Genomic DNA, 57,671 nt, shown 5'->3' with positions numbered 1-57,671 from the left:
GCTATATACGGCGCAGGACGTCGCAATTGGTACGCTCTCGCAGCGCGCCAGAGGCGCTGTGATGGAGCTTGCGACCGGCTGGTTGAGGAAATATCTCTAAACCCTCGACGTTCCAGTTAAACGCCGATAAACAGAGCAGAGATTGTTTTGATCGGAACTCAATTTTGCGGAAGTCAGTTTGACCGGATTGTTCATTACATTCGAGGGTGGGGAAGGCGCGGGTAAATCAACCCAGATCGCCTTGCTGGCAGAGCATTTGCGTTCCCTTGGCTTCGATCCACTGATCACGCGTGAACCCGGCGGTTCTGCGGGAGCGGAAGCCGTCCGCCATGTGATTCTGAGCGGCAATGCCGAAAGCTATGGCCCGGCCATGGAGGCATTACTGTTCGCCGCCGCCCGTGCTGATCATGTCGATCAGCTGATCCGCCCGGCACTCGCTGAAAATCGTATCGTGCTTTGCGACCGTTTTATCGATTCGAGTAGAGCCTATCAGGGGGGCACGGGTAATCTTGATGCCACTTACATGGCGGCGATTGAACGTATCGCCATCGATGGTACCATGCCTGATCTCACAATCATTCTCGATATTCCTGCAGAAAAAGGCCTTTCACGAGCCAATAAGCGCCGTGGTGCTGACGTGGCGGATCGTTTCGAGAAAGAAGCGATTGCCGTGCATGAAGCACGCCGTCAGGCTTTTCTTGCTATTGCGAAAGCGGAGCCCGAGCGGTGTAAAGTGGTGAATGCCGACCGCACTCAGGATGCGATTTCCGTTGATATTATCCGAATTACCGATGAAATTCTGAAGAAAAGGGGACTTCTGTGATCGAAGAACTCGACGTCCCCAAAGCGCATGTTTCAATCGAGGGCGTTGCAGAGCCATCTGCCAGCGATTATCTCACTGGTCACAGCGAGATTGCGGCTTTCCTTGCGCTGGCCTATCGTGAAGGCAGGATGCATCATGCCCTGCTTTTTGAAGGTGAGCAGGGGATCGGTAAGGCAACGCTGGCCTTTCATCTGGCGGGCCATATGCTTGAACATAGCGATCAGGCTTCGGCACCTGAAACCATTGGCGCACCTGATTTTAACAAGCCACTATGGCGACAGATTGCAGGCGGCATGCATCCTGCTGTGCTGCATATCAATCGGCCTTTTGATCAGAAGACGGGCAAGTTCAAAACTGGCATCCCGGTTGAGGAAATTCGCCGTGTTACCCATTTTCTCACCCGCACCGCATCAGACGGCGCATGGCGCATTGTCATTGTCGATCCGGCAGATGACATGAACCGCAACGCGGCCAATGCGCTTCTCAAAACACTGGAAGAGCCGCCCGCCCGCGCAATCTTCATTCTGATCTCGCATTCATCGGGAAGATTGTTGCCGACAATCCGTTCGCGCTGCCAGAGCATCCAGTTCAAGCCGCTTGGCGATGATGCGCTCACCGACGCACTCGTTCACATCGGGCCAAGCGTCGGCCTTGATGCGGATAACATTACACCATCGCTTCTCGGTCGTTCGGAAGGCAGCGTGCGCAAGGCGCTGCTTCTCGTGGCGCATGGTGGAATGGAAATATCCGATACAGTGGATGCAATCTTGCAGGGACAGAATTTCGACCTACCGAAAGCGCAGGCTCTTTCAGGTGTTCTGAACGGTCGCGAAGCAGAAGTTCAGTATGAATTGTTCCGTGATTATCTGATGAGCCGGATTGCCGATGAGGCGCGTCGCTATGCAGATTCGGGTCAGTTGCGCGAAGCCGATCAATGGTCACGCTATTGGAGTGAGTTGACCCGCGAAATTTCCAATGCCGAGACCTATAATCTCGACCGAAAGCAGGCCGTTATGATTCTTTTGGAAAAAACGCATCGTGCTTTTCGGGCAGGCCTGCCTCCGCTTACGTGACATGCAGTCCTACATGCGTTATGTCACCGCTAACGTTTTTTGAATATCACACTTGAAGAAGCCGGATTTCCGATGAGCCGCGAAAAATTCTACATCACCACTGCGATTGCTTACCCGAATGGCAAGCCGCATATCGGCCATGCTTATGAGTTGATTGCGACCGACGCCATGGCGCGTTTTCAGCGTCTGGATGGCAAGGATGTTCACTTCCTGACCGGCTCGGATGAACACGGTATCAAGATGTTGCAGAGTGCGCGCAAGGAAGGCATAAGCCCGCGCGAACTCGCAGATCGCAACACCGCTGCTTTCCAGCGCATGGGCGAGTTTCTGAACAGCTCGCATGATGACTATATCCGCACCTCGGAAGAGCGTCACTACAAGGCCAGCCAGGCAATCTGGCAGGCCATGTCGGCCAGTGGTGACATTTATAAGGGCGGTTATGCGGGCTGGTATTCAGTACGCGACGAAGCCTATTACGGCGAAGAAGAAACTGAAGTCCGCGCCGATAATGTTCGTTACGGCCCGCAGGGTACGCCTGTCGAATGGGTTGAAGAAGAAAGCTATTTCTTCCGTCTGTCGAACTATCAGGACAAGCTCCTTGAGCTTTATGAAAACAATCCCGGCTTCATCATGCCTGCGGAGCGTCGCAACGAAATCGTTAGCTTCGTAAAATCGGGCCTCAAAGATCTGTCGATTTCGCGCACGACATTCGACTGGGGTATTCCTGTTCCGGGTGATGAAAAGCACGTCATGTATGTCTGGGTTGATGCGCTGACCAACTACATCACAGCACTCGGCTATCCAGATACGACCAGTGACAAGTGGGCTTACTGGCCTGCTGATGCGCATATCATCGGCAAAGATATTTCGCGTTTCCACGCGGTTTACTGGCCAGCATTTTTGATGTCGGCAGGCATTCCGCTGCCAAAGCGTGTGTTTGCGCATGGCTTCCTGTTCAACCGCGGTGAAAAAATGTCGAAGTCTCTCGGCAACGTTATCGATCCGTTTGAGCTGGTTGAACGCTATGGTCTTGATCAACTGCGTTATTTCCTGATGCGCGAAGTGCCATTCGGTCAGGATGGTAGCTACAGCCACGATGCAATCGTCAACCGTACCAATGCCGATCTCGCCAATGATCTTGGCAATCTCGCACAGCGCTCGCTGTCGATGATTGCAAAGAACTGCGACGGTAAGGTTCCAGTTCCGGGCGCTTTCTCGGATGCCGATAAGGCTATTCTTGATCAGGCCGATGCAGCATTGGAAACCGCACGCAAGGCTGTCGGCGATCAGGCATTGCACATCGCACTCGGTTCCATCTTTGCCGTTGTTGCGGAAGCAAACCGCTATTTTGCGGGGCAGGAGCCTTGGGCGCTGCGCAAGACCGATCTGGAGCGGATGGGTACGGTGCTCTATGTGACGGCAGAAGTGATCCGCCGCGTTGGTATCATGGTTCAGCCTTTCATTCCACAATCGGCGGAAAAGCTGCTCGATACTCTGGCAATCCCGGCAGACAAGCGCCAGTTCTCAGACGTAGCGGCAAGCCCGCTTGTTGGCGGCGCGGAACTGCCCGCACCGCAGCCGGTTTTCCCGCGCTATGTGGAAGCGGAAGAACAGAACTGAGCTGAATATGCTGGTTGATAGTCACTGCCATCTCGACTTTGCGGATTTCGAACCGGAGCGCGACGCTGTCGTTCAGCGTGCCCTCGACGCCGGTATCAAACGCATGGTCACGATTTCAACACGGGTGCGTAAGTTCGATACGATCTTAGCACTCGCTGAAAAATATGAGTCCGTCTATTGTTCGGTTGGCACCCATCCGAACAATGCCCATGAAGAACTGGATGTGACTGCCGACGATCTTGTGCGGCTGGCCGCGCATCCGAAGGTTGTCGCCATAGGCGAAGCGGGGCTTGATTATCATTATGATTATGCGCCGCCAGAAGCCCAGCGTCAGGGCTTCCTCGTGCATATTGAAGCGGCGCGCCGCACGCAGTTGCCGCTTGTGATCCATGCCCGAAGCGCTGATCAGGACATGGCCGATATTCTGGAAACTGAGACGGCGAAAGGCGCATTTCCCTTCATTCTGCATTGTTTCTCGTCAGGTCGTGCATTGGCAGAAAAAGGCGTAGAACTAGGCGGATACGTCTCATTCTCCGGCATTTTGACATTTAAGAATTCGGCCGATATTCGAGAAATAGCACAGATTGTTCCGCGTGATCGTTTGCTGGTTGAAACGGATGCGCCTTATCTCGCGCCTATGCCGCATCGCGGCCAGCGTAATGAGCCGTCATTCGTGCAGCACACAGCCGCCGTGCTGGCTGAAACAATCGGCGTAAGCAAAGAAGAAATCGCGGACATGACCAGTGAAAATGTCTTCCGGCTTTTCTCCAAAATGCCAAAGCCTGCCGGGGAATAATTATCGTGATATCGCCTCGCAATTGTCTGCGTTTCACAATTCTCGGGTGCGGTTCGTCGCCCGGTGTACCGCGTATCAATGGCGATTGGGGCAATTGCGATCCGAAAAACCCGAAGAACAAGCGTCGCCGTGCCGCTTTGCTGGTTGAGCGCTTCAATGCTGAGGGAAGTAGCACGGTTGTTGTTATCGACACTGGCCCGGATTTCCGGGACCAGATGATCGATGCCAATGTCACGTCGCTTGATGCAGCCATCTATACGCATCCACATGCCGACCATATTCATGGCATCGATGATTTACGCACCTATGTGGTTGAAAACCGCCGACTAATGGATGTCTATGCCAACCGGCTGACACGCAATCGTCTGTTTGAGGCCTTCGGCTATTGTTTTGAAACGCCCGTTGGGTCGAGCTACCCGCCGATCCTGTCAATGCATGACATCATGGCTGAAACGGCTTTCTCGATCACGGGTGCGGGAGGGCCGATCCGCTTTGAGCCATTTACACAGGTTCATGGCGATATTGAATCGCTCGGTTTCCGTATTGGCGATGTTGCTTATTGCACGGATGTCAGCGCATTCCCGGATGAGAGCCTCAAATATATCCGTCATGTTGATGTGCTGATTATCGGCGCGCTGCAATATCGCCCGCATCCAAGCCATTTTTCGCTGGAACAGGCGTTGGAATGGGTCGAGTTTTTCGGGCCTAAACGCGCAATCCTGACGCATATGCATGTGCCACTCGATTACGACACGGTCATGCGCGAGACGCCCGATCATGTAGAGCCCGGTTATGACGGTCTAAGCTTTGAAGTTCCAATTGCATAGAAAAAGGCCCAGAACGGGCCTTTTTCTATGAGTTTAAGCCTATCAGGCAACCGATCCCTTGACCGGGAAAGGCATTACATTGCTTTCTTCAACGTCTTCTTTCTTGGCCTTTTCCGACTTGTCTTCAAGCTGCAAACCACCGGCGCGAAGCAAATCGGAGAAGCGGCCACCGCGAGCAGCGAGTTCATCAAAGCTGCCGCGCTCAACCAGATGGCCCTTGTCCATGAACAAGACGATATCAGCAGAACGAACAGTCGACAGACGGTGCGCAATGATGAAGGTCGTGCGGTTTTCACTCAGATCATCAACGGCCTGCTTGACCTTTTCCTCGGTTTCAACGTCAAGCGCACTGGTCGCCTCGTCGAGTACGAGAATTGGCGAATCTTTCAGGATAGCGCGTGCAATTGCCAGACGCTGACGTTCACCGCCTGAAAGCTGCGAACCACGTTCACCGACAACCGTATCATAGCCATTGCCCTTTGCGAGAATGAAGTCATGGGCCGCGGCAGCCTTGGCAGCAGCCTGAACCATTTCACTCGTCGCATTTTCATTACCAACACGGATGTTTTCTTCAATCGAACGATTGAACAGACCTGCATCTTGGAAAACAGTGGCAATGGCATGACGCAACGAGCGACGGCTGACGGTGCGTGTATCAATGCCATCAATCAGAATGCGGCCGGCGGCAGGATCGAATACCCGCTGAAGGATATTGATCAGCGTCGTCTTGCCTGCACCCGTTGGGCCAACGATAGCCACGGTCTGCCCCGGCTTCACTTCAAACGAAACGTCATAGACGCCCTGACCCGAATTCGGGAATTCAAAGGTCACATTGTCGAAAACAATATCGCCCTTGACGTTTTCAAGATCGGTCGCGTCCTGTGGCTCCTGACGGTCAGCGGTCGCGTCTTCCATCTCGAAGAATTCTTCAAGCTTGGCGCGCGCCGTCACAGTCTGGTTGATAAAGGCGCTGATCTGGTCAAGACGGCCGATCATCAGCTGGGCAAAACCGATAAAGGCAATCACGTCACCAACACGCATCTGGCCCTTGGTTACGAAATACGCACCAAGCAGAAGCACGATAACCATCGAGAAGGTCGAAGCCATGCGGTTAAGGCCGCTGGCAAGCGCCCACCAGTTGAGAACCGGGAACTGAACGTTTTCGAGGTTCTTTGCATATTCGCGTAGTGCCTGCGTTTCCGAAGCAATGCGATTATAGCTCTGCACGACCGAAACGTTGCTGATTGTATCGCTCACATGCTCAAACAGCTTGTGGTGGTGCTTTTCAACAGCAGACTGGCCGTCCTTGGTTTTGCGCATGACGAGCTGGCCAATCATCACATAGATGACACCAAGCACGATCAGCACCATAGACATGCGAAGATCCATGCTCATAGCGACCGGAATAAGCGCCACCAGTGCCACCACGGTGGTCAGGTGCTGACGCATGAATTCGAGCCAGAGAGTGAACAGCGAGTCCGTTGCGCGGATCAGCGTATGCAGCGCATTCGACGTGCCGCGCTTCTGATGCCAAGCAAGTGGCATGGTGATAATGCGCTCATAAGAGTCGATCATCACACCCAAACGGCGACGATGGGCGAGGCGGTCAGCCCCACGCGCAACAAAAACCGCTGCGATGATGTTAAACGCACCGAGTGCTGCCCACATGGCGAGCTGCGTAACGATATCGCCTTTGTCGGAAATCGCCTGAATGACCCGACCAAAAAGGATCGGCTCGGCCAGCATGACAAGGGCAACCAGTACGCTTGCAACGCACATGGTTATGGTTGCAGCTTTCTCTGCTGCAAGATATTCCATGGCACGCCAGTAGATTTTGAACAAAGACACCGTGGGACTCCCGCCGTTCTATTTCAAGGGACTAAATGGTGCAGTCCCGTTATTCTATCAACATGCAATGAAGGCAAGACGTGGCAATTGGGTGTCATAGTTGACCATAAATTAAAAATGCATGTAACCGAGCGTGAAGATTCATAGCGTATTGGCATATTCTTGGCGGGGTGTTTAACAGCGTGAGAATTCCATTTTTGCCAAATATGCCTAGCAATCCGCCCTTGGCGCGTCTATTGACAGACATAAATGAGCGGCACACTGGCTTGTGCTGAAAAAATATTGATCGGGTTTTTCCATGGCAGGCGTTGAACAAAAGAGTGTGGACACAGACGAAGCGGGCATGCGGCTCGATCGCTGGTTCAAGGTCCATTTCCCCGGATTGGGCTTTGGGCACCTGCAAAAACTGTTGCGCTCCGGTCAGATCCGCATTGATGGCAGCCGCGCCAAGTCAGATACACGCTTGCAGGCAGGCCAAATGGTGCGCATTCCGCCGCTGGAAGTCGACGAAAAGGCCGCAGGGCCGATGACGGCGAAAACCATTCGCAGCCAGCAGGATGGCGATGTTCTCAAACAGATGCTGATTTATGAAGATCCGAAGGTTTTTGTGTTCAACAAACCGGCGGGTCTGGCAGTGCAGGGCGGTTCTGGCCTTGTGCGCCACGTGGATGGTATGCTGGAAGCGTGGCGCAATAAGAAAGGTGAAAAGCCTCGCCTCGTGCATCGTATCGACCGTGACACTTCTGGTGTGCTGGTGGTTGCGCGCACGCGTGGTGCCGCACAGGCATTGACAGCATCATTCCGCGAACGCGACACTAAGAAGACCTATTGGGCACTGGTAAAAGGTGTTCCACGCAAGCGCGAAGACAAGATTTCAACCTGGCTGGTCAAAGATCAGACGCCGGATGGCGATAAGATGCGTGTTTGCCAGCATGGTGAGCCGGATTCTGATCATGCAGTCTCTTACTACCGGATTGTAGAGAAGGTCGGCAACAATCTGACATGGCTGGAAATGGAGCCATATACCGGCCGCACCCATCAGCTGCGTGTTCATGCGGCGCATATCGGCCATCCGATCATCGGTGATCCGAAATATTTTGAAGCTGACCAGAACTGGGAATTCCCTGGCGGCATTCAAAAGAAGCTGCATCTTCATGCGCGCCGCATTCGCATTCCAAACCCGTCAGGTGGCATCATTGATGTGACAGCACCGCTGCCGCCGCACATGGTACAATCGTGGAACCTGCTTGGCTTTGATGAGGCAAACGCGGAAGAGTAACAATGTCGGGTGCGGCAGGGGGAAGTGTTCAGGGCAGGGTGTCATTCGACGGACTGGCAATTGCCCTCGTGATGTTTATCATGTTCACTTGGGGGCTTAATCAGGTTGCCATTAAGATCGGCAATCGTGGTTTTAATCCCATGCTCATGGCTTCAGGTCGTGCAGCTTTGGGTGGTGCCTGCGTTTTTCTTTGGTGTTACTGGAAGCGTATTCCGCTGTTCGGTCGTGACGGAACGCTGAAGCCCGGCATTCTGGCCGGCCTTCTTTTTGGCGTCGAATTCGTCATGATCTTCCTTGCGATGGAGCTGACCAGCGTCGGGCGCGTCACGCTGATGATGAATGTCATGCCGTTCTGGGTGGCAATCGGCAGCCATTTTCTTTTGGGCGAGCGTATGTCTATGCGTGCTTTCATCGGCATGTGTGTGGCGTTTATCGGTGTTTTCGTGGTGTTCTCAGACCATATCAGCCGTCCGGGTCCGAATGCACTCTACGGTGATCTGCTGGCGCTGATTTCCGGTATGCTTTGGGGAATGACCACGCTCGTCATTAAACGGTCGAAGCTTGCAAGTGCTGCGCCTGAAAAGACATTGCTCTATCAACTGGTCGTGGCTGCATTCGTGCCGTTGCCATTGCTGTTTTTCAGCGGCCCATTGATCCGCGACCCGGATATGCTCTCGGTGCTGTCATTTCTGTTTCAGTCAATGTTCGTGGTGGCTGTGACCTATCCGCTGTGGTTCTGGATGATAAGCCGCTATCCGGCTTCCAAATTATCAAACTTTGCTTTTCTGACGCCTGCTTTTGGCGTGTTGCTGAGTGGATTGCTGCTTCATGAACCACTGGGTTGGAAAATCCTTGCAGCGCTTGCCCTGATTGGTCTGGGCCTCATTATTATTAACCGCCCAGCAAAAGCCGGAGCCGCATGATGAAACTTGTTCTCTTTGATTGTGACGGCACACTTGTCGATAGCGGAGATACGATCCATCATTGCATGGCAGCAAGCTTTGTTGATGCCGGACTGACGCCGCCTGAAATCGAGCAGACACATTCGATCATCGGTCTTTCGCTGCCGATAGCGATTGCCCAGCTGCTTGGTCGCGAAGTTGATGAGCAGGCGCACTGGCTCACGCAGCGCTACAAGGAAAACTTCGTAAAACTTCGCCAGACGCCCGGTTTTGCAGAACCACTTTATGATGGCATCCTGCCGCTTCTGACAGAGCTTGGCCGCCGCGATGATCTTCTTTTGGGAATTGTCACTGGCAAGTCGCAGCGTGGCGTTCGCTCGATTTTTGAACGCCATGGCATCGGACATCATTTCATGATCGTTCGTACCGCTGATGATTGCCCGTCCAAGCCTCATCCGGCCATGGTGCTTGAATCCTGTTCCGAAATGGGGATAGAACCAGAGCGAACAATCGTGATCGGCGATGCGATCTACGATATGCAAATGGCTCGCTCGGCAGGCGCGCGCGCCGCAGGTGTTTCATGGGGCTATCATCGCCCGGATTCACTTGTGGAAGCAGGCGCTCATCACGTTTTGAGCAAGCCAGAAGAACTTCATGCAATCCTGCATGAAATGGATACCTCTATTCTCTAATGAACCGGACAATATTATGCGCGACACTCTGAGCGACCCGCAAGCTGAAATGCCAATCTCCCAGAAAGACCCGGTGGCGCGCTCGCAGGAACTGATGCGAACGCCACTGCCAAAACGTTTTTATGAAAAGGCTGAGGTTGCCGAAGTTGAAGGCGGTTTCACCGTGCACCTTGATGGTCGTCCGGTCAAAACCCCGGCACGGGCTGTGCTGCTTTTGCCAACATCAGATGCAGCTGAAATCATCGCTGAAGAGTTTCGCGCGCAGATAGACGTGATCGACCCGTCCAAAATGCCTGCGACCCGTCTGGTGAATACGGCTGTTGATGGCATTGCACAGGACCCGCAAGCGGTATTTGAAGACATTCTGCGCTTTGCCGGAACGGACATGATCTGCTATCGCGCGGCAAGCCCGAAGGAACTTGTTGCACGTCAGACAGAGCAATGGGACCCGCTGATCGACTGGGCGGAAAGCCTTGGCGCCCGTTTTGCACTTGCAGAAGGTGTGATGCATGTCGAACAATCACGTGAAGCGATTGCAGCTTTCGGCATTCATCTTGCAGAATTCAAGAATCCGATTGCGCTGGCATCGCTGCATACCATGACAACGCTGACCGGCTCCGCACTGATCGCTCTGGCAATCGCCAAAGGCGAAGTGTCTGTTGAGGATGGCTGGAAACGCGCGCATCTTGATGAAGACTGGACCATTGAGCATTGGGGTGAGGATGCTGAAGCGCGCGCACGCCGTACAACGCGTGAGAGCGAAATATTGGTTGCTGCCCGCGTCTTGCAAGCGCTCTAGTTATTATTTAACTGATAACTATAATATACTGATTGTAAAAGAAAACCCGGCTTTCGCCGGGTTTTCTTTCGCGCACCTTCTGGCACGTCGTTCCCCTCGGTAATGGCCTTAACCGGAGTGAGTGGCAATTGTTCATTGCCACCCGCAATCCTGATTAAACCGAGTAGTACATGTCGAACTCGATTGGATGCGGCGTTGTTTCATAACGCATCACTTCCGCCATCTTGAGTTCGATGAAGCTGTCGATCTGATCGTCTTCGAATACACCGCCAGCCTTCAGGAACTCACGATCCTTGTCGAGGGACTGAAGCGCTTCACGAAGCGAACCACAAACGGTTGGGATCTTCTTGAGCTCCTTTGCAGGAAGATCATAAAGATCCTTGTCCATCGCCTGACCTGGATGGATCTTGTTCTTGATACCGTCAAGACCAGCCATCAGCAGCGCTGCAAAGCAGAGATATGGGTTTGCTGCCGGATCAGGGAAGCGAACTTCAAGGCGCTTCGACTTCGGCGACGAGCCGAAAGGAATACGGCAGGAAGCCGAACGGTTGCGAGCCGAGTAAGCCAGCAGAACTGGTGCTTCATAACCCGGGACCAGACGCTTGTAGGAGTTGGTCGATGGGTTGGTGAATGCGTTCACGGCCTTTGCGTGCTTGATAACGCCACCGATAAAGAACAGGCAGTTTTCCGAAAGGCCGGCATATTCATTGCCCGCGAAGGTTGGCTTGCCATCTTTCCAAATCGAGAAGTGGACGTGCATACCCGAGCCGTTGTCACCGAAGACTGGCTTTGGCATAAACGTTGCGGTCTTGCCGTAGGCATTAGCAACCTGATGCACAACATACTTGTAGATCTGCATCTTGTCGGCGTTGCGAACGAGCGTGTCGAACTTGACACCCAGTTCGTGCTGAGCGGACGCCACTTCGTGGTGATGCTTTTCAACGGTTACGCCCATTTCCGTCAGAACGGTGAGCATTTCCGAACGCATGTCCTGCGCGCTGTCGATTGGCGGAACAGGGAAGTAACCACCCTTGACGCGTGGACGGTGGCCGAGATTGCCGGTTTCGTAATCGGTGTCATCGTTCGATGGCAGCTCGGTTGAGTCGAGCTTGAAGCCTGTGTTGAATGGATCAACCTTGTACTTCACATCATCGAATACGAAGAATTCAGCTTCTGGGCCAACATAAACAGTGTCACCGATGCCGAGCGACTTCATGTAGGCTTCGGCCTTCTTTGCAGTCGTGCGTGGATCGCGGCCATAAGCTTCACCCGAAACCGGATCAAGAATGTCGCAGAGAATGACCAGCGTGGACTGAGCGAAGAATGGATCAATGTGAGCGGTTTCCGGATCTGGCATGAGAACCATGTCGGATTCGTTGATGGCCTTCCAGCCAGCAATCGATGAGCCGTCGAACATAACGCCATCAACGAACATGTCTTCGTCGACGAGGCCGATATCCATCGTAACGTGCTGCAGTTTGCCCTTAGGGTCTGTGAAGCGGAGGTCGACAAACTTAATGTCGTTATCTTTGATCTGTTTCAGAATGTCATTGGCAGTCGTCATTTTAATATCCTGTTTGCACGACGATGTTCGGTAGGCTGGTTTTATTAGATGGCATCCACGCCGGATTCACCGGTACGAATGCGGATAACTTCTTCGATATTGGAGACGAAAATCTTACCGTCACCAATGCGCCCTGTCTGGGCTGCCTTGCGAATAGCTTCAATGGCGCCATCGACGGTTTCATCGGCGACGATGACTTCAACTTTCACCTTGGGAAGAAAATCGACGACATATTCCGCGCCGCGGTAAAGCTCGGTATGGCCCTTCTGTCGGCCAAAACCCTTGGCTTCAATTACAGTAATTCCCTGCAAACCAACTTCCTGAAGGGCTTCCTTCACTTCATCCAGCTTGAAAGGCTTAATGATGGCTTCGATCTTTTTCATCAGAGAATGGTCTCCGCTCTTGTTCGGAAATGGGCGTCGTGCCCGTTTCGCTGATATAGAAGCATGAACTGTGCCAACTCGTTAGGTGACAGCCATTTTTTTTAAGTTCTGCGTTGTTTTCAGCAAATTTTGCCGAAATTTTCGCATCTATTCAGCTGAAAAGGGCGCTGATATTGAGGCTAGCGCATTTTCAATAATTTCAGAAGTCTAACCTTCCTCGCAGCAGAGTGGCATTTTTTTTGTCATCCCGGCAAGGCAATCCGTGTGAAAGATTTTCAACGGCAGTTTTATGCTCTGCACGGTGATTAAAAAATAGACAATCTGCCATGAACTTAATCAGACTTGCATCAAAGCGAATGGCGCGCGATTAATCAACCAACAACCAGGGGAAATATGAGTCATGCTGGAACTGTTGACGCCGGAACAAATGTCGCGTGCAGACAAAATGACAATTGAAAGCGGCACGCGTGATGGTTTTTCACTGATGCTCGCAGCAGGGCGTGCCGTTGCAGATGTAGCCCAGCGCATGTTCCTTGCCAAAGGCCGGGTCGCCGTTCTCTGTGGCCCCGGAAACAATGGTGGCGATGGCTATGTTGCGGCCCAATTCCTCGCTAAGGCCGGATATGCCGTTACCTGCTTCGGAACAGCGCAGCCCCGCCCGGACACCGATGCGATGAGGGCACTCCACTATTATAAAGGAGATGTGCGGCGTATCAGTGCGTTCGAACCCAAAGACTTTGTCGGCGTCATCGACGCAATTTATGGCGCAGGTCTGGCGCGCGCGGTGGAAGGCGCCGAAGCCAGCGCAATAGAAGCAGTCAATGCTTCGAACATTCCCGTTCTGGCTGTGGATTTGCCAAGCGGCATATCCGGCAAAGACGGGCAGGTTTTGGGAACCGCTGTTTGGGCACGCGCAACCGTGACATTCTTCCGTAAGAAACCCGGTCATCTCTTGCAGCCGGGCCGGGCGCATTGTGGCGTGCTTCATGTGGCAGACATTGGGATTCCCGATACGGTGCTGAAAAGCATCACTCCAGATACTTTTGAAAACGCACCGGAGCTTTGGCAGGACCAACTGCCCATACTTGCAATCAATGCCCACAAATATAGTCGCGGCCATGCGGCAGTTTTTTCCGGGCCTGTGCATTCAACAGGTGCGGCACGTTTATCGGCAAGGGCGGCAGCGCGCAGTGGTGCAGGGGCTGTCACATTGCTTTCGCCACCTGATGCAGTTTTAACCAATGCAGCCCATCTGACGAGCATCATGCTGCGCGAGACACGCAATATAAAGGATGTTGAAACCTTTTTGGTGGAGCGCAAGGTTGCAGCCTGCGTGCTTGGCCCGGGCTACGGCAATCCGTCATTTGCCCGCGATCATGCCTTGATGCTGTTGACAGCTGTCAACGGGCGCTCTGAATATCTAAAAGGCGTGGTTTTGGATGCCGACGGCATCACGGCCTTTGAAAATCAGCCGGAACAGCTTTTCAAAGCTCAAAGAAATACCGACACGGCGCTTGTTCTCACGCCACATGAGGGCGAGTTTCGGCGTCTTTTTCCGGATATTGCAGCCGGGAACGAAATGTCAAAGCCAGATAGGGCATGCAAAGCAGCAAAACGGGCAAATGCCATTGTGATCTATAAAGGGCCGGATACGGTAATTGCAGCACCTGACGGGCGCGCCATTATCAATGCGAATGGCACACCATTTCTCGCAACGGCGGGATCGGGCGATGTGCTGGCTGGCATTGTATGCGGATTGCTTTCACAGGGAATGCCAGCCTTTGAAGCAGCAGGCGCTGCCGTCTGGATCCATGCAGATGCAGGCCGACGCTTCGGACATGGGCTAATTGCAGAGGATTTGCCAGAGCAATTACCCGCCGTCTGGGCTTCGCTCTAGAGGATTTTCAGCAAAAGTGCGAAGCGGTTTTGCGTGGGATAATGCGTAACAAATTGATAGAGCCTTTCCAGGGATTCAATCAAAATACGAAATGCTCTATCGCCCGGATGTTCGGCTATTGCCACTCCCCACGTCAACGGTAACGCTGCCGGAAATCGAAACATCAGTATTGCCAACGCGGAAATTTTTCCAACTCCCCGCCGGCTGACTATCGGGCTCAGGTGCAGGTGGTGGTGCCGATACGATCGGCTTTTGCATCTTCACGCCCGGTAGTCCCGTCTGTGACGGCTCATTTGCAAAAGCACTTGCTGATAACGCTATTGAAGAAACAGCGGTAAATATAAGAATTTGCTTCATAATAGCGTTACCTTGTTTCAGACTTTATCTGCAACGGCTTCCAAAAGCTGCTCAGCCATTTCAAGTGTGAATTCATCATAATGCGAGATGACGCGGCTTGGCTCGTAATGCTGAACCGGCAAATCAGTATAACCGAAATCTACCGCAACAACAGGGATACCGGCTGCTTTCGCCGTATCAATATCTGTACGGCTGTCTCCAACCATCACGGCGCGATCACGGTTTCCGCCCGCCTTGGCAATTGTTTCGATCAAATGGCGCGGATCTGGCTTGCGGAATGCAAATGTGTCTGCACCGCAAATTGCCGCAAAGCGATGAGCTTCACCCATTGCAGTCAAAAGCTTGACCGACAATGTTTCAAACTTGTTGGTGCAAACCGCCAATGTGTAACCATTCGCAGAAAAACGATCCATGGCTTCGAGGACGCCTGGATAAAATGCCGAGTCGCCCGGCATGTGTGCTGCATAATGCTCGCGGAATTCTTCAACAAGGTGATCAAGCTTCGCATCATCAAGCTGTTTTTGCTGCGCTGCAAAAGCGCGCTCGATCATAACGCGGCCACCTTGTCCCACAAAGCGGCGCAGCTGACCATGGTCAGCCGTTTGCAAGCCCGAGATTGCAAGGCAGTGATTCAAGCTGCCCAGAAGGTCTGGCGCTGTTTCAACCAATGTGCCATCGAGGTCGAAAACGATAATGGGCTTGGAGTTGGCAGCGGACATGATGCTTCTTTCGGGAAAAAATCTGTGTTGATGCAGTGCTAGCTGATCTTTGAGATAGGCTCAAGTTCGTACCTTCTCAAGACAGAGATGAAATAAGAGTTCATCGCAAAAATAACGATAATTCATATTGAGAGCTTTGTTGCGATGCTCCCGCATGCTAGAGGCGTTGCCGGAGACGGATAAGAATCCGATGGGAAGATAGAAATTCAGGCATGGATATTTCAGGCATGGATGAAGCACGAAAGCTCAAAATCGCCGCTGCCACAGAGGCATTGACACATGTCAAAGATGGAATGCGTCTGGGAATTGGAACTGGCTCGACGGCAGAAGAATTTGTGCGTCTGCTCGCAGAAAAGGTAAATTCCGGCTTTAAGATCATTGGCGTGCCGACTTCGGAACGCACAGCTGATCTTTGCAGAGAATTGGGGGTTCCACTCACGACTCTGGAAGAAACGCCGCATCTTGACCTGACCGTCGATGGCGCTGATGAAGTCGATCCTAATCTTTCAGTCATCAAGGGCGGAGGTGGTGCATTGCTGCGTGAAAAGATCGTCGCTGCCGCTTCCGACTCAATGATTGTTATTGCAGACGGGTCGAAAGTTGTTGAGACGCTTGGCCATTTTCCTCTGCCGATTGAAGTCAATCGTTTTGGACTTGGCGCAACTTTACGCGCTATTGAACTGGCTGCTTCGCAATGCGGCCTTGCAGGTCCGTTGGTCCTGCGTTTAAAAGACGGCTCACCATTTGTAACGGATGGTGGGCATTATATCGTGGATGCATCTTTTGGCCGCATTCCCGATCCAAAGATTCTATCTGACGCTCTCTTCGCCATACCGGGCGTTGTCGAGCACGGACTTTTTATCGGACTGGCACGGGCCGCAATCATTGCAGGCGCTGACGGCATCCGAACCATGACCCGGCCTTAAACCGCCTATAAGAATTGTTTGAACGGAGTACTGACCATATGATCCCGGCAACTGGCTTCCGCCGTCTGATTGCACCGTTTTCCGCACTCGTCCTGCTGTCAGGCGTTCATGCGGCCTCAGCACAGGAAATTTCCGCTTCGCATCTGGACGCTGCCCGCGCGGCAATTGCTTCCATTCAGGCGACTGAACAGTTTGATGAGATCCTGCCGAGTGCCGCACGGGCGCTGAAGGGGGAACTTATTCAGAAAGACCCAAATCTTGAAGCGCTCATCACCAAGACTGTTGATGACAAAGCGCTCGCGCTTGCTGCTCGCCGCGCTGATCTCGAAACTGAATCGGCTCGCGCTTATGCAAATGCGTTCAGCGAAGATGAACTCAAAGCAATCGCCGCATTCTACAATTCCGAAGCAGGCAAGAAGCTGCTTGCTGAAGGCCCGATTGTAACGCGCGAAGTCGTTAAGGCTGCCAATATCTGGCAGAACGGAATTGCCCGCGATCTCGCGACTTCGGTTGCAGAAGTTCTCGCAGCTCAGGCAGGTGCTACGGCTACGCCTGAACAGCCTGCTCAGCAGTAATTTCTTATTGTAACGCAGATTTTAAAAGCCCGGCGACTTGGCCGGGCTTTTTCTTTTGCTTACATAAGTGTCACGCATCAGATTTAAATGGAGAGTCCCATGGCCGGTTATGATTATGATCTTTTTGTTATCGGTGGTGGGTCCGGTGGTGTGCGGGCAGGGCGCCTGGCCGGTGCAATGGGCAAAAAGGTCGGTCTGGCCGAAGAGTACCGTATGGGCGGCACCTGCGTTATTCGTGGGTGTGTCCCAAAAAAACTCTTCGTTTACGCCTCGCAATTTCCCGAGCACTTTGAAGATGCGGCCGGATATGGATGGAATGTTGGCAAAAGCAGCTTTGAGTGGAAAAAGCTTCTCGCGGCGAAAGACAAGGAAATTGATCGGCTTGAAGGTCTTTATCGCAAAGGTCTGGAAAACTCGAACGTCGATATTTTTGCAAGTCGCGCAGAACTGATCGATGCACACACAATCGAACTCAAAGCTGACGGGCGCCGTGTCACTGCGGATCAAATTCTGATTGCAACGGGCGGTCATCCAAGCGCGCATGACGCGCTGCCCGGCCATGAATATTGCATTACGTCTAATGAAGCCTTTCATCTGGAAGAGTTACCGAAATCCATCGCCATCGCTGGCGGCGGTTATATCGCAGTCGAATTTGCCAATATTTTCCACGGTCTTGGTGTTGAAACGACAATCGTCTACCGCGGCAAAGAAATCCTCTCGCGCTTTGACCACGATCTGCGTCAACTGCTTCATGAAACCATGGTTTCTAAAGGCATTCGCATCATCTGCGGCGCAGTTTTTGAGAAGGTCGAAAAGCAATCTGATGGCGCATTGAAAGTTTCGCTGACCAATGGCGAAACACTCGATGTCGGTCAAGCCATGTTGGCAATTGGCCGCAAACCCAATACCGCGGGCCTTGGTCTTGAAAAAGCAGGCGTAAAAACCGACGCGCTGGGTGCCATCGAAGTCGATGATTATTCCCGCACAAGCGTTTCCAATATCTGGGCTGTTGGCGATGTTATCAATCGCGTTCAGTTGACGCCGGTCGCGATCCACGAAGCAATGTGCTTCCTTGAAACAGCTTTCAAAGATAATCCAACGAAACCCGATCATGAGCTTATTGCCACGGCAGTTTTCTCGCAGCCTGAAATCGGCACTGTTGGCTTGCCGGAAGATGAAGCTGCAAAGAAATATGCTGAACTGGAAGTTTATCGCGCTTTGTTCCGGCCAATGAAGAACACGCTTTCAGGCCGCAACGAAAAAACGCTGATGAAACTCATCGTTGATGCCAAGAGCCGGAAGGTTGTCGGGGCCCATATTATGGGGCCGGATGCCGGCGAAATGGCACAGCTGCTTGGGATTTCGCTCAAAGCTGGTGCAACCAAGGACGACTTCGACCGCACCATGGCGGTTCACCCGACAGCGGCGGAAGAACTGGTTACAATGTATAAGCCGACCTACCGCGTGGTGAACGGGCAAAAGCTCGAAAGTTGAACTTTCGTATCACTCCCATCCTGTTAACGATTCTCGCTGGTATAAAGTGAGCGTCTGCATTATATCAACGCGATCACGCGTGCTGTTATGCGTGCACAGACATTGAATTGTCTTGCACAAACGCATTTCAGCTTTCGTGCAAGGAGGAACTAATCCGAGAGAAATCGCGCGGATAATTAAAACAGGTGTGAAATGACGAAGAACTGGACCCCAAATTCCTGGAGAGACAAACCGATCAAGCAAGTGCCGTCTTATCCAGACGCACAGGCTCTGACCGATGTTGAGGCTCGCCTTCGTACCTATCCACCGCTCGTATTTGCAGGCGAGGCCCGCAAGCTGAAAAGCCAGCTGGCAGACGTTGCCGAAGGCAAGGCATTTCTGCTTCAGGGCGGCGATTGTGCGGAAAGTTTCGCAGAACATGGCGCGGATAATATTCGCGACTTTTTCCGCGTCTTTTTGCAGATGGCCGTCGTGCTGACATTCGGAGCATCCAAGCCTGTTGTTAAGGTGGGCCGTATTGCCGGTCAGTTCGCCAAGCCGCGTTCTTCCGATATGGAAACACTCAATGGCGTCGAGCTGCCATCATACCGTGGCGACATCATCAACGGCATCGATTTCGACGAAGCATCGCGTATTCCTGATCCGCAGCGTCAGGACATGGCTTATCGCCAGTCCGCTGCGACACTGAACCTGCTGCGTGCCTTCGCGCAGGGTGGTTATGCGAACCTTGAAAACGTACATCAGTGGATGCTCGGCTTTGTTGGCAAAAGCCCGCAGGCAGAGCGTTACGCTGCACTGGCGCAGCGCATTTCGGAAACGATGAATTTCATGCGGGCGATCGGCATCACCTCTGACAGCAATCATTCGCTGCGTGAAACCGATTTCTACACCAGCCATGAAGCGCTGCTGCTTGGCTATGAAGAAGCGCTCACACGCGTCGATTCGACCTCTGGCGACTGGTACGGCACTTCGGGTCACATGATCTGGATTGGCGATCGCACACGTCAGGCTGATCATGCGCATATCGAATATTGCCGTGGCATCAAGAACCCGCTCGGTTTGAAATGCGGTCCATCGCTACAGCCCGATGATCTCATCCGCCTGATCGATCTTCTCAACCCTGAAAACGAAGCTGGACGCCTGACGCTCATCGCGCGTTTTGGTTACGACAAGGTCGGCGATCATCTGCCACAGCTCATCCGCGCCGTTGAACGTGAAGGCCGTAAGGTTGTCTGGTCTTGCGACCCGATGCACGGCAACACGATCACCGCAGGCGGTTACAAGACGCGTCCATTCGACCGTATCCTCAAGGAAGTTGAGTCCTTCTTCGCGATCCATCGCGCCGAAGGTTCACATCCGGGCGGTATCCATGTCGAAATGACCGGCAAAAACGTCACCGAATGTACGGGCGGTGCGCGTGCGATTTCAGCAGAAGATCTGCATGACCGCTACCACACGCATTGCGACCCACGTCTGAACGCCGATCAGGCGCTTGAACTGGCTTTCCTTCTGGCAGAACTGCTCAAGAAGGAACGGGATCTGGGCTCGGAGAAGCAGGCCGTTAACGCCTGATTGAATAAAGTCACTTTGAAACAAGCGCAGGGCGGAGAATTCACTCTCCGCCCTGTTGTGTTTCAAATGAATTCGCTTATTGGTTTTGGCGAAAACTCATTTGGTGGCATCAATGAAGCGAATTTTTCTGGCGTTTCTCAATTCAATGCGTGCTCTTCGCTACTTGGCCGCTCATGAAAAGGCAGTCCAGCAAGAACTGGTGCTTTTCCTGTTATCAGTGCCAATCGCATTCTTTCTTGCTCCGAGCGGGCTGGCATTTCTGCTGATGACAGGATCGATCCTGTTTCTCATTCTTGTTGAAGTGCTCAACACCGGTATTGAAGCCACTTGCGATGCTGTTTCGCGTGATTTTCATAAGGAAATTCAGATTGCCAAGGATTGCGGCTCGCTCGCTGTTCTGATCGCGATTGTTTTTGTCGCCGCCACATGGGGCTATATTCTGATCACAACCTATATGATCCGATAAAGAACGACTGTTCTTGAACGCCATCCGTTGCAATTAATTGCACAAGCGCGCTAAAGCTGACGCATGATCAGCGTAAACGAGAATCTCGACATGCTTCGTATTGCCGTTGCACAGCTCAATCCTGTTATGGGCGACATCGCCGGAAATCTTGCCAAGGCGCGTGCAGCCCGCGCAGAAGCAGCCAAAATGAACGCCGACCTTGTGATGTTCACGGAGCTGTTTATTGCGGGTTATCCGCCGGAAGATCTGGTTCTCAAAACGGCCTTTGTCGCAGCCTGTGAAAAGGCTGTGGCTGCGCTTGCCAAAGACACAGCAGATGGTGGACCAGGTGTCATCATCGGGACACCGATGCAGCGTGACAGTGGCCTGCATAACGCTGTCGCTGTTCTGGATGGCGGTGAAATCATTGCCGAGCGTTTCAAGGTCGATCTTCCCAACTATGGCGAATTTGACGAAAAACGCGTCTTCCAGTCGGGCCCAATGCCCGGACCAGTCAATTTCCGCGGTGTGCGCATCGGCATTCCGATCTGCGAAGATATATGGGGTGATCTCGGCGTTGCGGAAACACTGGCCGAAAGTGGTGCTGAACTCCTGCTGGTGCCCAATGGTTCGCCTTATCACCGCGCCAAGATCGAGCGCCGCTATCAGGTGGTTCTGAAACAGGTCATCGAAACCGAGCTTCCCATGCTCTACGCCAATCAGGTGGGCGGGCAGGACGAACTGGTCTTCGATGGTGGCTCATTCGTATTTAACGCCGACAAGACGCTTCGCCTGCAAATGCCGCAATTTGCAGAAGCCATTACACTGAGCATATGGAAGCGGGACGGCGAGGGCTGGCATTGCGAGGAGGCCGAAAAGGCTACGCTGCCGGAAGGTCTGGAAGCTGATTATTCGGCCTGTATGCTGGGCCTGCGTGATTATGTGAACAAGAACGGCTTCAAGGATGTTGTGCTTGGTCTTTCAGGCGGTATCGACTCGGCGATCTGCACAGCGTTAGGCGTCGATGCGTTGGGCAAGGATCGCGTGCGCTGCGTGATGCTGCCCTATCGTTACACGTCCGAAGAGTCGCTCAAAGACGCTGCCGATTGCGCCAAAGCGCTCGGCGTGCGTTATGATATTGTGCCGATTGCCGAACCTGTCGAAGGCTTTCTGTCTGCACTCAAGCCTTTGTTTGAAGGCACAGAAGCCGGTGTGACGGAGGAAAACCTCCAGAGCCGTGCCCGTGGCACCATTTTGATGGCAATCTCCAACAAGTTTGGCTCGATGGTTGTAACCACCGGCAACAAGTCCGAAATGTCGGTCGGCTATGCAACGCTTTATGGCGATATGAATGGCGGCTTTAACCCCATCAAAGATGTCTATAAAATGCAGGTCTATGCGTTGTCGGAATGGCGCAACAACAATGTTCCGGCGGGCAGCCTTGGGCCTGCAGGCGAGGTGATTCCACAAAACATCATCTCAAAGGCTCCATCCGCAGAATTGCGCGAAAACCAGACCGATCAGGACAGTCTGCCACCTTATCCGGTGCTGGATGACATTCTTGAGTGCCTCGTTGAAAACGAAATGAGCAATGCTGAGATTGTCGCGCGCGGCCATCAGCTTGAAACGGTACAACGGATCGAGCATCTGCTTAATCTGGCCGAATACAAGCGCCGCCAGTCTGCGCCCGGTGTCAAAATTACCAAGAAGAATTTTGGACGTGATCGTCGTTATCCAATAACGAACCGCTTCCGCGACCGCTGAAAGATTGAGTCATGACTGTTACAGTTCGTTTTGCACCGTCGCCGACGGGTTATATTCATATTGGCAATACACGTACCGCGCTCTCAAACTGGCTCTACGCCAAAAAGAATGGCGGCAAATTCATTCTGCGTTACGACGATACCGATGTAGAGCGTTCTAAGCAGGAATATGCTGATGCGATTGCTGTCGATCTTGCATGGCTGGGTGTTACGCCTGACCGGATCGAATACCAGTCGAAGCGCTTTGATGTTTATGCCAAGGCTGTCGAAAAGTTGAAACAAGCAGGTCTTCTCTATGCCTGCTATGAAACAGCCGATGAACTCGAACGCCGCCGCAAACTGCGTCTCGCGCGTCGCCTTCCGCCCGTTTATGGCCGTGAAGCCCTGAAGCTGACGGATCAGGAGAAGGTAGCTTTTGAAGCCGAAGGCCGCAAGCCACATTGGCGCTTCCTTTTGCCGAATTTCGAAAGCGACCCTTTTACGACCACCCGCACCGAAGTCCATTGGGACGATCTGGTGCGCGGACCACAGACTGTCGATCTGGCTTCCATGTCCGATCCGGTTCTGGTTCGTGAAGACGGTACCTATCTCTACACACTGCCATCAGTTGTCGATGACATTGATCTTGGTATCACCCATATCATCCGTGGCGATGATCACGTCACCAATTCAGGCGTTCAGATTGCCATCTTCAAGGCGCTTGGTGCAGAACCGCCCGTCTTCGGCCATCATAATTTGCTGACCACCGTTTCAGGCGAAGGCCTTTCAAAACGATCCGGCGCGCTGTCAGTCGGCTCGCTGCGCGAAAGCGGGTATGAACCGATGTCCGTTGCCTCACTGGCAATCCTCATTGGAACCTCGGAATCTGTTTCGGCAGCCAGTGACATGAATGCGCTCGCAGAACGCTTTGATCTGGCTGCCATTTCGAAATCATCGGCAAAATTCGACCCAGCCGAACTGGATACGCTTAACCGCGCTTTGCTGCATGAAATGCCTTTCGAGAAAGCGAAGGGTCGGCTTGAAAAACTTGGTATTGCAGGCGATCAGGCAGAAGCCTTTTGGCTGACTGTTCGCGGTAATCTTGAGCGTTTCAACGATGCGACGCATTGGTGGCAGATTATCAATGGCGAACTGCCGGAAAAACTGGAATTGTCTGAGGAAGAGCAGGCTTTTGTGCAGGAAGCATTTAAATTGCTACCCGCTGAGCCTTGGGATAAGCAGACTTGGAAAATCTGGACCGATGCTGTGAAAGCAGCAACAGGACGCAAGGGCAAGATGCTGTTCATGCCCCTGCGCATCGCGCTTACGGGGCAGGCGCATGGACCGGAGCTTGCGGATTTGCTGGTTTTGATTGGTCCGGAAAGAACGAAGAGCCGATCACTCTGACCTTGGCACTATCCGAATATGCCCGTTCAACAGGCGGTGTCGCTTCTACAGGTGCGATGTGCGCTGGCGCTTGCAACACCGGTGCGGATGCTGTGTAAGCGACCGGCTCTGTTGCGCTTGAGCTATAGGACGAATAGGCCGGCACGACATAATCCTCAACCGGAAGCCCATCAGTTTGTACTGGCTTTTTCGCCTGCGCACTGGCAACCTTAACCGATGCTCTTGCCAATTTTCTGCTTGGCGCGGCTTTCTGAACGCTGCGCTTCGGCAACCAGCTGGCCGAGCAGGATTTTACATGCTTGCCAGGATGAGACATTCCGGCAATGGCAGCATTAATTTCTGACAGTCTTTCAGAAAGTGTCTGGTTTTCAGACACAAGCTTTGCTTCCTGCGTTTTCAAGCGCTCACACTTCGGTGACTTATTTGCAGGTGCAAACAAATTTCCCGTACAACGTTCTTTTGCCTGCTCGGCACGAATACGTGAAATTTGTATTTTATTTCTATCCAGTCGTGCATTCGTTGGCGTGATTTGTGCATGCAACCTTGCCGCTTCCTGACTGGTGCAGGGCTGTGAAGGTTGCGTTGTTGTACAGCCACTCAATAAGCCAACTATCGTAACAGCGAATACTGCTGAAGGTAAGTTTGTAAATTTCTTATAAACACTCATCATAGAACAAGCCCGTCCCGTTGTTCGTATGTGTCAATGTTTATTTATTACAGTTAAAAAAACATAAACGCCAAGTATTATTTGAATACTTGGCGTTTATTACGTTTTAATTATAAAGATCTATCTAAATTATTTATTCTGATTGCCTTCACCGGATCTTTGTAATGCTTCAACAACTGCAAGCGCTGTCATGTTGACGACACCGCGCGAAGTAACCGAAGGCGTAAGAATATGAGCAGGGCGTGCTGCGCCCAGCAGGATAGGACCAACATGCAATGCATCAGTGACAGTCTTGACCACGTTAAGTGTGATATTCGCCGCATCAAGATTAGGGAAGACAAGCAGATTTGCTTCGCCCTTGAGACGTGAACTTGGAAATACACGGTCACGAAGCGCCTGCGACAATGCAGAGTCACCATGCATTTCGCCGTCAGATTCAAGATCAGGCGCTTTCTCCGCAAGCAGTGCTGCAGCCCGGCGCATCTTCTCTGCACTGGCAGATTCCTTGGAGCCAAAGTTTGAATGCGAGACCAGAGCAACCTTTGGCTCAATACCAAAGCGGCTGATTTCTTTTGCAGCCAAAATGGCCATCTCGGCAATATGGTCGGCATCAGGTTCCACATTGACATATGTGTCTGTTAGGAACAGGGCACCGCGCTGCGAGATAAGCAAACTCAATGCGGAATAATCGCTGATGCCCGGCAGCTTGCCAATGATCTGCTTTACAACGCGCATATGGCGCTCAAAGCGGCCTTCCAGACCACAGATCATTGCATCTGCTTCATCGCGCATAACGGCGAGGGCAGCGATTGCAGTCGAGTTTGTACGGACGATCGTGCGTGCTGCTTCAGGGGTTACGCCCTGACGCCCCGTGAAGGACAAATAAAGATCGACATAATCACGGTAGCGCGGATCGTCTTCCGGGTTGATCAGTTCAAAATCCTTACCCGCCCGAATTTTCAAACCATAACGGTTCAAACGTGTTTCAATAACATTCGGACGACCAACGAGGATTGGCGATGCAATGCCTTCTTCAATCACCACCTGCGCAGCGCGCAATACGCGCTCATCTTCACCATCAGCATAGATCACGCGCATTGGATTTTTCTGTGCACGCGCGGCAGCAAAGACCGGCTTCATGATAAGGCCTGAGCGGAACACGAAGCGGGTCAGCCTGTCCATATAGGCTTCCCAGTCCTCAATCGGACGCGTGGCAACTCCGCTCTCCATCGCAGCCTTGGCAACAGCAGGCGCGATACGCAGAATCAGCCGCTGATCGAACGGCGAAGGAATGATGTGGTTTGGTCCGAAAGTTGGCGTATCGCCCGAATAGGCGCGTGCGGCGACATCAGAAGGTTCTTCACGGGCAAGTGAAGCAATGGCACGGACGGCCGCAAGCTTCATTTCCTCGTTGATTGCAGTGGCGCCAACATCAAGTGCACCGCGGAAAATGTAAGGGAAGCAGAGAACATTGTTCACTTGGTTCGGATAGTCTGAACGTCCGGTGCAAATCATGGCATCAGCGCGCGCTTCGCGTGCAGCCTCAGGCATGATTTCCGGGTTCGGGTTGGCCAGCGCCATGATAAGCGGCTTTTCAGACATCTGCTTAAGCAGTTCTGGCTTCAAAACACCCGCAGCCGAAAGTCCAAGGAACACATCGGCATCGCCAATGACATCGGCGAGCACGCGCGCATCCGTCTTCTGCGCGTAAACATCTTTCCAGCGGTCCATAAGCGTATTGCGGCCTTCATAGACCACGCCTTCAATGTCACAGACCCAGATATTTTCGCGTTTTGCACCAAGTTTAACCAGCAGATTGAGGCAGGCAAGGGCTGCTGCACCAGCACCAGACGTTACAATCTTCGCTTCACTGATCTTCTTGCCGGCCAGTTCCAGACCGTTCATAACGGCAGCGGCAACGATAATCGCCGTTCCGTGCTGGTCGTCATGGAAAACCGGAATATTCATCTGCGCGCGAAGCTGTTCTTCAACTTCAAAACACTCAGGTGCCTTGATGTCTTCGAGATTGATACCGCCAAAAGTTGGCTCAAGCGCCGAAATCACGTCGACCATACGGTTGATTTCAAGCGCTTCAATTTCAATGTCGAACACATCAATATCTGCGAATTTCTTAAAGAGAACGGCCTTGCCTTCCATCACCGGCTTGGATGCAAGCGCGCCGATATTCCCAAGTCCCAGCACAGCCGTACCATTGGATATGACAGCCACCAGATTGCCGCGCGCCGTATATTCGGCAGCAGTGGATGGATCTTCTTGGATCGCAAGGCAAGGCGCTGCAACACCGGGCGAATAGGCCAGTGCCAGATCGCGCTGATTGCCAAGCGGCTTTGTCGCCTGAATTTCGAGCTTTCCCGGTTTCGGGTAGCGGTGAAAGAACAGGGCCGCTTCGTCAAAATCTGAACGCGTGGAAGTGGAGGGGGTCTTTTTGTCGGTCATTTTAGCATCGCTTTCCAGTTCATACGCGCAGCCGGAGGGAAACCGCGTGAGGACGCCTATTCGCGTCATGTGAGCCAATATCGTTTTTATCTCAAACTATCAAATCACTATAGGCCCGATTTCGAGAAGCAGTTGTTCCGCAATCCAACGGTATTTTGAACGAAACTGCTTTTTATGGCCGTAGACATGCCACTAAGCCGATGTGGCAATCAACCGGATTCTGGTTGACGCGCGGAAATGTCCAACAAATCCTCACTCAAAAATGCCGTCATATGTTTGTGACATGAATCGGGTTTTCTTCATTCAAATTCGGGTTGCCAGTCGGAAGGACAACCAAATGAGCGAAGAACAGATCGATCCAAAAAAATATCGCACCCTGTTCATTTCAGATGTGCATCTTGGTTCCAAAGCAGCTCAAGCTGAGCTTTTGCTTGATTTTCTGCGCTATCACGAGGCGGAAACGATCTATCTGGTTGGCGACATTGTCGATGGATGGCGCCTGCGTCGCAACTGGCACTGGCCGCAGGAGCATAATGATGTTGTGCAGAAACTGCTACGCAAAAGCCGCAAAGGCGCGACAATCATTTATATCGCCGGCAATCACGACGAATTTCTGCGAAATTTTCAGGGTACACATTTTGGCGGCATCGAGGTGATGAACCGCGCCATTCACGAAGCTGCGGATGGCCGCAAGTTTCTGGTCATCCACGGCGACCAGTTCGACGTGGTTGTGCGCAATGCGCGCTTTATCGCCTATCTGGGTGACTGGGCCTATGACACAGCGATCTGGATCAACACGGTTATGAGCCGTATACGCGCGACGTTCGGATTGCGTTATTGGTCATTTTCCGCGTGGGCCAAATTTCGCGTGAAGAAGGCTGTCAATTTCATTGGAAAATTTGAAGACGTGGTTTCCGATGAAGCAAAACGCATCGGCGTGGATGGTGTGATCTGCGGTCATATTCATCACGCAACCATCGGAAATATGAATGGTGTTGAATATATCAATACCGGGGACTGGGTCGAAAGCTGCACAGCGGTTGTCGAGCATTTCGATGGTCGCATGGAATTGCTTGAATGGACGCAATGTCTCGCTCAACGCCAAACGATCCCGGCTGATCGGGAAAGCAGCAAGATAATCAGGCTTCCAAAACAAACTCGAAAAGCGGTGAATAGCAACAGATGAAGAAACTCGTCATCGTGACAGACGCGTGGCACCCGCAAGTGAATGGCGTGGTGAGAACGCTGACAAAATGCTGTGAACTGATGACAGCACGTGGCTACGAGGTGATTGTTGTTTCGCCGCTGGATTATCGCTCTGTTCCGTGTCCGACTTATCCAGAAATTCGTCTGGCCATGACAACACCGGCTGCCGTCCGGCGGCGATTGCAAAAGATACAGCCCGATTATGTGCATATCGCAACCGAAGGTCCACTTGGTTTTATGGCGCGCAGGGCATGTCTTAAGATGGGCTGGAGCTTCACGACAAGTTTCCATACGCGCTTTCCGGAATATCTTCAGGACCGCTTTCCCATACCACCAAAATGGACTTATGCATTTTTACGCCGCTTCCATAATCTTGCATCGCATACACTTGTTCCGACCCAATCCATTCTGGATGACTTGCGGGAGCGCGGCTTTACGGGATTGGAATTATGGACGCGCGGTGTTGACCGCACGCTGTTTCATCCGCGTGATGATGTGGCAAGAGACCTTCCAAAGCCAGTTTTCATCTGTGTTGGACGCGTTGCGACAGAAAAAAACCTGCCAGCATTTCTCGAGCTTGATCTGCCCGGCACAAAACTGATTGTCGGCGACGGCCCTGCGCTCAATGACTTCAGGTCGCGTTTCCCGGATACGGTATTTATCGGAAAAAAAGAGGGCAAAGAGCTGGCGCAAGTCTATGCATCAGCGGATGTTTTCGTTTTTCCAAGCAGAACCGATACATTCGGCCTTGTTCTGCTGGAAGCTATTTCATCAGGCCTTCCTGTAGCGGCCTATCCTGTTCCCGGATCATCCGATGTTGTGGGTGCCACAGGCGCAGGCGTTCTTTCGGAAGATTTGCAGACTGCTTGTCTTGCTGCCCTTGAAATGCCTGCCTTTAACCCTGCTGAAGTCCTCAAACCCTTCACATGGGAGGCCTGCGCGGATATTTTCGAGAACGTGCTCTCATCAGCAACGCGCCTCACGCAGGCAGCACAGGATGCCCATAATCAACCCCAGACGTCCGCTTCCGGCGGATAAACAAGAGCACCATCATAATGAAGGCCGGGAATGCGATCCTGCGCCAAGAGCAGTGGACCATCGAGATCAACGACATTGGCTTTCTGTGCGAGCAACACGGCCGGAGCCATGCCCAGCGATGTGCCGACCATACAGCCAACCATGATCTGCAATCCAAGCGCAGTTGCCTTTTCGCGCATGATCAGCCCTTCGGTCAGACCGCCGGCTTTGTCGAGCTTGATATTGACTGCATCATAACGCTTTGCGAGGTCTTCAAGACCAATCGACGTATGCACGCTTTCATCGGCACAAATGATGACCGGACGTTCAATTTGGCTGAGAATTTCGTCCTTGCCAGCGGGCAGGGGCTGTTCGATCAGAACCACACCGGCCTTTGCGGCAGCGGCCATGTTTTCTATAATGTTGTCATCAGTCCAGCCTTCATTGGCATCGATGATAATGCGGCTGTTGGGAGCAGCCTTTGCAACAGCCAAAATACGCTCAATGTCATTATCGCCCCCCATCTTGACCTTGATCAGCGGATAATGGGCAACCTTAGCCGTCGATTCAGCCATTTCAGCAGGCGTACCGAGCGACACCGTAATCGCAGTTTCAAGCGGGCGGGTTGGTGTTCCAAGCAAGTCTGCAACACGTTTGCCAGATATTTTTGCTTCCAGATCCCAGAGCGCGCAATCAACCGCATTGCGCGCGGCACCGGCAGCCATAATTGTCTGTATTTCCTGACGCGTTGCACCCTTTTCAAGGGCCTTACGCACGACCTCAATCTGTTCGCTCACACTCTCAATCGATTCGCCATAGCGTGCATAGGGCACACATTCGCCACGCCCACGCTTTCCTTCATGGCTTATCTCGCACACGATGACCGAAGCCTCCGTCTTGGAGCCGCGGGAGATTGTGAATTTCCCGGCAATAGGATAGCGTTCATGAATGATTTTCAAGTTTTTGTGCATGGCTATGGCTTCCAGTACGCAGTATTTCGGTCGCGCAACGACTCGTATAAGGGTTAGGCCATGTTGACCGACACCGACGACAAAGCAAGTGCTGCCGCCAATGTCGCGCCAAAGATTGATTTGGCCGAGCAGGATAACTTACGTCTCATAAACCTGAGCGGACATTGGATTTCTCAGAACGTTGGCGTTGTCGACAAAAAAATGCGCGAGCTCGAAAAAATTGGCGGCTCGCAGGCAGCGATCATCAACGTTGCGGGTGTGGAAAGTCTTGATACGGCTGGTGCCTGGCTGATCGAACGCCTGCGCCACCGTCTGTTGTCTCAAAAGATTGATGTTGAACTCCAAGGCGTTAAGCCAGCATGGCTGCCGCTTGTGGAAGAGGTCGGCAAATCCGTCGAACGCACGCTGGATGTGCCACAGACCAAGAAGCCTTTCTTCTTTATCAAAATGCTGGATTCTATCGGGCGTGGCGTCACCTCGATGTTTCAGGATTTCCTGATGGCAATGCACATTCTTGGTGCAACAATTCGCGGTGCGCAGCTGAAAGCCGGGCGCGGCAGTGGTATTCCGTTTCCGGCAATCGTCAAGCAGATTGACCGGATGGGCGTGGGCGCGATCCCGATTATTGTGCTTATGTCAACAATTGTTGGTGCCATCATTGCACAGCAGGGTGCCTTCCAGCTTCGCTATTTTGGCGCTGAAATTTTCGTGGTTGATCTGGTCGGCATTCTGGTTCTGCGTGAACTCGGCGTGCTTCTGACTGCCATTATGATCGCCGGACGATCCGGCAGTGCGATCACGGCTGAAATCGGCTCGATGAAAATGCGGGAAGAAACAGATGCGCTCACCGTTATCGGGCTTAATCCGGTCGGTGTTCTTGTCTTTCCGCGACTCGTCGCGCTTGTGGTGATTCTGCCGCTTCTGACAATCATTGCAGATCTTTCAGCTTTGGTAGGCGCTGCAGCGGTTACTTATTTCTACTCCAACATCTCGCCGGAAGCATTTATCAGCCGCTTGCATGATGCCGTTGCACTCAACACCTATTTTGCAGGTCTTATTAAAGCGCCGTTTATGGCGATGATTATCGGCATACTCGCTTCTGTTGAAGGCATGAAAGTCGGCGGCAGCGCAGAATCACTGGGCAGTCGCGTAACTGCCTCTGTGGTTAAATCAATTTTCGTAGTCATCGTTGTCGATGGTTTGTTTGCGATATTCTACGCTGCAATCGACTTCTAAGTCTTCAATATCCCTCTATATAAGGAATTGTGGGGCCTTTCGGACACAGTTCCAGACAGAACTTATATAGCTTTGTTTCATACTGTTCTGTCGAAGCGCACGCTCAGGTAAAGAGTAAATATGGAGACTATCATCGATAACCAGCAGCCAATGCAGGATACACAAAGCAGCGAAGCGCCTGTGCCGATCATTTCGGTGCGGGATGTTACCGTTGGCTTCGGTGGCCGCGCTCCTGTACTCGATAGTTTATCGCTCAATATTTATAAGGGCGAAGTCCTTGGCTTCATCGGGCCGTCAGGTTCTGGTAAATCTGTGCTGATGCGGACCATTCTTGGACTGAACAAAAAGCAGTCGGGTGAGATCGAGATATTGGGACGCAATATCGACAAGATCACAGAAGCCGAGAAAATGGCAATTGATATGCGCATGGGCGTGTTGTTTCAGCATGGCGCCTTGTTTTCAGCACTCAGTGTGCTTGAGAACATTCAGGTTCCGATGCGCGAATATCTTGATCTTCCGCCCAAGCTTATGGATGAACTGGCGCGTCTCAAAATCGATCTGGTTGGCTTAAGTCCTGATGCGGCTGATAAATTTCCATCTGAACTTTCCGGCGGCATGATCAAGCGTGCGGCATTGGCACGTGCTCTGGCGCTTGACCCGGACATTGTATTCCTTGACGAGCCGACATCTGGTCTTGATCCGATTGGAGCGGCAGACTTTGACGAACTGATCGCCAATCTGCGCGATACAATGGGGCTTACCGTTTATATGGTGACGCACGATCTTGACAGTCTGTTTGCGATTTGTGATCGCATTGCCGTTCTGGGTAACAAAAAAGTTTCGGTTAGCGGTTCCATTGAAGACATGCTGGCTGTAGACGATCCATGGGTTAAATCCTATTTTCGAGGAAAGCGCGCACGTCAGATCGACACCTCTGCGCCAAGCAGAAGACGGCCCGGCAGCGGCAGCCGCTTGCAGACTGGATAAGATATGGAAACGAAGGCCAATTATGTACTGGTAGGAGTTTTCACGCTGATCGTCAGCCTGCTGGCTTTCGGTTTCGTGTACTGGATCGCGCGCTATGGCGAAGCCAGAGACTCCGTAGAGCTTGATGTACGCATACCTGGATCGGTAACGGGTCTGGGGATCGGTAGTCAGGTTCTGTTTAACGGTATCAAAGTCGGTGACGTCCGCTATCTTCACCTCGACGAAACAAATCCGGGTATGGTGATCGTTAAAACGCGTGTGAATGCAACAACACCGATTACCCGTTCAACTGAAGCGACACTAGGCTTTCAGGGTCTGACAGGTCAGGCCTATATTGAGCTTAAGGGTGGGCGGCTTGACGAGCCAAACCTTCTTACCGAAGCTGCAAAAGAAGATACGGTTGCACGCATTGATGCCGATCCATCTGCCGTGAACAATCTTCTGGCGACCGCGCAGGATATTTTTGCGCGCGCAAACAGCGTGCTGGGCGAGCTTGAAGGCTTTGTCACAGAAGCGCGCGGGCCGCTGACTGACACGATCAAAAACACCAAGACCTTCACAGATGCACTGGCAAAGAATGCCGATGTGATTGATGAGCTGGGCTCCAACGCGGACAACATCAACCAGATCGTTTCCGATGCCAAAGAAATGATGGGACGCTTGAATGCTGCTTCATCGCGCATCGAAGATGTGATTGCGAAGGCGGACCATTTGCTCTCCAGTGACGATAAGGACGGTGTTGTGGCGCAAGCCAAGGCAACGCTTGAATCCATTCGCCAGCTTTCCAGCAATCTGGACAAGCGCATTTCACCCATTGCCAGCAATCTTGAACGCTTCTCCGGTCAAGGCTTGACCGATATTCAGGCGCTGATTGGTGATAGCCGTCGCGCTGTACAACGTGTAGAACAGGCTGTATCCGATATTGAGCGCAATCCGCAGCGATTGTTCTTTGGTGGCCCCGGCAGCGTACCGCAGTATAACGGAAGGACGCGTCATTAATGTCCAATACAGGTTCTGTCGTGGTAAATTCCCATCGTCGTTTCATTATGCCTCTTCTGCTTGCAACCTTGCTGGCAGGTTGCGGGACGACAACACCGCTCGACACATTCAGCCTTTCCGCACCGCAGCAATCGCAGTCCGCATCGGCGAACCGCAAGAACCTTCAAATTCTGGTGCCCCCACCAAGCGCTTTGAAGGCGCTTGATAGCCAGAACATCGTCGTCAACACTGCGCCCGGCGCCATTGAATATCTCAAAGGCGCGCAATGGGGCGACAGGCTGCCAAACATCGTTCAGTCGCGTCTTGTGCAGGCCTATGAAAATACCGGCGTATTTGGCGGTGTTGGGCGCCCCGGTGACGGTTTGGCCATCAACTATCAGATCCTGAGCGATCTTCGCGTATTCAGTATTCAGGCCTATGGTGCTCAGAGAGCCGCAGTGGTGGAAATCGCCGTCAAGCTTATGAATGACAAGAATGGTGAAGTCCGTGCCACACGCGTTTTCCGTGCCACAACACCAGTCTATGGCACGTCCAACAACGAATATGTCAAAGCGCTGGATAGTGCTTTTGAACGTGTCGCCAGCGAAATTGTTGGCTGGACAATTTCTTCACTCTAAGTGTTAAAACATAAAAGGCAGCTTGTTTTCACAAGCTGCCTTTTTTCTCGCCCGTCATTTCTGAAGTTCATACAGAACCGTCAGTTTAAACCAGCACCGGGCAACACCCGAACCCCAAGCTTTTCTAAAAAAACTGGAAATAAAAAAACGCGGCCCATGAGCCGCGTTTTCATTACTTTATTGGCTTTTCTTACCGCAGGCGACCGCTTGCATGGGCCAGCATCGTGTAAACTTTACCGGTATCTGACGTCAGGTAAGTCTGCGTCACCATGTTATCGCGGTCATTGCGCGCAACGTCTTCAAGCAGACGCTGGAAGTCGTCCATGTAACGATCTACAGCGCGACGGAACTCACCATCCGTCTGATATTTACGCTTGATGTCGTCAAAGGTCTGCTGTCCCTTGAGCGTATAGAGACGACGGGTAAAGACATTCCGTTCACCGCGGCGATAGCGGTCCCATAGCTCAACGGATGCTTCATGATCGATTGCGCGGGCAATATCGACCGAAAGCGAGTTGAGCGATTCAACCACATGGCTTGGCGAGCGATGAGCCTGCGTAGGCTGTGCCTGCGATGGAGCGGCCACCTCATCCTCGCGCGATGCGCGGGCAAGAAGGTCAGAAACCCAACCGCGTGGCTTATCAGAGGATACAGCTGGCTGTGCGGGTTTAGGAGCTTCTACCGGACGGGTGCGAACAGCGACGTCAGCCTGTGGCTGCGCTGCCATGACAGGAGCCTGAACCGGAGCTGGCCTCTGGGTCTGAACCGGACGCGAAACAGGGCGATCTGCGCGGCTTTCACCAACATCAACCAAACGTCCCGACTTGTTGACGATTTCAGCAAGTTCCTTAAGAGCATTGATCTGCTCGCCAACGGCTTTGCGCATTGCGCTCGTCGTTTCCTTGGCTTCCGCAGGCATATCCAGAACGCCGCGCTTGAGTTCACCACGGGTTGTGTCGAGCTCTGTGCGAATTTCTGTTGCCGTGCGGCGGATATCGTCGGTCGCAGCGGAGAACTTCTGCGATGCCTGTTCGACGATCTCAGCAATGCTTTCACGCATCTTCTCAGCCGAAGAACGGGTCTGGCCCTCTGCGCGCTGGAAAGCCGATGCCACGATCGTTTCAAACGACTGCATCAGATTCTCAATGCCTTCCGACTTCTCAACAAGGCCCGAAGCAAGCTTGTCAAGCGCGAGATGGCGATCTTCAAGCGTACCGGCAAGACCATTCTGTGCCGAGCTGATCATATCCGAAGCAGTTGAGAGAACCTTGCCATGCTCTTCAAAGCGCTCGGCAATATCAGCAATCTGCGACAGTGTACCATCGGAAAGCGCGCGCAGCGTGCCAATATTGTTGTCGATGAGACCCGTTGAGGCCTGGAACATCTGTGCTGCGCGGTTTGCATTTTCAATGAAGCTGCTTGTCGTTTCAACAAGGCGGCCGTCAATGCTTGTCAGGTTGCGCGCAGCAGATTCGATCAGCTTGCCAAGTTCGCTATTTGAAGCGGCGAGGCGATCAATCAGCTCGCTTACATTGTCTGACAGTCCCGTCTTTGCCTGCTGCACGGCTGCAATGGTTTCTGCCGTACGGCTGGCCAGTGCATTGACGAGCGCTGCGTTCTCAGCACGCAGACGATCAGTGGCTGCATGGGTCGCTTGTTCAAGCTGTTCTGCCAATCCGCGACCGCTATCCGCCAGACGCTGCACAAGAGGCTCGGCAGTGTCGCTGAGAATCTGTGTGATTTCCTGCGAGCGCGCTGCCAGAACTGCATTGAGTTCACGTGTGCGTTCTTCAAGCGTAACAGCCGTTGTGTCTGTTACCTGAGCGATACGTGCTTCAACGGAACCCAGTTCCATTGTGATCCGCGAGCCAATATCACCAAGGCGTGTGGCAATGGCATCAGCACGTTCGGTGAGGCGCGCTTCTGTGCCGGACAGGTTTTCGGTAACGCTTGATGAGAATGCTTCGCTGTGACCGGCCAATGTTTCACTGGTCCGGGTCGCCGTGTCAGCAATACGCGCTTCAATCGCCGAAAGTTCGCCAGTGAGGCGGCTTTCAATGGCTTCAAGTCCACCGGCAATAGCGCTTGCACGCTCACTTAGACGGGCTTCTGTGCCTGCAAGATTATCGGCAACACTTGCTGCAAATGCTTCGCTATGACCGGCAAGTGTTTCGCTTGTCTTGCTCGCCGTATCAGCAATGCTGCTTTCAATCTGGGCCAGACGCGATGCAATTGCATTGGCTCGCTCACCGAGGCGTTCCTCAGTCGCAGCAAGATTGGTCGTCAGATCAGCGCTGAAATTCTGACCAAAACCGTCGAGCGATTCACCAGCCTTCGCCGCTTCTGCGGACAGAATGCTGGCAGCTTCCGTGATCTTCTCGCGCAGCGAACCAGCAACGACGCCTGCACTGTGTTCAAGTGCACGGCGAACATTGTCAACGCCCATCGTGAGCGCCTTTTCCATGGTCTGCGTGCGCTCTTCGATAATGCCAGTCTGACCTTCGAATGCACGGCCGATCGCATGGCTGCTGTTTTCAATCGCATGATGCAAATTGGTCGTGCGTTGCGAGAGAATTTCGCCATGGTCCTGAAGCGTCTGGCTCAGAGATGCAGTGGTTTCAGTGAGCGTTTCGCGGATGGCAGCAGCACGACCTTCAATGGTCTGTTCATGTCCATCAAGAATATGGGCAAGGGTGCTGTTGTGATCGTTGAGAACCGAGCGAAGACCGCTTGTACGTTCTTCTACACGCTGAACATGATCGGTAAATGTCGCCTCGAAAGCATCACGGCTTGCGCCGATGGTTTCGCTGATGGCTTGCGAACGCTCATCAAAGACACGCGCCAGCTGCTGCTGATTGTCTGCAATAAGCGCCTGCAAAGCGGTGACGCGCTCATCGAATGTGCGTGCCAGAACTTCGCGATTTTCATTGAAGTTATCGCGCAACACGCTTGTGCGTTCATCCAACAACTGAGCAAGCATGGCCTGATTGCCGGCGATCACACTGTTGAGCGAGGCTGCACGCTCATCAAGCGAACGGGCATGATCAGAAAATGCTGCATCAAGACGCGAAGCATTGTTTGCCATTTCTTCCTGAAGAACATTTGTTCTGTCAGCAAGGATCGCAGCATGGTGCTCTGCGGCTGAATTGAGCGCAGATGCGCTGCTGTTGATGGCGTTTTCAATGTCGCTCGTGCGAGCAGCCAACGTATCGGCATGACCACGAATGACAGCGGAAACACGCTCAGTTTCGCCTTCAAGCGAAGAAGCCAGTACGTCGCGGCTTTCCGCAAGCTTGCCTGCAAAGGCTGAAGCCTTTTCGTTGAGAACATTGCCAACGCTCTCGCTGATCGAATTCAGTTCATCGCTGATCTTCGTCTTGGTTTCATCGATCATACCAATCATTGCATTGCGCCCACCTGAGAAGGTTTCGGCAATTTCACGGGTACGGGCAATGAGATTTTCATTGATCTGGCGTGAACGGGTTTCAAGGGCCGCGTTGAGCTTTTCCGTGCTGCTGTCAAGCGCATGCGCACGCGTTTCAAACTCGGTCAGAAGCGAGCGACCACGTTCATTGAGTGTCGTATCAAGCTGCGCGAGACGTGTATCGAACTCGCTGACCATTGACTGGGTTGCACCACCGAGCAGTGTCGCAATGCCCGCCGTGCGTTCGTCCAATGCCGAGCTTACACGTTCCGAAATCTCGCGCGACTGCTGGTCAAGCGTTGTGATGCGGGTATCAAGCTCTTTCGAGAAAGATTCGCCAGAACTGGTGATGCGGCTCGCAATGTCGCCGGTACGCTTTTCAATAGCATCAGCAATGGCACCGCCACTTTCATTGATGCTGCCGATCAGACGCTCGCCGGAATCGCCCAACAGCGCACTGAGCTGTTCAGATGCGGAGGCAACATTATCACGTATGATATTGGCTGCGCTCGACAATTCTTCCTTCAGCTGCTCATGCGCACCCGTAATGGAAGAGCGAACGCGTTCAGCATGGCTGACCACGGCTTCGCGTTCATTGCCAAGATCGCTGACAAGCGAACGAATACGGACTTCGTTGTCGCTGTACGCACGTTCAAGCTGATTGACCTCTGATTGAACAAGGGTCTCAAGTTCGACAGCACGCGCCAGCGTACGTTCGATACCTTCGTTCATCGCAGCAACTTCGCGGCGAACGGCCTGGCTCAGCGTGGAAACGCGATCACCCGCTGCTGCTTCAGGCTGCAACAGTTTCAGCGCTGCTTCCGACATGCTGCGTGCTGCAACATGCATTTCCTGTGCACGACGAACAATATGGGCAAAGCCCCAGAACATAGCGATAGGCAGCGCCACGCCTGCGGCGACACCAATGCCGGATGGGGATGTAAAGAAATTCGTCGTTGCCTGGAGGCTTGAGAAAACGTCCGGGCTGATTGCTTTGCTGATTGCAACACCGCCAGCGGCCCAAAGGACACTCATGGCTGTTGTGGTCCAGTAAAGCCTGGATGAGCGTTCGGTTGCGCGGCGCGGCGCTGTCGCGATGGCACGGCCATTGCGTGAATCGTCGTTGGCTGGCGTCAGGGCTGCGGCAGGCGTGGCGGCGACAACAGATGGCGCAGGAGAGGCCGAAGAGGTTGCAGGCTTCGCTGCGGCGTCCTGAGCGATAGGCTTGGATTTATTGGCAGGCTTTGGCGCAACGTTGGCTGCTTCTGGTAAGGCGGAAGAAGCTGTTGTGTTGGCGACCGAAGCGATCGGAACAACCGGCGGCATTGGGGGGGCAGCCGGGCTTGCAATCACAGAAACGGTTGCGATCGTCTCTGCCTTCGCTGTTCCCTCTGTCGTAATATCAACGGAAGAGACCTGCGCGGCTTGAACCACTTTCGTGTTCTGCTCTGCGACCAGTTCTTCGGTCGCGCGCGAAATCTGCTCTTCGAGGTCATCGACTGAGAAATCTTCGTCAAACGCACTCATATCCATGTCGATGTCGAAATCGTCACCGAAATCAATGTCGAGTGCCTGTTCAAGTGCCTGTTCAACCTCATGGTCGAGCTTTTGCGCCTTGGATTTTGAAGCCATAGCCTTGCCTACCTCGTACTCAATTACTGCGACGGCCGGAACAACTCAGAGCCGTTACAAAACTTACTCCGCCATTTTTTATCGTACTGACTCAGGCTTGTTAAGGAAATAGGCACCCGGGCCAGATGTCTAAAACTTTAAATACAAGGTTAACAAAAATGAGTGAGCCTGTAAAAAATCCCGGAGTTCCGGCGTTTTTAGATGGGTGATCATTCTGTGGAAATCAAAACAATGTGCGAAATGACTATAACGCATCCTGTGTAAAAGGTTAACAAAATTACGCGCGGAAGGTGAACTGGTAGTTTTCCGCCACCCACAGTTTGATTCATGCTCCTACGCTTTGTCTTGTGATCATCAATCCTGCCGACCAGCTAGAACGGCATATTGGCGCAGTTCTCTGCCAAGCTGGTTCCCGTGGTTGAAACTCCTGACATAAGACCGTATTTGCCTCTGCAACATATCAAAGGAGCTTGTTGCAGCTCACAGGGGTTGTTAAACAGCTTTCAATCGCGCCCTCATGGCGTGTTCAGGACCTTAAAATGACAAAGATAATCTTCGTATCCGCTGATGGCGCATCCCGCATAGAAGTTGACGCTGACAATGGATCAAGCGTGATGGAAGCTGCAATCCGCAACGGTGTTCCGGGTATTGATGCGGAATGTGGTGGTGCCTGCGCCTGTGCAACCTGCCATGTTTATATTGATGAAGACTGGACTGACACGGTTGGCGGCCCGGATGCGATGGAAGAGGATATGCTGGATTTCGCTTACGAACCCCAGCCGAACTCGCGGCTTTCCTGCCAGATCCGCGTGCGCGACGAGATAGACGGCCTCGTCGTCACCGTGCCTGAACGCCAGAACTAAAGCGCATCCCGAAAAGGGTGAAGCGGTTTTCAGAACAAGATGCGTGTTAAAACAAACAGATAGAGCCGTTTTGGCTTACTGGCTCATTTTTTCAAGTTTGTAAGTCAGGAGCCGCTCAAAACGGCGCTCGAAATTGATCGTTTCAACGCGATCAAATTGCTCTTGCGCCTTATCATGGGCTGTCATCAACTGCTCGGTCACTTTGTCGATGTCAGCGCGCAATGTCGAACAATCTTTACGGCTGCGAAGCGCACGTATCTCACGTTCCATCTCGCTCGCATGACTGCGGGCGATCACGATATGGCTTTCTTCGTGGCGGCGAATATCCTGATAAAGGGTATCCCAGATCAGTGCGAGTTCGGGCGATGCTTTCCGGCGCTGTTTCCAGCGCGGCAGCATGACCTTCGCATGAACATTGACATAAACGTCCTGAACCTTGCAGGCGCGATCACCGGTCGCGCGACCATAACGCACTTTGGCGTCAAAGCGAATCTCGGCTGCGCCGGGATGATGCTGTCCGGTCTTTTTCAGAAACGGGCCGCTGCGCGACAATGCCTTGTCGAGATCTTCCGCAGTCTTTCCGTTGACATTATAATAACTGAACGTTCGGAAAATGGAGGCGGCTTGCGCCTGTGGTGCAACGACAGCCAGCGCCACTGTAATCGCCAGAACCCGTTTTTTAAAAGACATGTTCCGGCACCTCTTCATATAACCAGAAAGAAATTTGCAAATTCAACGATGAGCAACATGGCATGCAATCGTCAAGAGAACTATAACAACCACCATAAAACATTGTACTTGTTTTCTGGCTGCATTGTTTCCGACAAAAAAGACAATTGGAATATTCGTAAATGATGAAAGAATGGCAACTTGCCAATGGTCGTAACCTCCAATTGGGGACAAAATCTGTCATCATGGGCATTTTAAATGTCACGCCGGATTCATTCTCAGATGGCGGCCAATATAACGATGTCGACAAGGCTTTGGCGGTTGCTGAAAAGATGCTCGATGATGGCGCGACCATTATTGACGTGGGTGGCGAGTCGACCCGTCCGGGCGCTGAAGCGGTGGATGCTGAGACCGAAGCGGCACGCGTTGTTCCGGTTATTCGTGCGCTGACCGAGCGCTTCGGCTGCATCATTTCTATTGATACCTATCGCGCCTCAACCGCCCAACGTGCGATCGAAGCAGGCGCGCACATCGTCAATGACGTATGGGGGTTGCAAAAAGAGCCTCAATTAGCCGAAGTGGCACGGGAAACCAACGCCGGGCTGGTCATCATGCATAGCAGCCGCGACAGGGACACCAATCCCGATGTGATAGCCGACCAATTTGAATTTCTTGGCAGATCATTGGAAATCGCGGGCAGGGCAGGTATTGAAACCTCGCGCATTGTGCTCGATCCTGGTTTTGGCTTTGGCAAGGATAAGGACGACGACATTGCACTGATGGCACACATGGAAGCCTTGCAGCGTTTTGGCTATCCTCTGCTTGTCGGCACATCGCGCAAACGCTTTATTGGTGCAATCACCGAGCAGGCCGACCCTTTGAAGCGTGATGTGGGAACCGCGGCAACATCCGTGGCGACGCGTCTCGCCGGAGCCAGTATTTTCCGCGTCCATAATGTCGCTTTTAATAGGGATGCTCTTGCAGTCGCTGATGCTATCTTGCAAAGCAAAGCAAGTTCAAAATAGGAAATCAGGCCGTGTACACAATCCGTATCATGAATTGCGCATTCTTCGCGCACCACGGCGTCTTTGACGAGGAACATAAGCTCGGCCAGCGATTTTATGTCGATGCGATCCTTGATGTCGATCCCGGTGATTCCCTGGAAAATGACGATATTGAAGGCACGGTTCACTATGGGATCGCCTTTGCCGTCATTAAGGATATTATCACCGGGCGTCAGCGTTATTTGATCGAAACACTTGCGCTTGATGTCGGAAAGACACTCAAAGAGCGTTTTCCGCAGATTAAACGTGCGGAAATTACCATTCGCAAGCCCAATGCACCGGTTCCGGGCATACTCGATCATGTCGAAGTCACGGTGGTATATCCGCGTTGATCGACGAAGACATGCCTTATCGCGCCTGGCTGGGCCTTGGCGGCAATATTGACGACCCTGTTGCGTCTATGGCCAAAGCATTGAAATTGCTTGATGGCCGTAAAGACACAAAGGTCGTCGCCGTGTCGAATGTCTATCGCACACCGCCATGGGGCAAAACTGATCAGGCGTGGTTTCACAATGCCTGCGCGGAAATAGTGACCGCGCTTGAGCCCCTCAAGCTTATCCAAATATGTCTTGATGTCGAACGTTCACTCAAGCGTGTGCGACTGGAGCGCTGGGGGCCGCGCATCATCGACATTGATATTCTCGCAATGCAAAACAAAGCGGGCGAGGCGATCATCATGAATGAGACCGACCTTGAACTGCCGCATCCGCGCATTCAGGAGCGCGCTTTTGTGCTCGTGCCGCTTAATGATATTGCGCCGGAACTGGAAATCGCCGGTAAAAGCGTTTGCCAATGGGAAGCGGCCTGTAAGAGCGCTGAAATAGAAAAAGCCCGCACGGATGCGGGCTGGTGGCTTGAGCAATACCAGTCTTAATTCTTGGCGATGCTGCCGACAGCCATGTTGTCAACGCGCTTGAGGCTCATGCCGATCACCGGAACCAGTTCCTTTTCGACGCGAACAGACACCGTGACATTCATGGTGTTTTTATCGGCAACGCGTGCGAGCATGGCACCATTAAGTTCCTTGCGGTTAAGACCAAGCACAACCTTGTTGCCGCTGACCGAACCGGAGGTCACATTGAGACCTTTGCCTTCTGCTCCGTCATTGAACTTACCGGAATAGCTGGAGCCAGTGCGTGTAACCGTTGCCTTCATCGGCTGCGAGAAAACACCAACCCGGCAGGAACCATCCAGCGTCATGCCAACCGTATCATCGGGCGTGGTGCCTGCCAGCGTACAGACGAACTTCGTGCCTTTGTATTTTCCGGCAACGATCTCACCCGGACCCGACCATTGGCCTTCGATTGTCTGGAAAAACTGTTCATCCTTGTCTGCAGCCGATGCAGGCGCAGCAAAGAACGATGCGGGCAGTAGCGTGAGGCATGCAACGATGTAATTTTTCATATTCAGCTCTGTCCCGGAATTTCTACCATTAAGGGTGCATTCCAATAGATTATTTCAATACACGCCAACACAAATACGCAGCGTGTTTCGAAGGGGCGGGAATCGCAGATTCGAGCCCCCAATATTCTGACCTTATAATCGTCGCGAATGGTTAATGCTTCGTTGTTGCCGTTCGCAAAGTCAACGGATTTGCATCATTATATGTTGTGCCTAGCCACGATTTTTTGGCTTTGGATCCTTATCACTATTTATGCGCGCAATATCGCCGATAAAGTCGCCAATACCGGGTCTTTTCTCAGCATTGAATGGAAAGGGGCGCACAACGTCCATGGCCGCAATCCCGATGCGGGCGGTCATCAAGCCATTGACCACGCCTTCACCGAGCTTTGCCGAAAGCCGTGACGCCACCCCATGGCCGATAAGCTGCTGAATGACACTATCCCCCATAGCGATTGTTCCGGTCACAGCCAGATGCGCCACAACGCGCCGCGCAAGCTTCAAAAAGCCCAGTGTTCCGGGACGTCCACCATAAAGCTGTGACAGTCTGCGGATGAGACGTGCCGATTCAAAAATCACATAACCAATATCAACCAGCGCCCGCGGGCTAATGGCTGTCACGATAGAAACGCGCTTAGACGCATTGAGGATCAAGGCACGCGCTTCGCGATCAAGGGGGCGCAGAATTTCTGTTTCGGCAAGCTGGATGAGATTGCGGCCATCAATTATTTCGTCGCTCAGCCCATCCAGCATCTGCCGTCCGCGCGCGGTTTCAGGCAAACCGGCTGCAATTGCACGCAATTCATCCACAGCTTTGCGCGCTGCGGCCATATCATCACGTTCGGCAGCATCGGCTGCGTCCTTGCGCAGATGCTGAACCGATGCGAGCCTGCGCAAAGCCAGCAACTCCCGCACGATAATGGCGAGGAAGGCCACAAGTGCAACCACGGCAACAGCCAGAGCCGTCCAGCCAAGCCAGTCGGATCGCGCAAACAGCGCCTGAATGAGATCCTCGATCCAAATACCGATGGCAAACGAAACCAGAATACCCAAGGCACCAAACAATATCCTGCTCAACGACCAACGACGCGGCGGCGGCGCTTCAAAGGACGGATCAAGAATTTCAAGTTCTGCCGCTTCATCCTCACTGAGCGCAAAGATATCCACCTCAGGGACAACCTTTTCCAGATCCGTGACGGCGCGTGGGCGGCGCGGCGCATCTTGTTCCATGTCCAGAGCCGAAACCGTCTCAACGGGTTTTTTGACGGTAAACGATGTCGGTTTGCGCGGAGGCTGCTCACTCATGCCAAACGATCTCCGATAAGAAACTGGAGTGCGCGATCAAGCCGGATATGCGGCAAGGAAAGCGTGATGCCTTCCGCAGTGCGTTCAAGACGCGGAGGGCGGAAGCGGACAAAGCGGATGGCTGACTCTGCGCTCGAATGCAACGGCTCGAATATTACATTAGGATTTTTTGGCAAATCACCGGGAAATATAGCAGTTTCTGTTTTTCCATCGAATGTTTCACCATCAATACGCTCGCCTTTAAGCGGCGTTCCAATGATCACAGGCAGCGTATCCTTGCCTTCTTTTACAGTGGCTTCGCGGGTGGCACGGACGGCGGCCATAGCCAGCACTTCGATATCGGCACCGGAAAAATCGGCACGCTCAATGGCGCGCTCCACAAGCCTGCGAACAATCGCCTGCAACCGGTCATGACTTTCATGATGCAGATGATCGGCTTTTGTTGCTGCGACCAGAATACGCCCGATACGACGTTGAATAAGCCCTGTCAGCAGGCTGGCGCGTCCCGGACGAAAGCACGAAAGAATATCAGTGAGCGCGCGTTCGAGGTCGGCTACCACAGCACCACCGGCATTCATGGCCTGCATGGCGTCGATGAGGATAATCTGTCGATCAAGCCGCGCGATATGTTCGCGAAAAAAGGGTTTGACCACATGTGTTTTGTAAGCCTCGTAACGGCGCTCCATCATAGCACCCAGACTGCCCGTCTTGAAATCATCTGCTTTTAAATCGGGCAAGGGAGCGAAAGTAAGCGCAGGCGACCCCTCAAGGTCGCCCGGCATAAGAAAACGCCCCGGCGGCAATGTAGACAAGGCGCGTTCATCGGCCTTACCGGCCCTTAAATAAGCCGTGAAACTCTTTGCCAGCCTCTGTGCGGTCAGTTCGTCTGCACTGTCTGATGCGATGACCATCTGAGCCTCTCTCAGCCAGTCCTGCGCCAGATCTTTATGAGTTGGCTCATTGGCGAGTGCAAAAGAATCTGCGCTGAACTCACGATAGTTTTTACCCAGCAAAGGCAGATCAAGCAGCCATTCACCGGGATAATCAACAATATCGACGGACAGCCGTCCCGGTGAAAGCCAGCGGCCCCATGCCGATGCGCTCTCATATTCAATGGTCAGCCGAAGCTGCGATATGGCGCGCGTCGAATCCGGCCAGATGCCTTCATCAATCAGCGCCGAAAGATGCTCTTCATATTGAAAGCGCGGCACCGCATCATCGGGCTGCGGTTCCAGCATGGAACGGGAGATCCGCCCGGATTTATAAGCTTCAAACATCGGCAGGCGACCGCCATGCACCATATTGTGCACAAGGGCCGTTATGAAGACCGTTTTGCCCGCGCGTGAAAGACCGGTAACGCCAAGTCTCAGCGAAGGAGACATCAGCCCGGTTGCGCGATCCGTCAATGTATCAAGTGCGATCCGTGCCTCATCGCTGAAACTGGTCAGTTTTGCCAATTGTTGCCTCGCAAGAAAACCGTTCTGTCACACTCATACATAGGAACCCGTGCGGCATATCAACAAGGCCGCCGTTAAATGCTTCAACTCCGCTTATGCACCGGGCAGCGGAAAGCTTTCGAGAAAACCTTTGCCCCGCGCAATTTCTGACAGCGGCCCATCAAACCGCATGATGGCAAGGGCAGACGTTGGAAATCCGGCACCAAGTCGGGACATGCTCGCAGCTTCACCATCGCCGCAGAGCGCAAGTGCCAAATCTTCAATGCTTGGATTGTGTCCTACCAGCATCAACTGCCCTGAACCGGCATTGGCGCGAATGGCCTGCATATAGTCGTTTGGCCCCCCGCTATACATAGTTTCGTCAATGACTGTTTCGACGTTAATGCCAAGCCGCTTGATAAGACCGAACGCGGTTTCACGTGTGCGGCATGAAGCCGAAAGCAGAATTTTTTCAGGAAGAACCCCGGATGACAGCATGGCTTCAGCCAGTCTATCCAGAGAGGAATTCCCCTCATTATCCAGCGGCCTGTCAAAATCACTCATTGATGGCTTAGCCCATATAGCCTTCGCATGGCGGAGAAGAAAAAGACGACTCATGAGGGGCTCCCGGCTGCAATTTGAAAGGCGCTAAAGGGAATTAATGCCACAATTTCTGCAATCTTTCTCGCAATCGCTCTCGTTTTTGATGATTTTTTTAAAGCTTCGGGAAATATTCACAGGTAGTTTTGCTCTTTTATTGGGCATAAACTGGATGATTGGTTGTTCTTCATTCGTAATTATGTTTCGTGAGTACCAGCCTAGACAATATTTTGAAGGCATTTATAAAAACAAAAACTAACAAACTATACACTTAATATAAATTGCGTATTTTTTCATCAAAATCATACAATTTTGATGGATTAAAAAGTCGTGAAGCGCGCGTGTTTAATGTTGTGTCGTCGTTGCGATGGACTTATATAACCGCTCGCGTCTCCTAGATGTGGGGTGATTCAGAATGAGTGAATTAATCGACCTTGACTATAGGCCCACTGAAGACGAACCGTTCATGAATGAACGGCAGAAGTCTTACTTTCGTGCAAAGCTTGTTGCATGGAGGAATGATATTCTTCGCGAAGCGCGCGAAACTCTCGATGCGCTACAGCAGGAAAATGCAAACCACCCGGACCTGGCGGATAGGGCATCCTCCGAAACGGATCGGGCAATTGAGCTTCGCGCTCGTGACAGGCAGCGCAAACTGATTTCCAAAATTGATGCAGCCATTGGCCGTATTGAAGAGGGGACTTATGGTTTTTGTGAAGAAACCGGCGATCCGATCAGTTTGAAACGACTTGATGCACGACCAATCGCAACGCTTTCTATTGAAGCGCAAGAGCGCCACGAGCGCCGCGAAAAGGTCTATCGCGACGATTGATCTTCATCCAGTCGGCTATAAAAATTCAAAGGCTGCGGGTTCGCAGCCTTTTTTCTTTGTGTTTTTATGATGCACAAAAAAGGGTATCAGCCCATCGGAATGATACCCTGATATTGCCAAAGGCAGTCTGATCAGAAATTGCGTGTTTCGTTTCTGGTAAGCTCACCGAGAAGCTTTTCCATTTCATCCTCAATCGCATCATCCCGGCGTGCATTTGCCTCGTTCTCGTTCGGAGAAATATCAAGCGAACCGAGCAGCTCTTCTTCAAAAAAATCAACTTCGAGCATTGACGGTTCATCATCAGCAGAACGTGCCTGAGTTTCCGTTTCAAGGTCAGCCATGATGGCATCATGCAACGCGCCGCCAATATCGCCCAGATCATCGTCAGTAAGATCCGGCTCGGAATGTGCCGAAACCATAGCCGGCTCTGTTTTGGTCGCAGATGGCGTATTGGCAGCCGGGCTCTGCTGGATATTGCTGATTTCAGGAACAGGCGATTTTACGCCCGTTGGCTCACGCTCCGGCGTTACGCCGCCAAGGTCGGAAGAAGCCGCGACAGTTGCAGCTGCTGCCGCACCGGCACCAAGACCAGATGTCGAGCTGAGAACCCCACGCGATACCTGGCTAAGCGGATAGGCAGGATGCAGACGCGGAGACTGTAGCTGTTCTGCCGGGCGCGCTTCGGGCAGAACCGTGCGCGGCTGTGGCGGGTAATTCGGGGCAGGTCGCGGCGGCTGAGGGCGCGCCTGAACCGCTGGTGCTTCGCCTACCTTGGGTGCCTGAGGCGCAACCGGCATAACAGGTGGCACAGGCGGCGCCCTAAACTGCTGCGCTTCAAATGTTGCCTGCTGCACAACCGTCTCGCACACGATTTCTGGCTTGCGCGGTAACGGTGTTTCAATCGGAGAATTAAGCTGAATGGCTTCGTTTTTCTCCACAGGCTGCGGCACCTGCTGCGAAATACCCGGACGCTCTCCCGCCTCTGAAGTGAGACTTGCCTCATGCTGTCGGAAACGTTCGATATGTTCCGCTTCAATACGGGTTGCTTGCGAGCGCGAATTGGCACGTGATTCCATGACGATATTTTGCTCAACAACAACGTCGGTGGGGCCACCGATAAGCAGAAGATGCTCAACATCGTCACGACGGATCAGAACCAGCTTACGACGGCTATCCACCGCTGCAGCATCCATCACCGACAATCTTGGCTGGCGCCCGGTTCGTGCATTAGAGGCAAATCCTCCGCCGCTAAAGCGACGGATAATACTCAGAACAACGAAAATTCCGCCTAGAATGATCGCAAAAATAAGGATGAAGCCGACAATATTTGCCGTGCTTTCGCCAACAAGACCGCTGAGCCATTCCTTCATGCGGGTAACCCTCTCATACTAAAACCAATAATGTCCGGTTGACGGAAACCACAAATTCCCCGCGCTTCAAATCACCGCGACAACACATGTCCTGTAGAACACTAATTCAATTTGCCTTGCATGGGAATGTTCTATGAATTCATGAGAAACATATGATCCCCAGCCAAAACAGTGCAAAACGCTGCTCTTCGTGCTGTTTTATACGAGCCATGCTTGTGCTGTCAGGCAATTAACGCATTCTGCGAATCGTATATACCCTGCAATATGCGTCAAAATCTGGCACAAGATATAAAGCTGGAAAACGATGCAGGGAACGTGATTGGTTTTGCTTGATGAATAAGATAGCGCTTGAGCTGGAAGAAACAGCGAATGGACGATACGTCGTCCATGCAGTTCAGCCAAACAGCATGAAAGGGCAGTGGGCCTGATGTCGCGACATACGGACAATAATTATCCGAAACCGCTCGTCATGCCGAAGCGTGGCTCCAGTTCAGCCTTGAGGCTGCTGATCATCGGCGTCGTGCTGACCATGGCAGCCCTTGTCTATTTCCTGTTTCGCGATCAGCTTGGCGATGGTTTCGCAATCGTTTTAATGGGCATATTGTCCATGATTGGCGTTTTCTATCTTTTTGGTGCGGCCACGGGGCTGATCCAGTTCAGCCAGCGGCATGGTGGGCAGGATCTGGCGCATGTTTTCATGGATACACAGCCGGAAGGCACCGTCATTTCAGATGCACGCGGGCAGATTGTCTATGCAAACAATGCCTATGCCAGAATGACCGGCGTTGCATCCGCTGATGGTGTTCGCTCGCTCGATAATATTCTGACCACCGAACCTGCTGCTTCAGATGCTATTTACCGGCTGACAAATGCCGTGCGTGACGGGCTTTCGGGGCAGGAGGAAGTGCGTATTTCCGGTGGCCTTTCACGGGACGCTCAAGGAGCGGATGCTCCTGTCTGGTATCGTATCAAGGCACGTCCCGTTGACGGCGGACAGGATTTCAAGGGAACGCTTGTCGCCTGGCAGATTGCGGATATTTCGGACGAGCGCGCCGAACAGGAGCGATTCTTTCAGGAGTTGCAGGAAGCAATCAACCACCTTGATCATGCGCCTGCCGGATTTTTTTCGGCTGATCCTTCGGGCCGTATCATCTATCTCAATGCAACCCTTGCCGAATGGCTTGGCGTAGACCTCACGCAATTCACCCCCGGTTCTCTCACGCTCAATGATATTGTCGCAGGCAGCGGTATGGCGCTTATCAAAGCCGTCAAAGCAGAACCCGGCACCAGCCGTAACACTGTGATCGATCTCGATCTGATCAAGCGCAATGGTCAGAGCCTCGCTGTGCGCTTTTATCATCGCGTTCAGGCTGCACGCGATGGCACACGCGGCACCAGCCGCACGATCGTGTTGGATCGTGCAGAGGGTGATGATTCCTCCGCAGCACTGCGCTCGGCAGAAGTCCGCTTCACGCGCTTCTTCAATTCCGCCCCAATGGCCATTGCAGCCGTGGATGCGCAAGGCCATACGCTGCGTACCAATGCGCGCTTCCTTGATATTTTCGCGCCGGTCGTGGATCGCGATGCGGTGGATAACCGCATCAAGCTCGAAAATGTCGTCCATGAACGTGATCGCGATACGTTCAACAAGGCGCTGGCAGCGGCCTTTGCAGGCCAAGCCAGTATTTCGCCAGTCGACACCGTTCTTCCGGGCAATGAAGACCGTCACATTCGCTTTTATCTGAGCGCGGTCACTGATCTTGGCGAAACAAGCGAAGAAGCAGCGATCGTGTCGGCGGTAGAAACCACCGAGCAGAAGGCGCTCGAAAATCAGATGGCGCAAAGCCAGAAGATGCAGGCTGTCGGCCAGCTTGCCGGTGGTATCGCGCACGACTTCAACAACGTCCTGACCGCGATCATCATGTCATCGGACCTGCTGCTGAGCAATTATCGCGCTTCCGACCCGTCCTTCCCTGACATTATGAACATCAAGCAGAACGCCAATCGGGCCGCCTCGCTCGTGCGTCAGTTGCTTGCATTCTCGCGCCGTCAGACGCTTCGTCCAGAGGTTCTTGATCTTACCGATGTTCTGGCCGATCTGCGTATGCTGTTGGCGCGTCTGGTGGGTAAGGATATCAGCCTCAAGATCGAACATGGACGCGATGTCTGGCCTGTTAAGGCCGATCTTGGCCAGTTTGAACAGGTCGCCGTCAATCTCGCTGTGAATGCCCGTGACGCGATGCCGGAGGGCGGTGAGATCACGCTACGCACGCGCAACGTCAAAGCACATGAGGCAGCCAAGCTTCACTATCGTGATCTGCCCGAAGCCGACTATGTTGTCTTTGAAGTGGAAGATACCGGTACGGGAATTCCGGCCGATGTGCTCGAAAAAATCTTCGAGCCATTCTTCACCACCAAGGAAGTGGGCAAAGGCACCGGCCTCGGTCTCTCCATGGTCTATGGCATTATCAAGCAAACCGGCGGCTTCATCTATTGCGATTCCGAAGTCGGCAAGGGTACGACCTTCAAAATTTTCCTGCCACGCCATATTGAAGAAAAAAGTGCAGACAATGCACCTGTCACAATCAAGGAAAAGAAGGTCGAAAAGGCCGCTGACCTTTCCGGCTCGGCAACTGTTCTGCTTGTCGAGGACGAAGACGCCGTGCGCATGGGCGGCGTGCGTGCGCTGCAATCGCGCGGCTACACCGTTCATGAAGCAGCCTCAGGCGTCGAAGCGCTGGAGGTTCTGGAAGAACTCAACGGGCAGGTGGATATTGTTGTCTCTGACGTTGTCATGCCTGAAATGGATGGACCGACGCTGCTGCGCGAATTGCGTAAGACCCATCCCGACATCAAATTCATCTTCGTATCGGGTTATGCGGAAGACGCATTCGCGCGTAATTTGCCAGCTGACGCCAAGTTCGGCTTCCTGCCAAAACCTTTCTCTCTCAAACAGTTAGCAACTGCTGTTAAAGAAATGCTGGAGAAAGAAGATTGATGCCCAAACGCGGTTCGCAAAGCAATGCGTAAGCGTATGATCGCAATTTTCGGCGGTGGACCGGCAGGGCTGTTTGCCGCCGAAAACTTGTCGGCGCTTGGACATTCGGTCACTGTTTACGAGCAGATGCCGACGGTCGGGCGCAAATTTCTGCTGGCGGGAAAATCGGGTCTTAACATTACCCATTCAGAAGATTTTGCCCGTTTTACACAGCGCTATGGTGCAAGCAGTGAACGGCTTCAGCCAGCTTTGCAGCAATTCACGCCGCAGAATTTACGCGCATGGGCGGATGCGCTCGGCGCTGAAACCTTTGTCGGCTCATCGGGCCGCGTGTTCCCAAAAGCGATGAAGGCTTCCCCGCTTTTACGCGCATGGTTGCGTCGTCTGGAAGCGCAGGATGTGACCATACTGACCCGCCATAAATGGGTCGGGTTCCGCACCGGCAAGCCGGTAATTGAGACATCGACTGGCACTCAAACCATATCCTGTGATGCAGCACTGTTTGCGTTTGGCGGCGCAAGCTGGCCCAAGCTTGGCTCGACTGGCGCATGGACAGAATTATTCGCAGCGCAAGGCGTCGACATTGCACCTTTTCGATCCGCCAATTGCGGCTTCGATGTCCACTGGAGCGATTTCTTTGCAGAACGATTTGCCGGAGAGCCGGTCAAGTCGGTAACGATCAAAAGCGCAGCAGGTGTTTCACAAGGCGAATTTGTGATCACACGCGGCGGTGTCGAAGGAAGCCTCGTCTATGCGCATTCAGCGGTTTTGCGCGATGATCTTGAACGCGATGGCCACGCCAGTCTGGAGCTTGATCTTGTGCCGGGGCGCACGCTTGAACGCCTGACACTTGATCTTTCGCGACAGGATAAGAAGCTAAGTATCAGCAATCTCTTGCGAAAAGGCGCAGGCCTAACGGGTGTCAAAGCAGCACTCGTGCTTGAGTTTTTGCGAGATAAAGACCCAATCACACTCGCCCAGACCATCAAGTCACTCAAAATTCCACTCCTTCGCCCGCGACCAATTGAGGAAGCGATATCCTCTGCTGGCGGCATAAAATGGAGCGAGATCAATGAACACTCTATGCTTGAAAAACTGCCGGGCACGTTTGTCACTGGCGAAATGATCGACTGGGAAGCCCCCACCGGCGGTTATCTTCTAACCGCGTGTTTTGCAATGGCGAAGGCTTCTGCAAACGGTATTCATAACTGGCTTGCGAAATCCGGTTAGAGCCTGAGAAATGATATAGGTGGCAATCATCAGGGCTTTGCAACAGGCGCTGTAAGGTCCGCAAGCTTGAGCTTGCGGAAGTCTCCACCACTGGGATTCTGGAATGGATAAAGGCCAAATTCCGGCATCACCGCATAAAGGTGGTCGAAAATATCAGACTGGATTTGCTCATACGATGCCCAGACAGTGGTGTTAGTGAAGCAATAGATTTCGAGCGGCAATCCATCTGGCGTGGGGTCCATCTGGCGCACGAGCAGGGTCATGCCCTTGTGAACAGCGGGATGGTTTCGCAGATAGGTCTCGACATAGGCGCGGAACGTCCCAATATTGGTAAAGCGGCGCGTATTAACCGGGTTCTTCGCCTTATCGCCAAGCTTCGCATTCCATTCGGCGATTTCCTTTTCTTTTTTCGAAAGATAGCCTGTGAGCTGATCAATCGAGGCAAGGCTTTGAAGCTCATCTTCACTGAGAAAACGGATGGTTGCCTGATCGATAAACAAGGCGCGCTTGATGCGTCTGCCACCGGATTGCTGCATCCCGCGATAGTTTTTCATCGGTTCGGTGATGAGTTTGCGAATAGGGATAGTCGTAATCGTCTTGTCGAAATTCTGCACTTTGACCGTATAAAGCGCAATCTCAACAACATCGCCATTGGCATCAAGATTCTTCATTTCAATCCAGTCGCCAACCCGCACCATGTTGGAAGAGGCTATTTGCATACTGGCGACGAGTGAAAGCAGTGTATCCTGAAACACCAGAATAAGCACGGCCGCCATCGCACCCACACCAGACAACAGGATTACCGGTGAGCGATCCAGAAGTGTCGCGATAATCAGCACCACCGCGACGATATAAATTGCAAGCTTGCTGACCTGAACATAGCCTTTGATCGGCCGATCTTTCGACTCTTCACGGCGGCTATAGAGCGTTTCCACGACGCTCAAGACAGCGCTTAAAGTGAAGGCCAGAGTCAGAATGATAAAGGCAATTGCCACATTATTGATCACCGTCAATGCGATGTGTGGCATTCCGGGAATTGCGACAATCCCAGTCGAAATAATGAGCGCCGGAACAATATTGGCCAAATGGCCGACGACGCCATGCTGCTTTATTTCCTCATCCTGCCCGAAAGGCGTTTTCTGTACAATACGATCAAGAACCTTGAGCAAAACAGCTTTAACAAGGAAATTGGCGACAAAAGCCGCAAGAAAAAGGCCCAACAGCAATGCAACTGTCTGCGCCCATGGGTGAGCAATAAAAAATTCCGACAATAGAGTTTCCCGGATGCTTTGGCCAAATTGATTGGGCCTGAATGATTTGGTGATTTAGAAAAGTCCTACGTGTACGCGGTGCTGAAATCAACCTTTCGACTTTATTTCAAAAAAATCCCGGCCAAAAGGCCGGGATTTTTCTCGATATACCGAAACAAATTACTGCGCCGGAGCAGGGGTTGCGGGCGTGGCAGGTGCCGTCGCATCTGGCGCTGCCGGTGCAGGCGTTGTTGCTGGTGCGTTCATTTCAGCGGCTGCATTTGGATCTGCAACACCGTCCTTGAAGAGCACGCCACGATCAAAGGTCGGCGCCTCCGTCAACTGTTCCTTGCTTGCCTTGATGACCAGCCATTTTTTACCATCGCTTCGGGTTGCCAGCTGCAACTGATCCGGGCTGACCGCAACGTCCTTTTCACCCACGCCGAGAAAACCGCCAACACCAATCACAGCAGCCTGAATTTCGCCCTCAGGGCTTACAATCAGATCGTTGAGATTGCCAACAGACGCCGCATCGGCTGCGTCACTTTCATAAACTGTCTGTCCGATAAAGCTCGAAACAAGAAGCTGTCCATCCTTGGCTTCGACAAAGCCAATCTTTTCAGATTCCGCAGCAGGCGGACTACCGAACATGTTCTGAGAAGAAACCGGAAGCTCCGAGGCCGCAGGGGCTGCTCCCATCGGTGCTGGGTCTGCTGTCTGGGCGAAGGCTGCCCCTCCGATAAACAGCGCACACGTCGTTGTCAGAAGTGTTGTTCTAAGCATAACCATCTCCTTTATACGTTCGGTTTCACTAAACAAACGTAGAGAATGGCGAGGGGTTCCAATTTTTTTCAAAATTTTCATACAAAAAGGGTGAGTAAGAATAGAAAAAATGAAAGATAAAAAATAAAACAGGCCGGTATTAACCGGCCTGCCATTAATACTTTATATTACTCTATCTTAACTGCAGCCACTTGTAGAGCCGCATGTATCACACTTCAAACAAGTTCCATTACGGACCATGGTGAAGTTCTGGCATTCTGTGCAACTATCGCCGGTGTAACCCTGCATCATCGACTTGATACGACGATCCGCTTCAAGCTTTTTGGCAGCATTTGTTGTTTCTGCGCGAGCTGACGCTGCATCGGCAGCCGCCTTATCAGAGAACAATTCCGTTGCAGCCATATTTTCCTGTTCAGCGGCGGGTGTCGGCTGTTCTTCAAACTCACGCTTGAAGGCCGTGGCACCATCCGTCACAAGACCAACCGTCGCCGAGCGAGCCGAAGAAGACTTGAGCGTCGTTACATTCGACACCTGTTGTGGTGTTGAAGCAGCCGAGCCCTTCGATTCTGTACCGGGCAGGGTGGTCGAGACAAGCGTTGGCTTGTAGCCGCGCGTCCAGCCGGTCGACACAAGATTGGTCTTGCCTTCCTGAATACCCTTACCAAGTGCGGTATTGGAGAAGTCGCTCGTATCAACATGGGCGAGATCGTTGCGTCCGAGATAGGAAACTGCCAGCTCGCGGAACACATAATCAATGATCGACGTTGCGGTTTTAATCGCATCGTTACCAATCACCATGCCAGCAGGTTCGAACTTGGTGAAGGTGAATGCCTCAACATATTCTTCAAGCGGCACACCATATTGCAGGCCCAGCGACACAGCGATTGCGAAATTGTTCATCATCGCACGGAAAGCAGCGCCTTCCTTATGCATATCGATAAAGATTTCGCCAAGACGACCATTACCAAATTCACCTGTGCGCAGATAAACTTTGTGACCGCCAACAACAGCCTTCTGTGTGTACCCCTGACGACGGTTCGGCAGCTTTTCCCGCTCATGAACAATCTTTTCGATGACCTTTTCGACAACACGCTCGGTGACGTGAACGGCACGCGCAGCAGCTGGCGCTTCGATCAGTGCATCAACCGCATCATCTTCATCTTCATCATCTGCAATCAGCGACGCATTAAGCGGCTGCGAAAGCTTGGAGCCATCGCGATAAAGTGCATTCGCCTTGAGTGCCAGCTTCCATGAAAGCATGTAAGCGCTCTTGCAGTCTTCAACCGTTGCTTCATTCGGCATGTTGATCGTCTTGGAAATCGCGCCCGAAATGAACGGCTGCGCCGCAGCCATCATCCAGATATGGCTTTCAACCGAGAGATAACGCTTGCCGATCTTGCCACAGGCATTGGCGCAATCGAAAACCGGATAGTGCTCTTCTTTGAGGAACGGTGCACCTTCCAGCGTCATCGCACCGCAAACATGAACATTTGCTGCTTCAATATCCTTGCGGGCAAAGCCAAGCGCTGGCAGCATTTCAAACGAGAAGTCGTTGAGCTGCTCATCGGTCAGCTTCAGGATGTCCTTGCAGAAATCTTCGCCCAGCGTCCACTTGTTGAAAGCGAATTTGATGTCAAACGCACTCTTGAGAGCGGCATTCAGTGCTTCAATCTTCTCGTCCGTAAAGCCCTTGGCCCTCAGTGTTGAAGGATTGACACCCGGTGCCTGATTAAGATTGCCGTGACCGACAGCATAAGCCTCGATTTCAGCAATCTGGCTTTCCGAATAACCAAGCGTGCGCAGTGCTTCAGGAACAGCGCGGTTGATGATCTTGAAATAACCACCGCCGGCAAGCTTCTTGAACTTCACCAGCGCGAAGTCAGGCTCGATACCGGTCGTGTCACAATCCATGACAAGGCCAATCGTGCCGGTCGGCGCGATAACCGTTGCCTGCGCATTGCGATAACCGTGCTTTTCGCCCAGTTCCAGCGCCTTGTCCCAGGCAGCACGTGCATGCGCGATCATGTCTTGATCAGGGCAATTTTCGGCAATCAGACCAACCGGGTTAACGGCCAAACCTTCATAACCGTCATTTTCACCATAAGCAGCACGCCGATGATTGCGAATAACGCGCAGCATGCTTTCAGCATTCGGCTCATAGCTTGGGAAAGCACCCAGCTCCTTCGCCATTTCAGCAGATGTGGCATAGGCAACGCCGGTCATGATTGCGGTCAGTGCACCGCAGATCGCACGACCTTCGTCTGAGTCATAAGGAATGCCGGATGTCATCAGCAGGCCGCCAATGTTGGCATAGCCAAGGCCGAGTGTACGGTATTCATAAGACAGACGGGCGATTTCCTTGGAAGGGAACTGCGCCATCATCACCGAGATTTCGAGAACCATCGTCCAAAGGCGCGCAGTGTGCTCATAAGCACTAATATCGAACGAGCCATCCTTATTGCGATAGGTCAGCAGATTGATCGACGCCAGATTACAAGCCGTGTCATCAAGGAACATATATTCCGAGCACGGATTGGACGCACGGATTGGGCCAGCCGCAGGGCAGGTGTGCCAATCATTCATTGTGGTGTTGAAATGCAGACCCGGATCAGCTGAGGCCCAGGCTGCATAACCGATCTTTTCCCAAAGATCGCGCGCCTTGAGCGTCTTCATAACGCGACCATCGCGGCGCGCAGTCAGGTTCCAATCGCTGTCGTTTTCAACAGCGCGCAGGAATTCATCCTTGAGCGAAACCGAATTGTTTGAATTCTGTCCCGAAACAGTCAGATAGGCTTCAGAATCCCAGTCCGTGTCATAGGTCTTGAACTCAATGTCCGTGTAGCCCTGACGTGCAAACTGAATAACACGCTTCACGTAGTTTTCAGGAACCTGATTCTTTTTTGCAGCCTTGATTTCG

General features: G+C 52.6%; 47 protein-coding genes and 2 pseudogenes (2 of these 49 running past the window's edge). 31 read left to right on the top strand and 18 right to left on the bottom strand.

Annotated elements, in window-relative coordinates:
- From OPR82_RS10540 to OPR82_RS10515, 6 genes are all read left to right on the top strand, one after another.
- Positions 1 to 100 carry the 3' end of a D-alanyl-D-alanine carboxypeptidase family protein gene (locus tag OPR82_RS10540; protein WP_265984751.1) on the top strand. Its footprint begins 1,082 nt before the window's first position, so the window shows 100 of its 1,182 coding nt (coding positions 1,083–1,182); the start codon falls outside the window, past its left edge; its stop codon occupies positions 98 to 100.
- Positions 101 to 178: 78 nt separating this feature from the next.
- Positions 179 to 823, top strand: a complete 645-nt coding sequence (gene tmk / locus OPR82_RS10535) for a dTMP kinase (RefSeq protein WP_265984735.1) — start codon at positions 179 to 181, stop codon at positions 821 to 823.
- Entirely contained in the window at positions 820 to 1,896 is a 1,077-nt protein-coding gene (locus OPR82_RS10530) for a DNA polymerase III subunit delta' (protein WP_265984734.1), read from the top strand. Before tmk ends, OPR82_RS10530 begins: the two co-directional genes overlap by 4 nt.
- Positions 1,897 to 1,968: 72 nt before the next feature.
- Complete coding sequence (gene metG, locus OPR82_RS10525; RefSeq protein WP_265984733.1) at positions 1,969 to 3,516, top strand: methionine--tRNA ligase; 1,548 nt, start codon at positions 1,969 to 1,971, stop codon at positions 3,514 to 3,516.
- Positions 3,517 to 3,523: 7 nt separating this feature from the next.
- Positions 3,524 to 4,312 (top strand): TatD family hydrolase, encoded by a 789-nt coding sequence (locus OPR82_RS10520; protein WP_265984732.1) that lies wholly within the window; start codon positions 3,524 to 3,526, stop codon positions 4,310 to 4,312.
- A 5-nt stretch (positions 4,313 to 4,317) separates the two neighbouring features.
- Positions 4,318 to 5,139: an MBL fold metallo-hydrolase gene (locus tag OPR82_RS10515; RefSeq protein WP_265984731.1), complete on the top strand. Its 822-nt coding sequence runs from the start codon at positions 4,318 to 4,320 to the stop codon at positions 5,137 to 5,139.
- 42 nt (positions 5,140 to 5,181) lie between these two features.
- Here OPR82_RS10515 and OPR82_RS10510 read toward each other — a convergent pair whose 3' ends face one another.
- Positions 5,182 to 6,987, bottom strand: a complete 1,806-nt coding sequence (locus OPR82_RS10510) for a glucan ABC transporter ATP-binding protein/ permease (RefSeq protein ID WP_265984730.1) — start codon at positions 6,985 to 6,987, stop codon at positions 5,182 to 5,184.
- A gap of 298 nt (positions 6,988 to 7,285) precedes the next feature.
- Here OPR82_RS10510 and OPR82_RS10505 point away from each other — a divergent pair, with 298 nt between their 5' ends.
- From OPR82_RS10505 to OPR82_RS10490, 4 genes are read left to right on the top strand one after another with little or no spacing between them, the layout of a single operon-like run.
- Positions 7,286 to 8,266, top strand: coding sequence for an RluA family pseudouridine synthase (locus OPR82_RS10505; RefSeq protein WP_265984729.1), 981 nt, complete (start codon positions 7,286 to 7,288; stop codon positions 8,264 to 8,266).
- A 2-nt stretch (positions 8,267 to 8,268) separates the two neighbouring features.
- Positions 8,269 to 9,189, top strand: a complete 921-nt coding sequence (locus OPR82_RS10500) for a DMT family transporter (RefSeq protein ID WP_265984728.1) — start codon at positions 8,269 to 8,271, stop codon at positions 9,187 to 9,189.
- On the top strand, positions 9,189 to 9,860 hold the full coding sequence (locus OPR82_RS10495) for an HAD-IA family hydrolase (protein ID WP_265984750.1): 672 nt from the start codon (positions 9,189 to 9,191) through the stop codon (positions 9,858 to 9,860). Before OPR82_RS10500 ends, OPR82_RS10495 begins: the two co-directional genes overlap by 1 nt.
- 16 nt (positions 9,861 to 9,876) lie before the next feature.
- Complete coding sequence (locus OPR82_RS10490) at positions 9,877 to 10,659, top strand: ATP12 family chaperone protein (RefSeq protein WP_265984727.1); 783 nt, start codon at positions 9,877 to 9,879, stop codon at positions 10,657 to 10,659.
- A 154-nt stretch (positions 10,660 to 10,813) separates the two neighbouring features.
- Here OPR82_RS10490 and glnA read toward each other — a convergent pair whose 3' ends face one another.
- Positions 10,814 to 12,223, bottom strand: a complete 1,410-nt coding sequence (gene glnA, locus OPR82_RS10485) for a type I glutamate--ammonia ligase (protein WP_265984726.1) — start codon at positions 12,221 to 12,223, stop codon at positions 10,814 to 10,816.
- A gap of 44 nt (positions 12,224 to 12,267) precedes the next feature.
- Complete coding sequence (locus OPR82_RS10480; protein ID WP_007874909.1) at positions 12,268 to 12,606, bottom strand: P-II family nitrogen regulator; 339 nt, start codon at positions 12,604 to 12,606, stop codon at positions 12,268 to 12,270.
- A gap of 400 nt (positions 12,607 to 13,006) precedes the next feature.
- Between OPR82_RS10480 and OPR82_RS10475 the strand changes: the two genes are divergently transcribed.
- A complete protein-coding gene (locus OPR82_RS10475; protein WP_265984725.1) occupies positions 13,007 to 14,503 on the top strand; it encodes an NAD(P)H-hydrate dehydratase in 1,497 nt (498 codons plus the stop codon).
- 374 nt (positions 14,504 to 14,877) lie between these two features.
- Here the strand turns inward: OPR82_RS10475 and OPR82_RS10470 are convergent, their stop codons facing one another.
- Positions 14,878 to 15,579: an HAD family hydrolase gene (locus OPR82_RS10470; protein ID WP_265984724.1), complete on the bottom strand. Its 702-nt coding sequence runs from the start codon at positions 15,577 to 15,579 to the stop codon at positions 14,878 to 14,880.
- 227 nt (positions 15,580 to 15,806) lie between these two features.
- On the opposite strand from OPR82_RS10470, the gene rpiA reads away from it, so the two are divergent.
- The 7 genes from rpiA (at position 15,807) to gltX (ending at position 23,740) form a co-directional block, all read left to right on the top strand.
- Complete coding sequence (gene rpiA, locus OPR82_RS10465; RefSeq protein ID WP_265984749.1) at positions 15,807 to 16,505, top strand: ribose-5-phosphate isomerase RpiA; 699 nt, start codon at positions 15,807 to 15,809, stop codon at positions 16,503 to 16,505.
- Between the two features lie 38 nt (positions 16,506 to 16,543).
- Positions 16,544 to 17,080, top strand: a complete 537-nt coding sequence (locus tag OPR82_RS10460; RefSeq protein WP_265984723.1) for a DUF2059 domain-containing protein — start codon at positions 16,544 to 16,546, stop codon at positions 17,078 to 17,080.
- Between the two features lie 99 nt (positions 17,081 to 17,179).
- On the top strand, positions 17,180 to 18,574 hold the full coding sequence (gene gor / locus OPR82_RS10455) for a glutathione-disulfide reductase (protein WP_265984722.1): 1,395 nt from the start codon (positions 17,180 to 17,182) through the stop codon (positions 18,572 to 18,574).
- Positions 18,575 to 18,766: 192 nt separating this feature from the next.
- Complete coding sequence (locus OPR82_RS10450; protein WP_265984721.1) at positions 18,767 to 20,146, top strand: class II 3-deoxy-7-phosphoheptulonate synthase; 1,380 nt, start codon at positions 18,767 to 18,769, stop codon at positions 20,144 to 20,146.
- A gap of 112 nt (positions 20,147 to 20,258) precedes the next feature.
- Positions 20,259 to 20,612, top strand: a complete 354-nt coding sequence (locus tag OPR82_RS10445) for a diacylglycerol kinase (protein WP_265984720.1) — start codon at positions 20,259 to 20,261, stop codon at positions 20,610 to 20,612.
- Positions 20,613 to 20,675: 63 nt separating this feature from the next.
- The gene (locus OPR82_RS10440) at positions 20,676 to 22,355 is read left to right on the top strand and encodes an NAD+ synthase (protein ID WP_265984719.1); all 1,680 of its coding nucleotides are present in this window, start codon (positions 20,676 to 20,678) and stop codon (positions 22,353 to 22,355) included.
- Positions 22,356 to 22,366: 11 nt separating this feature from the next.
- Entirely contained in the window at positions 22,367 to 23,740 is a 1,374-nt protein-coding gene (gene gltX / locus OPR82_RS10435; RefSeq protein WP_265984718.1) for a glutamate--tRNA ligase, read from the top strand.
- Here the strand turns inward: gltX and OPR82_RS10430 are convergent.
- The gene (locus tag OPR82_RS10430) at positions 23,658 to 24,410 is read right to left on the bottom strand and encodes a hypothetical protein (protein ID WP_265984717.1); all 753 of its coding nucleotides are present in this window, start codon (positions 24,408 to 24,410) and stop codon (positions 23,658 to 23,660) included. The genes gltX and OPR82_RS10430 overlap by 83 nt on opposite strands.
- 126 nt (positions 24,411 to 24,536) lie before the next feature.
- The gene (locus OPR82_RS10425; protein ID WP_265984716.1) at positions 24,537 to 26,864 is read right to left on the bottom strand and encodes an NADP-dependent malic enzyme; all 2,328 of its coding nucleotides are present in this window, start codon (positions 26,862 to 26,864) and stop codon (positions 24,537 to 24,539) included.
- A 337-nt stretch (positions 26,865 to 27,201) separates the two neighbouring features.
- On the opposite strand from OPR82_RS10425, the gene OPR82_RS10420 reads away from it, so the two are divergent.
- On the top strand, positions 27,202 to 28,050 hold the full coding sequence (locus tag OPR82_RS10420) for a UDP-2,3-diacylglucosamine diphosphatase (protein WP_265984715.1): 849 nt from the start codon (positions 27,202 to 27,204) through the stop codon (positions 28,048 to 28,050).
- Positions 28,047 to 29,108, top strand: a complete 1,062-nt coding sequence (locus OPR82_RS10415; protein WP_265984714.1) for a glycosyltransferase family 4 protein — start codon at positions 28,047 to 28,049, stop codon at positions 29,106 to 29,108. Before OPR82_RS10420 ends, OPR82_RS10415 begins: the two co-directional genes overlap by 4 nt.
- On the opposite strand, the gene dgcA is transcribed toward OPR82_RS10415, so the two are convergent.
- Positions 29,078 to 30,058 (bottom strand): N-acetyl-D-Glu racemase DgcA, encoded by a 981-nt coding sequence (gene dgcA / locus OPR82_RS10410; RefSeq protein ID WP_265984713.1) that lies wholly within the window; start codon positions 30,056 to 30,058, stop codon positions 29,078 to 29,080. The genes OPR82_RS10415 and dgcA overlap by 31 nt on opposite strands.
- Positions 30,059 to 30,118: 60 nt before the next feature.
- Here dgcA and OPR82_RS10405 point away from each other — a divergent pair, with 60 nt between their 5' ends.
- From OPR82_RS10405 to OPR82_RS10390, 4 genes are all read left to right on the top strand, one after another.
- On the top strand, positions 30,119 to 31,294 hold the full coding sequence (locus OPR82_RS10405; RefSeq protein ID WP_265984712.1) for an ABC transporter permease: 1,176 nt from the start codon (positions 30,119 to 30,121) through the stop codon (positions 31,292 to 31,294).
- 120 nt (positions 31,295 to 31,414) lie between these two features.
- Entirely contained in the window at positions 31,415 to 32,281 is an 867-nt protein-coding gene (locus OPR82_RS10400) for an ABC transporter ATP-binding protein (RefSeq protein ID WP_265984711.1), read from the top strand.
- 3 nt (positions 32,282 to 32,284) lie between these two features.
- Entirely contained in the window at positions 32,285 to 33,280 is a 996-nt protein-coding gene (locus tag OPR82_RS10395; RefSeq protein WP_265984710.1) for an MlaD family protein, read from the top strand.
- Positions 33,280 to 33,897, top strand: a complete 618-nt coding sequence (locus OPR82_RS10390) for an ABC-type transport auxiliary lipoprotein family protein (RefSeq protein WP_265984709.1) — start codon at positions 33,280 to 33,282, stop codon at positions 33,895 to 33,897. Before OPR82_RS10395 ends, OPR82_RS10390 begins: the two co-directional genes overlap by 1 nt.
- A gap of 190 nt (positions 33,898 to 34,087) precedes the next feature.
- Here the strand turns inward: OPR82_RS10390 and OPR82_RS10385 are convergent.
- Positions 34,088 to 38,458: pseudogene (locus OPR82_RS10385) on the bottom strand (apolipoprotein A-IV repeat region-like domain-containing protein); the annotation flags it as partial.
- Between the two features lie 296 nt (positions 38,459 to 38,754).
- A pseudogene (locus OPR82_RS22780) lies at positions 38,755 to 38,953 on the bottom strand (hypothetical protein); the annotation flags it as partial.
- A gap of 539 nt (positions 38,954 to 39,492) precedes the next feature.
- On the opposite strand from OPR82_RS22780, the gene OPR82_RS10380 reads away from it, so the two are divergent.
- A complete protein-coding gene (locus OPR82_RS10380) occupies positions 39,493 to 39,816 on the top strand; it encodes a 2Fe-2S iron-sulfur cluster-binding protein (protein ID WP_265984707.1) in 324 nt (107 codons plus the stop codon).
- A 75-nt stretch (positions 39,817 to 39,891) separates the two neighbouring features.
- On the opposite strand, the gene OPR82_RS10375 is transcribed toward OPR82_RS10380, so the two are convergent.
- Complete coding sequence (locus tag OPR82_RS10375; RefSeq protein ID WP_265984706.1) at positions 39,892 to 40,506, bottom strand: DUF922 domain-containing Zn-dependent protease; 615 nt, start codon at positions 40,504 to 40,506, stop codon at positions 39,892 to 39,894.
- 161 nt (positions 40,507 to 40,667) lie between these two features.
- Here OPR82_RS10375 and folP point away from each other — a divergent pair, with 161 nt between their 5' ends.
- From folP to folK, 3 genes are read left to right on the top strand one after another with little or no spacing between them, the layout of a single operon-like run.
- Positions 40,668 to 41,510 carry a dihydropteroate synthase gene (folP, locus tag OPR82_RS10370; protein ID WP_265984705.1) on the top strand — a complete coding sequence of 281 codons (843 nt, stop codon included), beginning with the start codon at positions 40,668 to 40,670 and terminating at the stop codon, positions 41,508 to 41,510.
- An 11-nt stretch (positions 41,511 to 41,521) separates the two neighbouring features.
- On the top strand, positions 41,522 to 41,881 hold the full coding sequence (folB, locus tag OPR82_RS10365) for a dihydroneopterin aldolase (RefSeq protein WP_265984704.1): 360 nt from the start codon (positions 41,522 to 41,524) through the stop codon (positions 41,879 to 41,881).
- An 11-nt stretch (positions 41,882 to 41,892) separates the two neighbouring features.
- Positions 41,893 to 42,423 (top strand): 2-amino-4-hydroxy-6-hydroxymethyldihydropteridine diphosphokinase, encoded by a 531-nt coding sequence (gene folK / locus OPR82_RS10360; protein ID WP_265984748.1) that lies wholly within the window; start codon positions 41,893 to 41,895, stop codon positions 42,421 to 42,423.
- Here the strand turns inward: folK and OPR82_RS10355 are convergent.
- From OPR82_RS10355 to OPR82_RS10340, 4 genes are all read right to left on the bottom strand, one after another.
- Complete coding sequence (locus OPR82_RS10355; RefSeq protein ID WP_265984703.1) at positions 42,420 to 42,953, bottom strand: hypothetical protein; 534 nt, start codon at positions 42,951 to 42,953, stop codon at positions 42,420 to 42,422. The genes folK and OPR82_RS10355 overlap by 4 nt on opposite strands.
- A 210-nt stretch (positions 42,954 to 43,163) precedes the next feature.
- Entirely contained in the window at positions 43,164 to 44,255 is a 1,092-nt protein-coding gene (locus OPR82_RS10350; RefSeq protein WP_265984702.1) for a YcjF family protein, read from the bottom strand.
- Positions 44,252 to 45,712, bottom strand: a complete 1,461-nt coding sequence (locus OPR82_RS10345) for a YcjX family GTP-binding protein (protein ID WP_265984701.1) — start codon at positions 45,710 to 45,712, stop codon at positions 44,252 to 44,254. Before OPR82_RS10345 ends, OPR82_RS10350 begins: the two co-directional genes overlap by 4 nt.
- Before the next feature lie 93 nt (positions 45,713 to 45,805).
- Positions 45,806 to 46,309 (bottom strand): SixA phosphatase family protein, encoded by a 504-nt coding sequence (locus tag OPR82_RS10340; protein WP_265984700.1) that lies wholly within the window; start codon positions 46,307 to 46,309, stop codon positions 45,806 to 45,808.
- A 397-nt stretch (positions 46,310 to 46,706) separates the two neighbouring features.
- Here OPR82_RS10340 and dksA point away from each other — a divergent pair, with 397 nt between their 5' ends.
- Positions 46,707 to 47,123: an RNA polymerase-binding protein DksA gene (dksA, locus tag OPR82_RS10335; RefSeq protein WP_094507171.1), complete on the top strand. Its 417-nt coding sequence runs from the start codon at positions 46,707 to 46,709 to the stop codon at positions 47,121 to 47,123.
- A gap of 131 nt (positions 47,124 to 47,254) precedes the next feature.
- Here the strand turns inward: dksA and OPR82_RS10330 are convergent, their stop codons facing one another.
- A complete protein-coding gene (locus OPR82_RS10330; protein ID WP_265984699.1) occupies positions 47,255 to 48,493 on the bottom strand; it encodes a flagellar biosynthetic protein FliO in 1,239 nt (412 codons plus the stop codon).
- A 427-nt stretch (positions 48,494 to 48,920) separates the two neighbouring features.
- Here OPR82_RS10330 and cckA point away from each other — a divergent pair, with 427 nt between their 5' ends.
- Complete coding sequence (cckA, locus tag OPR82_RS10325) at positions 48,921 to 51,491, top strand: cell cycle histidine kinase CckA (protein ID WP_265984698.1); 2,571 nt, start codon at positions 48,921 to 48,923, stop codon at positions 51,489 to 51,491.
- Positions 51,492 to 51,515: 24 nt separating this feature from the next.
- The gene (locus OPR82_RS10320; protein WP_265984697.1) at positions 51,516 to 52,721 is read left to right on the top strand and encodes a TIGR03862 family flavoprotein; all 1,206 of its coding nucleotides are present in this window, start codon (positions 51,516 to 51,518) and stop codon (positions 52,719 to 52,721) included.
- A 29-nt stretch (positions 52,722 to 52,750) separates the two neighbouring features.
- Here OPR82_RS10320 and OPR82_RS10315 read toward each other — a convergent pair whose 3' ends face one another.
- The 3 genes from OPR82_RS10315 to OPR82_RS10305 form a co-directional block, all read right to left on the bottom strand.
- Positions 52,751 to 53,992 carry a mechanosensitive ion channel family protein gene (locus OPR82_RS10315; protein WP_265984696.1) on the bottom strand — a complete coding sequence of 414 codons (1,242 nt, stop codon included), beginning with the start codon at positions 53,990 to 53,992 and terminating at the stop codon, positions 52,751 to 52,753.
- Between the two features lie 159 nt (positions 53,993 to 54,151).
- A complete protein-coding gene (locus OPR82_RS10310; protein WP_265984695.1) occupies positions 54,152 to 54,754 on the bottom strand; it encodes a PRC-barrel domain-containing protein in 603 nt (200 codons plus the stop codon).
- A gap of 177 nt (positions 54,755 to 54,931) precedes the next feature.
- Positions 54,932 to 57,671 carry the 3' portion of a vitamin B12-dependent ribonucleotide reductase gene (locus tag OPR82_RS10305; RefSeq protein ID WP_265984694.1) on the bottom strand. 1,037 nt of this gene lie beyond the right edge of the window, so the window shows 2,740 of its 3,777 coding nt (coding positions 1,038–3,777); its start codon lies off the right edge, out of view — the gene reads right to left on this strand; the stop codon is at positions 54,932 to 54,934.

This window comes from Ochrobactrum chromiisoli (assembly GCF_026241335.1).
Lineage (GTDB): Bacteria > Pseudomonadota > Alphaproteobacteria > Rhizobiales > Rhizobiaceae > Brucella > Brucella chromiisoli.
The sequence above is the reverse complement of the archived record's forward strand: the minus strand, read 5'-3'. Positions and strand labels throughout refer to the sequence as shown.

What these genes read in the sequence shown, in the direction of transcription:
- metG (WP_265984733.1), top strand. Translation starts at nt 1,969, where the DNA reads ATGAGCCGCGAAAAATTCTACATCACCACTGCGATTGCTTACCCGAAT.
- OPR82_RS10520 (WP_265984732.1), top strand. Translation starts at nt 3,524, where the DNA reads ATGCTGGTTGATAGTCACTGCCATCTCGACTTTGCGGATTTCGAACCG.
- OPR82_RS10505 (WP_265984729.1), top strand. Translation starts at nt 7,286, where the DNA reads ATGGCAGGCGTTGAACAAAAGAGTGTGGACACAGACGAAGCGGGCATG.
- OPR82_RS10500 (WP_265984728.1), top strand. Translation starts at nt 8,269, where the DNA reads ATGTCGGGTGCGGCAGGGGGAAGTGTTCAGGGCAGGGTGTCATTCGAC.
- OPR82_RS10495 (WP_265984750.1), top strand. Translation starts at nt 9,189, where the DNA reads ATGAAACTTGTTCTCTTTGATTGTGACGGCACACTTGTCGATAGCGGA.
- OPR82_RS10490 (WP_265984727.1), top strand. Translation starts at nt 9,877, where the DNA reads ATGCGCGACACTCTGAGCGACCCGCAAGCTGAAATGCCAATCTCCCAG.
- glnA (WP_265984726.1), bottom strand. Translation starts at nt 12,223, where the DNA reads ATGACGACTGCCAATGACATTCTGAAACAGATCAAAGATAACGACATT.
- OPR82_RS10480 (WP_007874909.1), bottom strand. Translation starts at nt 12,606, where the DNA reads ATGAAAAAGATCGAAGCCATCATTAAGCCTTTCAAGCTGGATGAAGTG.
- OPR82_RS10475 (WP_265984725.1), top strand. Translation starts at nt 13,007, where the DNA reads ATGCTGGAACTGTTGACGCCGGAACAAATGTCGCGTGCAGACAAAATG.
- OPR82_RS10470 (WP_265984724.1), bottom strand. Translation starts at nt 15,579, where the DNA reads ATGTCCGCTGCCAACTCCAAGCCCATTATCGTTTTCGACCTCGATGGC.
- rpiA (WP_265984749.1), top strand. Translation starts at nt 15,807, where the DNA reads ATGGATGAAGCACGAAAGCTCAAAATCGCCGCTGCCACAGAGGCATTG.
- OPR82_RS10460 (WP_265984723.1), top strand. Translation starts at nt 16,544, where the DNA reads ATGATCCCGGCAACTGGCTTCCGCCGTCTGATTGCACCGTTTTCCGCA.
- gor (WP_265984722.1), top strand. Translation starts at nt 17,180, where the DNA reads ATGGCCGGTTATGATTATGATCTTTTTGTTATCGGTGGTGGGTCCGGT.
- OPR82_RS10450 (WP_265984721.1), top strand. Translation starts at nt 18,767, where the DNA reads ATGACGAAGAACTGGACCCCAAATTCCTGGAGAGACAAACCGATCAAG.
- OPR82_RS10445 (WP_265984720.1), top strand. Translation starts at nt 20,259, where the DNA reads ATGAAGCGAATTTTTCTGGCGTTTCTCAATTCAATGCGTGCTCTTCGC.
- OPR82_RS10440 (WP_265984719.1), top strand. Translation starts at nt 20,676, where the DNA reads ATGATCAGCGTAAACGAGAATCTCGACATGCTTCGTATTGCCGTTGCA.
- gltX (WP_265984718.1), top strand. Translation starts at nt 22,367, where the DNA reads ATGACTGTTACAGTTCGTTTTGCACCGTCGCCGACGGGTTATATTCAT.
- OPR82_RS10430 (WP_265984717.1), bottom strand. Translation starts at nt 24,410, where the DNA reads ATGATGAGTGTTTATAAGAAATTTACAAACTTACCTTCAGCAGTATTC.
- OPR82_RS10425 (WP_265984716.1), bottom strand. Translation starts at nt 26,864, where the DNA reads ATGACCGACAAAAAGACCCCCTCCACTTCCACGCGTTCAGATTTTGAC.
- OPR82_RS10420 (WP_265984715.1), top strand. Translation starts at nt 27,202, where the DNA reads ATGAGCGAAGAACAGATCGATCCAAAAAAATATCGCACCCTGTTCATT.
- OPR82_RS10415 (WP_265984714.1), top strand. Translation starts at nt 28,047, where the DNA reads ATGAAGAAACTCGTCATCGTGACAGACGCGTGGCACCCGCAAGTGAAT.
- dgcA (WP_265984713.1), bottom strand. Translation starts at nt 30,058, where the DNA reads ATGCACAAAAACTTGAAAATCATTCATGAACGCTATCCTATTGCCGGG.
- OPR82_RS10405 (WP_265984712.1), top strand. Translation starts at nt 30,119, where the DNA reads ATGTTGACCGACACCGACGACAAAGCAAGTGCTGCCGCCAATGTCGCG.
- OPR82_RS10400 (WP_265984711.1), top strand. Translation starts at nt 31,415, where the DNA reads ATGGAGACTATCATCGATAACCAGCAGCCAATGCAGGATACACAAAGC.
- OPR82_RS10395 (WP_265984710.1), top strand. Translation starts at nt 32,285, where the DNA reads ATGGAAACGAAGGCCAATTATGTACTGGTAGGAGTTTTCACGCTGATC.
- OPR82_RS10390 (WP_265984709.1), top strand. Translation starts at nt 33,280, where the DNA reads ATGTCCAATACAGGTTCTGTCGTGGTAAATTCCCATCGTCGTTTCATT.
- OPR82_RS10380 (WP_265984707.1), top strand. Translation starts at nt 39,493, where the DNA reads ATGACAAAGATAATCTTCGTATCCGCTGATGGCGCATCCCGCATAGAA.
- OPR82_RS10375 (WP_265984706.1), bottom strand. Translation starts at nt 40,506, where the DNA reads ATGTCTTTTAAAAAACGGGTTCTGGCGATTACAGTGGCGCTGGCTGTC.
- folP (WP_265984705.1), top strand. Translation starts at nt 40,668, where the DNA reads ATGATGAAAGAATGGCAACTTGCCAATGGTCGTAACCTCCAATTGGGG.
- folK (WP_265984748.1), top strand. Translation starts at nt 41,893, where the DNA reads ATGCCTTATCGCGCCTGGCTGGGCCTTGGCGGCAATATTGACGACCCT.
- OPR82_RS10355 (WP_265984703.1), bottom strand. Translation starts at nt 42,953, where the DNA reads ATGAAAAATTACATCGTTGCATGCCTCACGCTACTGCCCGCATCGTTC.
- OPR82_RS10350 (WP_265984702.1), bottom strand. Translation starts at nt 44,255, where the DNA reads ATGAGTGAGCAGCCTCCGCGCAAACCGACATCGTTTACCGTCAAAAAA.
- OPR82_RS10340 (WP_265984700.1), bottom strand. Translation starts at nt 46,309, where the DNA reads ATGAGTCGTCTTTTTCTTCTCCGCCATGCGAAGGCTATATGGGCTAAG.
- dksA (WP_094507171.1), top strand. Translation starts at nt 46,707, where the DNA reads ATGAGTGAATTAATCGACCTTGACTATAGGCCCACTGAAGACGAACCG.
- OPR82_RS10330 (WP_265984699.1), bottom strand. Translation starts at nt 48,493, where the DNA reads ATGAAGGAATGGCTCAGCGGTCTTGTTGGCGAAAGCACGGCAAATATT.
- cckA (WP_265984698.1), top strand. Translation starts at nt 48,921, where the DNA reads ATGTCGCGACATACGGACAATAATTATCCGAAACCGCTCGTCATGCCG.
- OPR82_RS10320 (WP_265984697.1), top strand. Translation starts at nt 51,516, where the DNA reads ATGCGTAAGCGTATGATCGCAATTTTCGGCGGTGGACCGGCAGGGCTG.
- OPR82_RS10310 (WP_265984695.1), bottom strand. Translation starts at nt 54,754, where the DNA reads ATGCTTAGAACAACACTTCTGACAACGACGTGTGCGCTGTTTATCGGA.